Source organism: Pseudomonas sp. Pse79 (assembly GCF_024519615.1).
Taxonomy (GTDB): domain Bacteria; phylum Pseudomonadota; class Gammaproteobacteria; order Pseudomonadales; family Pseudomonadaceae; genus Aquipseudomonas; species Aquipseudomonas veronii.
This window is the reverse complement of record NZ_JALJRR010000035.1, coordinates 1-44,743: the sequence shown is the minus strand read 5'-3', so window position 1 is coordinate 44,743 and position 44,743 is coordinate 1. Positions and strand designations below refer to the sequence as shown.

The window sequence follows — 44,743 nt, the reverse complement described above, 5'->3', positions numbered from 1 at the left end:
GGAAAAGCCCCAAAGTAACCAAAGGGCTCTTGCCCCACCACTCGGCACCTCGCTTGGGCTCGGTGTGCCCGAACGCAGGCTTGCGTGGTTTAAGATCAAAAGCGGCTCGCTTCGCATCGTGTTTACGCGGGGGGGCGGTGTTTTTTCATGGTCTGGATTTGTGCCACAACCCCACTGCAATCAATGCAGTGCCCAGACGGGTGCAGTCGGATTTGACTGAGAATTCCTGGGCACTCACCGCTTCAAAATGTGGGAGGGGGCTTGCCCCCGATAGCGGTGGTTCAGTTACAGATGAATTGACTGACACACCGCTATCGGGGGCAAGCCCCCTCCCACATTTACAGTGCGCGGCGGCCCGCCGTAAGGGCGGAACCATAAGCCGCCGTTACCGCAGCAACGGATATGTACTCAATCCAAAAGGGTCAACCCCATGAGCCTGCTGCCCTACGCCTGGGCCAAATCCCAACGCATCCTCCTGCGTCCCGGCGAGGCCGGCCTGCTGCTGACGGTCTGCCCGTCGACCCCCGGCTGGTCGATCAGCGAAGTGCAACGTCAGTTCGGCCAGAGCCGCCTTGAACAGGTGCGCGATGATGAACTCGACGGCCTGCTCGCCAGCGCCTATGCCGACACCGGCAGCGCCGCTGCGGTAGTCGGTGCCGCCGAAAACGAAGTCGACCTCGACCGCCTGATGCAGGACATGCCCGAGATCACCGACCTGCTCGACACCCAGGACGGCGCGCCGGTGATCCGCATGATCAACGCCTTGCTGACCCAGGCCGCCCGCGATGAGGCCAGTGACATCCATATCGAACCCTACGAAACCCACTCGGTGGTGCGCTACCGCGTCGACGGCACCCTGCGCGACGTGGTCTCGCCGCGCAAGGCGCTGCATGGCGCGCTGGTGTCGCGGATCAAGATCATGGCCCAGCTCGACATTGCCGAAAAACGCCTGCCCCAGGACGGCCGCATCGCCCTGCGCGTGGCCGGGCGGCCGATTGATATCCGCGTGTCGACAGTGCCCACCGGGCATGGCGAGCGCGTAGTCATGCGCTTGCTGGACAAGCAGGCCGGGCGCCTGCAACTGGAGACCCTGGGCATGGAGCCGCAACTGCTGGCCCGCCTCGACACGCTGATCCGCCAGCCCCACGGCATCGTGTTGGTCACCGGGCCCACCGGCAGCGGCAAGACCACCAGCCTCTACGCCGCGTTGGCGCGGCTGGATGCGAGCACCAGCAATATCCTCACCGTCGAAGACCCGGTGGAGTATGACCTGCCGGGCATCAGCCAGATCCAGGTCAACGCCAAGATCGACATGACCTTCGGCCTGGCTTTGCGTGCGATCCTGCGCCAGGACCCGGACATCATCATGATCGGCGAAATCCGCGACCTGGAGACCGCCCAGATCGCCGTGCAAGCCTCGCTCACCGGCCACCTGGTGCTCGCCACCCTGCACACCAACGACGCGGTGTCGGCGGTCAACCGCCTGATCGATATGGGCGTCGAACCGTTCCTGCTGGCGTCTTCACTGTTGGGCGTGTTGGCCCAGCGCCTGGTGCGGCGCCTGTGCCCGCACTGCAAGCAGGCAGACCCGGCCGTGCCGGGCACCTGGCGCCCGGTGGGCTGCGCGCAGTGCAACCAGATCGGCTACAGCGGGCGTACCGGCATTCATGAATTGTTCTGCGTCGACGACGAGGTGCGCAGCCTGATCCACCAGGGCGCCGGCGAGCAGGAGCTGCGTCTGGCGGCACGCCGCGCCGGCATGTTCAGCATGCGTGAAGACGGCGAGCGCTGGGTGCGCAGCGGCACCACCGCGGCCGAAGAAATCCTGCGCGTAACACGGGACGCCTGATGAATCGCTATCGCTATGAAGCCGCCGACGCCAGCGGCAAGGTCGAGGCCGGGCACCTGGAGGCGGACAGCCAGAGCGCGGCGTTTGCCGCGTTGCGCAGCCGTGGCCTGACCGCGCTTCTGGTGCAGGTCGAAGGCGGTCAACAGGCCGCGGGCGGCAGCAGCCTGTTCAGCGCCAAGCTGTCGGACAACGACCTGGCCTGGGCCACGCGGCAACTGGCGAGCCTGCTCGGCGCCAGCCTGCCGTTGGAAGCGGCGCTGAGCGCGACGGTGGAACAGGCCGAGAAAAAACACATCGCCCAGACCCTGGCCGCCGTGCGCGCCGATGTGCGCGGCGGCATGCGCCTGGCCGATGCCCTGGCGGCACGGCCACGGGACTTTCCGTCGATCTACCGTGCGCTGATCGCGGCGGGGGAGGAGTCCGGCGACCTGGCCCAGGTGATGGAGCGCCTGGCCGACTACATCGAGGAGCGCAACAACCTGCGCGGCAAGATCCTCACCGCATTCATCTACCCCGGCGTGGTGGGGTTGGTGTCCATCGGCATCGTGATTTTCCTGCTCAGCTACGTGGTGCCCCAGGTGGTCAGCGCGTTCTCCCAGGCGCGCCAGGACCTGCCGGGGCTGACCCTGGCGATGCTCAACGCCAGCGACTTTATCCGCGCCTGGGGGTGGCTGTGTTTTGCCGGGATCGTCGGCAGCTTCTGGGGCTGGCGCCTGTACCTGCGCGACCCGGTGGCGCGCTTGAACTGGCACAGCCGCGTGCTGCGCTTGCCGCTGATAGGGCGCTTTGTGCTGGGCCTGAACACCGCGCGATTTGCCTCGACCCTGGCGATCCTCGGCGGTGCTGGCGTGCCGCTGTTGCGCGCCCTCGAAGCCGCGCGCCAGACCCTGTCCAACGAGCGCCTGAGCCAGTGCGTCAACGACGCCACCGCCAAAGTGCGCGAGGGCGTCAACCTCGCTCCGGCGCTGGCGGTGGAGAAGGTGTTCCCACCGGTGCTGATCCACCTGATCGCCAGCGGCGAAAAAACCGGCTCACTGCCGCCCATGCTCGAACGCGCGGCGCAGACCCTGTCGCGGGACATCGAACGCCGTGCCATGGGCATGACCGCGTTGCTCGAGCCATTGATGATCGTGGTGATGGGCGCGGTGGTGCTGGTGATCGTGATGGCGGTGCTGTTGCCGATCATCGAGATCAACCAACTGGTGACCTGAATGTGGGAGGGGGCTTGCCCCCGATTGCGATGGGTCAGTCTATGCATCTTTGGCTGACACTCCCTCATCGGGGGCAAGCCCCCTCCCACATTGGACCCTACCTGTTCAGTTGATTTTGGGGTGGGCCGATACCGCCAGCCCGCAACCTCGGGTTCATCGTTTCGTCACAGCCAAGCTCCTCGCCGCAGCCTACGCCGCCTTGACGAAACCCCCACTGAAACCGCGCTGTCACCTGCCTCCAAACCGCTCAAAACCATGACCAAAACACCCGAGAATCTTTTTAAAAATCAAGCTCTTCCTCCCGAGGTTTTTTCCCATTGCTGTCATCGGAAACTGCGAAATTCTCTAGCCATGGCCTCACCCCCAGCCACCCCCGAGACACGGCTTGGGACCGGAGCCATGGCGTCATGCAAGAGCCATCTACCCCAAACGTACAAACACGACGAAAGGAGATTCTTCATGTTTAAGCGCAACGTTCTCGCGGTATCCATGACCCTCGCTGCACTGTGCTCGGCACAGGCTGCAATGGCTGACATCAACGGCGGTGGTGCAACCCTGCCTCAGCAGCTGTACCAGACTCCGGGCGTGCTGACTGCCGGTTTCGCCCAATACATTGGCGTGGGCAGCGGTAATGGCAAGGCAGCCTTCCTGACCAACGACTACACCAAGTTCGTGGCCGGTGTGAGCAACAAGAACGTGCACTGGGCCGGTAGCGATTCCAAGCTGAGCGCGACTGAACTGTCGACCTACGCCACTAACAAACAACCGACCTGGGGCAAATTGATCCAGGTGCCATCGGTGGCTACTTCGGTTGCCATTCCGTTCAACAAGGCCGGCACCGCTGCCGTTAACCTGAGCGTTAACCAACTGTGCGGCGTGTTCTCCGGTCGACTGACCAACTGGAACCAGATCACCGGTTCCGGCCGCACGGGTGCGATCAAAGTCGTTTACCGCAGTGAATCCAGCGGTACCACTGAACTCTTCACCCGCTTCCTGAACGCAAAGTGCAGCGAAGCCAAAGCGTTCGCCATCACCACCACCTTCTCGTCGAGCTACGGCAACGTGGCCAATAGCGTACCGGCCGGTGCCGTTGCCGCGGCCGGTAGCCAAGGCGTGATGACTGCGCTGAACGCTACGGACGGTGGTATCACCTACATGAGCCCGGACTACGCCGCGACTACTTTGGCCGGTCTGGATGACGCCACCAAAGTCGCCAAGGTTGCTGGTGTTTCGCCTGCGCCTGCCAACGTGTCGGCCGCTATCGGTCAGATCCCTGCGCCAACCGAAGCCCGCGCCGATGGCTCGTTCATCGATGCCACCAACCAGGACAACTGGGTGCCGGTATTTGCGGGCACCGCAAGCGGTTCAGCCACCTTCGCTTACCCAACGACCGGCTACCCGATCCTGGGCTTCACCAACCTGATCTTCAGCCAGTGCTACGCCAACGCAACCCAGACCACCCAAGTGCAGGACTTCTTCCTGCGCCACTACGACAGTGCTGATAACAACGACGCCGCCATCAACGACAACCGCTTCGTACCGCTGCCAAGCAACTGGAAACAAGCGATCACCGACACCTTCGCTACCGTTTCCAGCGCTCAAGGCATCGGCAACACCAGCGTCTGCAACGGTATCGGTCGTCCGCTGTAACCCACGCTGTCAACGACCCGCAACACCCGATCAGCAACGGCCTGTGCCGTTGCTGATTTTTTTTGCATTGCGATTTCTTCTGTAGGAGCGAGCTTGCTCGCGAAGGTCGTCAACGATGACGCGGGCTTGCTGAATGCCTGCGGCGTCCTCATGTTTTTCGCGAGCAAGCTCGCTCCTACAGAAACTGCGCGTCGTCCTTATCGGGCTGTTACCAGTCCTTTATGAACTTTGCATGACAGAAGTTCAGTCGCGCCCCTCGCCAACCGCCTAACCCTCATACGTGAGCGCGTCTTGCTCCCTGCGTGATAACAAAGAAGGAAGATCCCCGATGGTCCGCTGCAAATCGCCGGTTAACCTGAAAGCCCAAGAGACGATCCTGCGCCTCAAGCCCCTGGCCCAGGCCATTGCCCTGTTGATGGTGGCGGGCAATGCCCATGCCGCTACGGCGTTCAGTTCCAGTTGGTTTGCCGACAAGGGCGCGACCCAGGCGGCGACGGCGGCGCGGATCAGTGCCGGGCAGGTGCCGGGGATTCCGACGTTGAACCAGCAGGCGCAGGTCAACCAGCGGTTGGCGCGTTCCATCAGCACCTTGAACACCAGCGTCGCGGCGATTGCGGCGCAGCAGGCAGCACAAGCGGCGGGGCGTCAGGCGGCGTTCGGCCAGGTGTCGACGATTCCCGATGGTTTGGGCAAAGGCGGCCTGCAAGTCGACAACAGCCTCACCCAAGGCTGGACCAACGCCAAGGCGCCGACCCAGATCCAGGCAGGCGGCAAGACCACGGTGAGTATCGAGCAGACCGCTGACAAGGCGATCCTCAACTGGGAGACGTTTAACGTCGGACGCAACACCACGGTGGATTTCCAACAGCAATCCAACTGGGCCGTGCTCAACCGCGTCAACGACCCCGATGCGCGGCCCAGCCAGATCCAGGGCCAGATCAACGGCGCCGGCACGGTGATGATCATGAACCGCAACGGTGTGGTCTTCAGCGGCACCAGCCAGGTCAATGTGCGCAACCTGGTGGCAGCAGCGGCGAACATCACCGATGAACAATTCACCCAGCGTGGCCTCTACGTTGATACCACCGGTACGCAACCGACCTTCACCGACGCGGCAGGCAAGGTTGAAGTGCAACGCGGTGCCCTGATCCAGACCCACAACGCCGCCACCTCCACCGATGCCGGCGGCTATGCCTTGCTGCTCGGCACAGAGGTTGAAAACGCCGGCACCATCGTCACCGCCAAGGGCCAGACGACTTTGGCGGCCGGCGACAGTTTCTACATCCGTAAAGGCGTGGGCACAGCGGGCAACGAACGCTCCACCACCCGTGGCAATGAAGTCGCCACAGCCCTCAACGCCGACAGCACTGCGGGCAAGGTCACCAACAGCGGCCTGATCATGGCATCCACCGGCGACATCACCCTGACCGGCCACCAGGTACAGCAAAACGGCGTTGCCCTGACCAGCACCTCGGTCGACACGCGCGGCACCCTCCACTTGCTCAACGCGGCCAGCGACACTACTGGCAGCGTCACGCTGGGCGAGGGCAGCACCAGCGCGATCCTGTTGGACGCCAGCGGCAGCACCGCCCTCAATACCCAGAAAAACAATGGCCTGATCGCCCTCGATGGCAAGCCCGCCAACCTGATCACCGAGCAATTCAACCACTTGAGCGCTGTGGCCGACCGTACCGACCAGTCGCGTATCGAGATCGTCAGCGGCGGCACCGTGGATTTCCAGAAGGGCTCGATCACCCTGGCCACTGGCGGGCAGGTCGCCGTCAGCGCCGCTGGGCGCAGCCTGGTACGCGATGGGGCGATGATCGACGTGTCCGGCGCGGTTGGCGTCAAGGTGTCGATGGAATCCAACAACATCAAGATCAACGTGCAGGGCAATGAGCAGCGCGATGCGCCGGTCAACCGCGATGGCGGCAAGCTGATCAACAACGATGTGTGGGTCGACTTGCGCGAGCTGGTGTTCGTGCCTGCAGGCACCAACGGCTATGCCACGGATCGCTGGTACACCGCCGGCGGCTTGTTGGAGGTCGGCGGTTACCTCGGCACTCAAGGTCACTCGGTAGGCGAGTGGATGGCTCAGGGCGGGACCGTGACCTTTACCGGCAAGGATGTGGTGACGCAGAAGGGCGCACAGATCAACCTGTCGGGCGGTACCGTGGACGTGCAGGACGGTTATATCCAGCAGACCTGGCTCAAGGGCCCGGATGGGCGCTTGTATGAGCTGTCTAACGCGCCGGGCGACATCCTCTATTCCGGGTTCTACAAAGGTTATGAAGACACCAGCAAGCGTTGGGGCCAGACCGATTACTACTACAACCCGATGATCGCCAAGCAGCGCCGTTACGAGAGCGGTTACACCGTGGGCCGCGATGCCGGCAAGCTGGTGGTCGGTACCACCAGCGCGGTGCTGGAAGGCCAACTGATCAGCGATGTGTTCCAGGGCGATCGCCAGACCCAGGCGCCAAACATCAACCTTGACGGTTACCAGCAGTCGCAGAAGGCCATGGCCCAGCGCGCGCAGTTGATCATTGGCGGCTACACGCCGGTCTATAACAAGACCACCGGCACCCTGCGCTATGCCCTGACCGGCAATGCCGACCAGGTGCTGATCGACAGCAACACCCAGAAAATCGCCGACGGCCTGGACCTCACGACTGTGCTGCCGACGGATCGCCAAGGCCAGATCGTGCTCGACAGCGACTCGCTGAACGGTTTCCAGTTGGGCGCAATCAAGGTCGCCGCCAACCAGCAGGTCAGCGTCAACGGTGCGCTCAATGTGACCGACGGCGGCAACATCACCCTGTTCGGGCCCGGCGTGGAGGTCAACGCCAACCTTACGGCCCACGGCGGCAGTATTCATGCAGGCAACATCCTCAGCCAGGTCGATCCGCTGAAAGATGGCGCGGTGGAGGATACGTACCTGCCGGGCGGCGGCAGTGTGACGGTCGCCGCCGGGGTCAAGCTGGATGCCAGCGGGCGCTGGAATAACCTGCTGCTGGACGCGGCCAACAACACAGGCGTGGCCTATGTGAACGGTGGCAATGTGTCGCTGCGCAGCACGGTCAATGTGAACCTGATGGCTGGCAGCGTGGTGGACGCCTCTTCCGGCGGCACCCTCGGCGTGGATGGCCGGCTCACAGGCGGCAAGGGCGGCAACGTGACCCTGGGCGCGCTCCGCGCCCTGGGGCTGGACGGCGAGGTGCGCGGCTATGGCGTCACCGGCGGCGGCACCCTGGCGTTGCAGGCACGCAAGGTGCAGATCGGCGACAGCCCCGTCGTGGCGGATGACGACACCCTGAAACTGGCCGGCGGCTTCTTCAATAAAGGCTTTTCGGCCTACGACATCACCGGCAACGAGGGGTTGATCGTTACCGACGGTACGCAAGTCGATGTCACGGTCCCGGTGTATCGGTTTGGTGCGCAGGCGTCGTCGATCGCCACCGGCAGCGACCCGGCCAGTGCGCTGGAACGCTGGACGCCCATGCTCTATCAGGAAGATCCGACCAAGAGCCTGCTGACCCAGCGCCGTGGCGCCGGCTTGAGCCTGAACGCCGGCGACGTCAATGCCACCGCCGAACAGTTGGCAACCACCGCCCTGACCGTGGGCCGAGGCGCGGTGATCAACGTCGACCCAGGCCAGGCCATCAACCTGCGCAGCGTCGGCCAACTGAACATGGACGGCACGCTGAACGCCTGGGGTGGCAGCGTCGCCCTGGGTGGGGTGACGGCGGGTTCTTCAAAAGACGTGAATCCCATCGGGCATGGTCGCTCGATCTGGGTCGGCGAACATGCGCTGATCGATGTCGCGGCGCGGGCTGCCACGGCGGTTGACGTCCTTGGCCGCACTTATGGCCTGGTACGCGATGGCGGCAGCATCAATATCGGCGGCACGCTCGATCTGCAGACCGGGGTTGCTACGGCCAGTGATTTGTTTGTGGTGGTGCGTGAAGGGGCGCGGCTGGACGCCTCCGGCACCCAGGCCCTGCTGAATATTCCGGGGCAGGGCATGGTACGCCAGGCCAGCAATGGCGGCAGTATCAGCCTGGCGTCCAATAACGGCCTGTACCTGGACGGTAGCTTTGTGGCCCGGGCAGGGGGCGCAGGGGCTGCGGGCGGTAGTCTGGCTGTCGCGTTGGAGAGCCCCGACTATGACCGCTTTATCGCCGTTGATCGGGTGCTCAAGGGCCGTGAATTGCTGATCAGCCAGGTCCATCAGCGCCACGACTTGGCGGCGACTGCGCAAGAGGCTGCTGACAGCTTGGAATACGGCCACGGGCGGTTGGGTGTGGATCAAGTCAGCGCGGGTGGTTTTGACAACCTGGCGCTGATGAGCAACGGGGTCATGAGTTTTGACGGTGACGTCTCACTGAATATGGGCCAAAGCCTGCGGTTGTTCGGTACGGCCTTCGGCCTCAGTGAAAATGCCGCTGACAACTCCCGGGTCAACCTGGCTGCACCGTATCTATTGCTGGCTGGCGTCAACACGTCAGGCCGGGACGGATATGTGCGTCCGGTGATCGTGCTGCCTGTCCCGTCCCAGCGTGAAACCGCCGCTCAGTTCAACGCCCGCGCTAACCTGATCGATGTGCGCGACAGTGTGTTGTTTGGCGTCAAGGGTAGCCTGAGGCAGGCGGATGGCAGCCTGCTGGATGTCGAACGGCGTGGGTTTGACCAGGTCAACCTGACCAGCGATGGCGACCTGCGGTTTCTGGCCGGGGCCAATGAGAACGGAGTCGCCACGGGTATCAGCACCCAATTGCTGACCCAGGGCGACATGACCTTGCGCGCGGCGCAGTTGTACCCCGGCACACAGGTCGGCGCGCGGGTGATCGCGGGTTACCTGGGCGGGGGGGAAATTAACAACGATATCCTGTTCGACCCATTGCGTACGCTGACCATTGGCCGTACCGGCGCTGCCGACGCCGCCATTCCCTATTCGGCGTTCGGCCGCCTGCAACTGGGCGCAGCCACGGTTCGCCAGGGCGGTGTGGTGCGGGCGCCGCTGGGGCTGATCGATATCGGCAGCATGGGCAGCAACCTGGTGCAACTGTTGCCGGGCAGTATCACCTCGGTCAGTGGCAAGGGGCTGGTGCTGCCCTATGGCGGCACGCTGGATGGCCAGGAGTACCGCTACAACGGTCAAAAGGTGACGTTTATCGGCCAGGGCGGGGTGGTCAGCGTGAACAGAGACTTGAGCGTCGGCGTCATTCTGGGCGGTACGACCGTCGCTGTGCAACCGGATGCGACGCTTGACCTCTCCGGCGGTGGCGAACTGCTGGGCGCCGGCTTCATTTCCGGGCGCGGCGGTTCCACCGATGCGCGCTACAACCCGCTGGTGCAGTTCGGCGCCAACGGCGGGTTTGTCCTGCCGGGCCTGTCCACTAACCCGATCTATGCAATTGTGCCCGGGGTACAGCCAGGTGCGGCGCCAGTGGCGGCGGAGGGCGGTGCCGTGGCGCCATTGATCGGCCAGCAGATCACCATCGGCGCTGGTGTGCCGGGGTTGCCGGCGGGCACCTACACCCTGATGCCGTCGACCTACGCCCTGATGCCGGGGGCCTTTCGCGTCGAGATCAATGGGCTGGCCGGGCTTGGCGGCGATGGTGCGACCACGCTGATGCGCAATGGCTCGTGGGCCACCTCCGGGCAGCTGTCGATTGCCCACACGGGGATCAGCAACAGTGTCGCCAGCCAATTGATCCTGACCTCGGCCGATACCCTGCGCCGTTATTCCCAATACAACGAAACCAGCTACGCCCAGTTCGCCAGGGCCGATGCGGCCCGGATCGGCGTGCCACGGCCAATGCTGGAAGCCGATGCCAAAACCTTGAAACTGTGGCTGCGCCCCGGTGCGGGTGCGGATGCCTTCTCGTTCGAGGGCATCGGCCGTTTCGATGCCGCGCCAGGCGGCTACGGCGGTACGGTGGCAGTGCTGAACCCAACCCGGCAGGGTATCGAAGTGGTCGGCGCGGGCAAGTCCGCCACTGCGGACTTCGCCGGCATCACTCTCAAGGCCGACACCCTCAATGCCTTGGGCGCATCGCGGCTGGTGGTGGGCGGCATGACGGTGGTGGAGTACGGCCAGTCCGGTAACTTTATCAACCTGGCATCCGGTTTGAATGGTGCCAACAGCACGGTGACGTTGCGCGAAGGGGCAACACTGGCGGCCCCTGAAGTATTTCTGGTGAGCGACACCGGCGCGATCGTGGTGGAGCAGGGCGCCTCGATCAACACCCTGGGACGCGGCAAGGCCAGTTACGACGCACGTGACGGGTTTATCTATCAGGTTGCCAACATGCTGGCGGTGTCCAACGGGCTGCTCAATGTGGTCAGCGCGCGTGTATTGGGCGGAACGTTGAGTCAGGGGATTAACATCGGCGCCTGCGACGGCGGCACGTGCAGCGGCCAGACCGGCCTGTACTCCGATGGCAGCATCGTGGCGCTGACCAACAGTACCTTCCAACTGGGCGACCAGGTGCGCTATGGCACGCGTCACCTCAACCTGGGTGTCAGCACCATCAACCTGGGCAGCGCCGAAGCCCTCGCCGCTGCCGGAAACCGCGTGCCGGCCGGCCTGACCCTGACCCAAACGCTGCTCGACCGCCTGCTGCGCGGTGACACGCAATTCGGCGCGCCGGCCCTGGAAACCCTGCAACTGTCGGCCCGTGACAGTTTCAATTTCTACGGCACCACGTCCCTGGACACCTATGACCCCGTCACCGGCAAATCGCTGCTGAACAACCTGATGCTGTCCACCCCGGCGATGTATGGCGCCGGGGCGGCCAACGATGTGGCGACGATCCATACCGCCAACCTGATCTGGCTGGGCGCCACGAACACCCCTGGCGCGGTGGTGATGGGCGGGGCTGGCACCGGCAGCGGACGCCTGGACATCAACGCCGAGCGTATCGAATTCGGCTATGGCGAGTTCAGCCAGCCGAGCAATGTGAAAAGTTTCGACCGCCTGGCCTTGGGGTTCGCCAACGTCAACCTCAACGCCAGCGAACGCATCACCGCCAACCACAAGGGCAGCCTGTCGGTCTACCAGCGCCAGGGCGCGTATGACCCGGTCAACGGCTTCCAGTACAGCGGCGGCAACCTGACGATCCGTACACCGCTGATGACCGGTGAGGCCGGCTCGGTGAACACGATCAAAGCCGGCGGTGCGATTGATATCGGCGCGTCGGCAGGCCCCCGTGGCACGGCCAACGGCCAGGGGGCCGAGCTGTCCCTGCAAGGCGACAGCATTCGCGTGGCCGCTGCGGTGGTGTTGCCCAGTGGCAAGGTCAGCCTCAGCGCCCGGGGCGATGTGGTCTTGACCGATGACGCCTTGATCGACGTGGCCGGCCGCGCCATTGCCTTCAACGATGTGACCCAATACGGCTGGGGCGGCGACGTGTTGCTGGACAGCCGCAGCGGCAATATCCGCCAGGCGGCGGGCTCGACCATCGACCTGTCGGCCCAGCACAACCAGGCCGGTAAATTGCGTGCGGTGGCCACGGATGCGGCGGCCGGGACTGTCGACCTGCAAGGCAAGATCCTTGGCAGCAGCAGCGGTTATTACGCGGCTGGCGGCACCTCGATGCCCTACCAGGCCGCCACCATGGAACTCCAGGCCCAGCACCTGGGTGGCAGCGGTTCCCTTGACCAGCAGTTCGCCGACCTTAACCAGCGCCTCAACCAGGGTGCGGTCTTCGGTGCCCGCAGCTTCCAGCTCAAGCAGGGCGACTTGACCATTGGCAACGGGCTCAAGGCCAGCACCATCAGCGTGTCCATGGATAACGGCAGTCTGCGCGTGAACGGCCTGGTGGACGCCAGCGGTGAGCGGGTGGGCAGCATCAACCTGGCCGGCAAGCACGGCTTGACCCTCGACGGCACGGCGGTACTCGACGCCCATGGCAGCAAACTGCGGGTGGACAGCTACGGCAAGATCATCGACTCGCCCAACCGCGCCATGGTGGTGCTGGGCTCCGGCGACGGCCAACTGACCCTCGCCGATGGCGTGCGCATCGACCTGCGCCACGGCACCGATGGCGCTGCCGGTAACGACGGGCGCAATCGCGGCACCCTGGAGCTGAATGCGCCGCGCCTGTTCAATCCCGACGGCAGCAGCAATGACATTGCCATCGACGCCAGTGGGCGCTTGAGCATCCAGGGCGCGCGCTCGATCACCCTCAACGGCATGGCCACCTACGACGATGCCCCGGAAAAAACCGACCCTACCGCCAGTGGCAAGCCGTATCAGGAAATCACCCAGGATTACCTGAAGAAAAAGGACGAGCTCAGCGTCAAGTTCATCGACGCGGCACGGCTTAACACCAACCTGCTGCAAAACAAGCTCGCCGGTCTGAACAACGCGACCTACGCTGATGCTTTTCACCTGCGGCCTGGCGTGGAAATCATCAGCAAGGCCCCCGACGGCGACCTGGTCGTGCAGGGCGACCTGGACCTGTCCGGTTTCCGCTACGCCAGTCTCAACCCCCACAGCCGCAAGGACGACAACGTTAAGGGTTCCGGCGAATCCGGCAGCCTGACCCTGCGCGCCGGCGGTGACTTGAATATCTACGGCAGCATCAACGACGGCTTCGAAGCGCCGCCGCCGTCTGCCGATGACAAGGGCTGGGTGCTGCTGCCGGGTATCGACTACCGTGGCGGCACGGTGGTGGTGCCTGGCAACGGCGTGACCCTGGCCGATGGCACTGCCTTCCCGGCCGGCGCGACCCTTAACTATGACGTGCCGATCAAGGGCCTGACTGTCGCCGCCAATACGCGTTTGCCTGTGGCCGCGACGTTGGGCCAGGACCTGGTATTGCCTGCGGGCAGCGTCGTCGCGGCCGATGTGCGCGATGCCGGCGGCACTCTGTTGTTGGCCGCTGGCACCTTGCTCAGCGAGGCGCAGACCTTGGTGGCGGGTACGCAACTGGGCGCCGGTACGCTGTTGACCGAGGGTACCCTGCTGCAAGGCATGACCTGGCCAAAGGGCGTACCGCTGCCAACCGTGGACCAGGCAAGCTTGACCACTAACATTGTGCTGCTCGATGGCCTCAAGGACTTGCCCAAAGGTGCGTTGATCCCTGCCGGCACGGATGTCAAGTTGCCTGCTGGGGTCAAGTCGGTCGCGTTGCGCGCCGGTGCGGCCGGGCAGCTTTGGGCGATCTCGCCGATGCTCGCCGAAGGCACCCAGTCGTGGTCGCTGCGCCTGGTCGCGGGCGCCGATACCGAGGCTGCCGACAGTCGCATCCTGCAGGCCCACCCGCGCAGCGGCGACCTGCATCTGGCGGACACTCACTACGGCATGTTCGCCAAGGCATTACCGCCCCGTGGCGTGGAAACCTGGACGGCTGCTGGGGTCACGTACCTGGCGGGCGTCGGGGTGACCGTCAAGGCCGGTGATCCGATTGATCAGCATGTGCTCGACGGTCTGAATAAGGGCTCAATCGATGATTTCTGCGGTGCATCCCCGCAATTCTGCAAGACCACGGGTGCTTATATATTCACTCCGGCGGCAGTCGCTCGATTCGCGAGGAAGGGCATCATCGTAAAGGCGGGGGACGAGGTCACCGAGGCGCTTGCGTTCAGTTTCAATCAAATTACCGTGGCGCAACTGTGCGCCGGCCCCACGTATTGCCAGATGAAAAACCCTCAGGAATACGCGGCTGCGCCGGCAAGCACGCGCTTCAGCGTGATCCGCACCGGTACCGGCGATCTGGAGTTGCTGAGCGCGGGCAACCTGAGCATGGACTCGTTGTATGGGGTGTACACCGCCGGTACGTCGTCTACCGCTACTTTTGAAGGCGATCCCTACAACCAGCCCAAGGCGAAGCAGGGAGCCGCGACCCAGTTGGTTAAAACCGTACTGGGCGATACTGGCAGCCTGTTCGAAAAATTCGTCAACGGCTCGTCCACCAGCCTCTACCGAGCCTGGTATCCAGAGGCCGGGGGCAATCTGACCATTAATGCCGGGGGTGACCTGACCGGTGATATCACCAGTTTCGCCCAGAGCAACATCGGGCGACCCAACCCCAAGGATAACGGGGTCGACTCGGCGAGCGTCGGCAACTGGCTATGGCGCCAGGGTAGCGGCGATGTGGCGACGGGTGGGCAGGCTCAACCGACCGCCTGGTGGATCAATTTCGGCAGTTACACCGCAACCACAGGTGCAGACAAAATGCTGGGTTTCACCGGCTTCGGCACCTTGGGCGGGGGCGATCTGGATGTCAATGTCGGTGGCGACGCAGGCGTCTTGAACACGCTGGGTTATGGCTTCAGCAACGGTGCCGTAAACCCCCATAGCCAAGGCCTGGTCCTGGCAGTGGGCAGCACGGGCAGGGTCGCCAGCGATGGCAGCCTGCAGTTGACCGGCGGAGGCGATTTGCGGGTACGCATCGGTGGCAGCATGAACCCTGCCAGTGTTGTCGTTGCTAATGCGGACCATCGTGACGGCATGCTGGTCAATCTTCGCGGTGACGTGCAGTTGCGCAGTGCCAGCGTGGGCAACGTCGATTTGCTGTACGGGGCAACGTCTTTCGAACAGAGCCCGGGCGAGGCCCGTGCCTTCGACCCGCTGGTGTCGACCCGTGGCGTGGCGCGCGGTGGGCTGACCCTGGTGCCGGGGGATGCCACGTTCAACGTGCAGACCCTGGGCGATCAGGTGGTGAACAATGTTGAAGACCCGGGCCGGGTGCCGGTTAGCCATTCTTCGCCTTTTGCACAAGGCACCACCCTCGGCACCGGCACCAGCTGGTTTACGCTGTGGACCAAGGACACGGCCATTGATCTGTTTTCCTTGGGCGGTAACCTGACCCCCGTCAGCCTACCCGGCATGCCGGGTGACCTGGCCGTGGCTTACCCGTCAATCGTCAGGGCAACGGCGGCTGGCGGCAATCTGTATTACGGAGCGGCCGCGCAGGACAGTGGCTCTGATGGGAATTACACATATCCCTTGATGTTGGCTCCCGGGCCGGCCGGCCAGTTGCAGTTCCTCGCCCAGGGCTCGATCTACGCCGGTGGCATGGCCGTGAGCCAGTCCGGGGCGGCAATGAGTGCGATGGCAACCCCCTGGAACCCTGCGTACCAGGCCCGTATTGGCAATGCTGTGGTGGTCAGCAACCTGTCGCCCAGTGGTAGCCTGGTCAGCCAGTCGCTGTTGGCGTTCGGTTCCGGAACGGCAGCCGCGTCATCCGCTGGCAGTGCTGGGCCGGCGCGTTTTTATGCGATAGATGGGGACCTGGTCGGGGTGAGCAGTGGCCGGATAATCACGTTCAGCAGTACCCCTGGATGGTTGCATGAAGGTGAGACCTGGTATGAAGGGAATGGCGCGGTCCGGATGATGGCCGGGCGGGATATCGTCAGCAGTGGGCGTAGTTTTGGTGTGGGCAGGACTGACGCGCCTTCGAGCAATAATCTGTTCCTTCACAAAAACGCCAACGACATTTCCATCGTGTCGGCCGGTCGCGACATCCTCTACAGCAACTTCGAGGTGGCCGGGCCTGGCCTGCTGGACGTGTCGGCGGGCCGCAATATCCTGATGACGGGACCTGCGGGCGAGTACAGCGTGACCAGCCTCGGCGGGGTATTGCCGGGTGACAACCGCTCTGGGGCGAGCATCGTGATGCAGGCCGGTGTCGGCGCCAACGGGCCGGATTACCAGCGGTTTGTCGAGCGCTACCTGAACCCTGTCAACCAGGCACAAGCGGGCGAGTCGTTGCAGGGGGCCAAGGTCGCCAAGACTTACGAAAACGAACTGGTCACCTGGCTCGCCGAGCGCTTCGGTTTTGTCGGCGACACCGACCAGGCGCGTGCTTACTACGTGGCACTGCCCGCCGAGCAGCGACGGATCTTTGCTCGTGACGTGTACTTCGCCGAACTCAAGGCTGCCGGCCGCGAGTACAACCAGGACGGCGGCGTGCGCCAGGGCAGTTACTTGCGTGGTCGCGCGGCGATTGCGGCGCTGTTCCCGGACAAGGACGTGGCCGGTAACTCGATCACCTACCAAGGTGACATCACGTTGTTCAACGGCTCGGGTGTACACACCAATGCCGGTGGCTCGATCCAGATGCTCACCCCAGGCGGCAGCCAGACCTTCGGCATCGAAGGCGCGGCGCCGCCGTCGACAGCGGGTCTGATCACCCAGGGCTCGGGGGATATCCAGCTGTATTCCCTGGGCAGCATCCTACTTGGCCAGAGCCGCATCATGACTACCTTCGGCGGTTCGATCATGGGCTGGACCGCCCAGGGCGATATCAACGCCGGTCGCGGTTCCAAGACCACCGTGGTGTACACGCCGCCCAAGCGCGTCTATGACAACTGGGGCAACGTGAGCCTGTCGCCGGCGGTGCCGAGTACCGGCGCGGGGATCGCCACGCTGAACCCGATCCCGGAAGTGCCGGCGGGGGACATCGACCTGATCGCGCCACTGGGCACCATCGACGCGGGCGAGGCGGGCATTCGGGTCTCGGGCAACGTCAACATCGCCGCCTTGCATGTGGTCAACGCGGCGAACATCCAGACCCAGGGCAAGTCGTCCGGGGTGCCGGTGACGGCCACCGTCAACACCGGCGCCATGACCTCGGCCAGCGCCGCGGGGGCGGCGGCGTCCCAGGCGGCGGAAGACGCGGCGCGCAGCCAGCAGGCGGCGGCCAAGCAGGGCAGGGCGTCGATCGTGACGGTGGAGGTGTTGAGCTTTGGCTCCGAGCCGGTGCAGCGCGAACCGCAGGAACAGCCGAAGACCTCGGGGTACAACCCCAACAGCCCGGTGCAGGTACTGGGCGCCGGGCCGCTGAGCGAACAGGCGCGTGCGCGGTTGACGGATGAGGAGCGCAAGCAGATCACGTTGTAGGTGGAAGGACCTCTCGATGTACGTTTGGGGCAATCAGTGATTGCCCCGTTTTTTTTGCTGTTGGCGCGGCGGCCTAATAGCCGGCTGGTGTTTCATGGCTAACTCGGCTGGAAGGGTGGGAGGGGGCTTGCCCCCGATGGCAGTGTGTCAGTCACTACATGCATGACTGATCCACTGCCATCGGGGGCAAGCCCCCTCCCACATTTTGATCTCCATAGATCAGATATCTCCATGGATCAGAACCCAAAGAACCGGACATGTAGCCGATCACCCCCTCCCCAAAAAATGCCCCCCACTCAATCCCAAATGAAGCTTTCGTGACAAAAGTTCGGTAGTGCCCGGCCACGCCCGTCTTGCCTATGTAACGCGCTGGAGGCGGCCACAAGTCGTCTCCCCAGCCGTCAGCAGGACGCCAGGAGTGGGGCACATGGGAACTATGGAACGTTACTCGAAAGTCGGCATGCAGGAGCTCGATCAGCGCCTGTCGAAGATCGTCGAAGCCGCGCGCAAGAAGCCGGTTTCGGTGTACCGCTACGGCGCGCCCTGGGTGTGGATCGTTTCGCAGGACGATTGGCAGGGCGCTTTGAAGGAAGTCTCCAGCTACATCCCCGCCGGCCATTCGCTGGTGTTGTTGCGCCCGCAGATCGATGCGGTGTTCGACCGGCACCACGACCTGCTGCAGCCCGCACCCGGGATGCAGATCGCGCCGCGCACCGTGTTGCAGATCCTGCTGCTGCAATTGCTGTACTCCGTGCCCAGCGAACAGCAATTGCACGAACAGCTCAATTACAACCTGCTGTTCCGCTGGTTCGTCGGCCTCGACCTGCACCAGAAGGTGTGGGGCATCCAGGTGCTGCAGCGCGATATCGCCACCCTGTTGAGCAACCCGCGGGCGGTGCAATTGATCCAGACCGTCATCGGTGAAGTGTTTTGTGGCGCCTTGCTGCACATGCCGGAGTTCTCGTTGAACTTCGCCTTGTTGCACACCTGGCTGGCACGGCACAGCCAACTTTCGACAACCCGCAATTGAGCAGGCCAAACGCCGTGCAATCGGCGAGGGCGCAACATTTTAGATATTTAGGGGGCTGTGTGGAGCATCTGTTCAAGTCAACGCTGGCGCTGTGTTGCCTGGCGCTGGGCACCTTGGTGCAGCCGGCGCTGGCCGAAGAGGGCGATGCCCCGGCGCGCCGGGTGGACGTCAACGAGTACTTCGTGCGCGGCAATACCGTGCTCGATGCGGCAACGATCGAAGAGGCGGTGTACCCGTTTCTCGGCCCGCAAAAGACCCTGAACGATATCGAAGGCGCCCGCGACGCGCTGCAGAAGATCTACCAGGCGCGTGGCTACCAGTCGGTGTTTGTGGAGCTGCCGGAGCAGAAGGTCGATGACGGCATCGTCTACCTGCAAGTCAGCGAAACCAAGGTCGGCCGCGTGCGGGTGGTGGGGGCCAAGCATTACTCGCCGGTGGAAATCCGCGAGGAAGTGCCGGCGCTCAAGGAAGGCGCCGTGCCGGATTTCGCCAGCGTGCAAACCCAGCTGGCCGGGCTCAACCGCAGTGCCGGGCGCCAGGTCACGCCGCTGGTCCGCGAGGGGCAGCGCCCCGGCACGATGGACGTCGACTTGCAGGTGGAGGACCAGAACCCATGGCACGCCAGTATCGGCCTGAACAACGACTACAGCGCCGACACCGAGAAGCTGCGCTCGGTCGCGACCCTGGGCTACGACAACCTCTGGCAACTGGGCCACAGCATCTCGCTGACGTATTTCACCGCGCCCCAGGACAGCTCGAATGCCAAGGTCTGGTCGGGTTCCTACAGCGCGCCGTTGGATGAGCGCTGGACCTTGCAGTTTTCCGGTTATCAGTCCGACAGCAACATCGCCACTATCGGCGGCAGCAACGTGTTGGGCAAGGGCCATTCCTACGGGGTGTCGGCGATCTACAACCTGCCGCTGAACGGGAACTGGGCCAACTCGTTTTCCTTCGGCATCGACTTCAAGGACTTCGACGAACAACTGAAATTCGGCGCCAGCAGCGACCAGGTGCCGCTCAAGTATGCCCCGTTCACCTTTGGCTACAACGGCTACCGCTACAGCGAAAAATCCCAGCTGGGCCTGGGCTTGAACCTGGTCGTCGGCACCCGCGCATTCTTTGGCTATGGCAGCGACGCCAAAGAATTCGACTACAAACGCTACAAGGCCAGCGCCAGTTTTGCGGTGCTCAAGGGCGACCTGAATTACACCTACACCTTAGCCAACGACTGGCAGTCGGCGTCCAAGGCCGGCTTCCAACTGGCCTCGGGACCGCTGGTGTCCAACGAGCAGTATTCCGCTGGCGGCGCCACCTCGGTGCGCGGTTACCTGGCGGCGGAGCGCACCGGGGATGAGGGGTTGCTGCTCTCCCAGGAGCTGCGCACACCGTCTTTGGCCAAGTTCCTCGGCAGTTATGTGCAGGAGTGGCGCTTCTACGCGTTCGCCGAAGGCGCGCGCATGCGTCTGCACGACCCGCTGCCCGAGCAGGAAGACGAATACAGCCTGGCCAGTGTCGGCCTTGGCACCCGCGCCAGTTTGAGCAAATGGTTGTCCGGCAGCCTGGATTGGGGCTACCCGCTGCTCGACGGACCAAACACCCAGAAACAGGACTCGCGACTGCACTTCAGTGTGCAGGCGACCTTCTGACCTTTTTCCCCGGAGATTCTTCCCATGCAACGCCTATTCCTGAGCCTGTTGATCTGCCTGGGCTTCGCGCTCCCGGCCACCGCCCATGCCTGGTGGCAGGACGATTGGCATTACCGCAAACAGATCAGCGTGGACACCACCGCCCAAGGCGCCGCGATCAACCAGGCCCTGGGCCGCACCGCGCTGCTGGTGCGCCTGCACACCGGCAACTTCACCTTTGACGGGGTCAAGGACGACGGCAGCGACCTGCGCTTTGTCGGTGCCGATGACAAGACCGTGTTCAACCACCAGATCGAAAGCTTCGACCCGCTGATGGGCATGGCGCTGATCTGGGTCGATGTGCCCAAGGTCGAAGGCGCTCAGCGCCAGGACCTGTGGATGTACTACGGCAACCAGAAGGCCCCGGCCACCGCCAACGGCCAGCTGACCTTCGACCCGAATTACACTGCGCTGTATCACTTTGACGGGGCCAGCGGCACACCGCCACGGGACACCACGGCCTACGCCAACACCGCGCTGAATGCCACCGGCAGCAGCATCGACGGCGTGGTCGGGCGGGCCTTGCAGTTCAGTGGCCAGCCCTTGCTGTTGCCGGCCAGCCCGTCGCTGCAACATGCCGCCGCTGGTGCCTTCACGTTCAGCGCCTGGCTGCGCCTGGACCAGGCCAGCGGCGAACAGATCGTCCTCGCCCGGCGTGAGGCTCCGCATAGCCTGTTGCTCGGGTTGAACCAAGGCATGCCGTTCGTGGAAATCGACGGCCAGCGCGCCGTCTCGACCCAGCCGCTGAACCCCGGCCAATGGCAGCACCTGGCGTTCACTGCCGAGGGTGAAAAAGTCACGCTGTATGTCAACGGCCGCGAAACCGCGAGCCTGGCGGTGGCGATGCCGGCGTTCAATACACAACTGGCGATCGGCGCCGATCTGCCGGAAGCAGCCGGCCCGCACTTGCCGTTTGCCGGGGCGATGGATGAGCTGCGCCTGTCCAAGGTGGCCCGCCCGGCGACCGTGTTGCTGGCCGATGCGAGTGCCCAGGGTGCCGAGTCGAAACTGGTCGCTTACGGCGTGGATGAAGAACAGTCGGGCTACGGTTTCGGCAGCCTGGGCTTTCTGCTCAACGCGGTGCCGATGGATGCCTGGGTGATCATCCTGGTGCTGGTGGCGATGATGTTCCAGTCGTGGGTCATCATGATTCGCAAGAACCGCATGGTCAGCCGTGTGAGCAGTGCCAACGAGGCGTTTCGCGAGCAATTCGCGCAGATCGGCACCCGCCTGGAAATGTTCTACGACGACAGCGTACTCGCCGAACGCCTGACCCACTCTTCGCTGTGGCGCCTGTACTGCGTGGCGGTCAAGGAGATCCGCACCCGCCGCGCCCAGGGCGCCGACACCTCGTCGGTGTCGGCGGCCACCATCGAAGCCATCCGTTGCTCCATGGACGGCGTGCGTACCCGCGAAAACCAGGCGCTCAGTTCCAAACTGTCGACGCTGTCCAACGCCATCGCCGGCGGCCCCTACATCGGCCTGCTGGGTACGGTGCTGGGCATCATGGTGGTGTTCCTCGGCACGGCCATGGCCGGCGACGTGAACATCAATGCGATCGCCCCGGGCATGGCGGCGGCCTTGCTGGCCACGGCCATGGGCCTGTTCGTCGCGATCCCCGCGCTGTTCGGCTACAACCGCCTGATCACGCGCAACAAGGAAGTCAGCGCCGACATGCGCGTGTTCGTCGACGAGTTCATCACACGCCTGGCGGAGATGCACGGCGAGAGCCAGTTCAGTGAAACGGCGCACCGCGTGCCGCACCACGCGCCGGTTTCGGCCTGAGGAGAATCGCCATGGCTTCCGTAAATGCCTCCCACGACGATGACGACGATGCCGCCGTCGACAGCATCAACATCACGCCCCTGGTGGACGTGCTGATGGTGGTGCTGGTGATGTTCATCCTCACCGCCACCGCCCAGGTCTCGGGCATCCAGATTCATCTGCCCAAGGCCAGCGCCTCGGTGTCGCTGTCGGAGGCCAAGACCAAGGCCATCTCCGTCAACGACGGCGGCCAGGTGTTCCTCGATGCCTACCCGGTCACCCTCGGCGAGCTGGAGGAGCGCCTGCGCATCGAGAAAGCGCTGAACCCGGATTTCCCGGTGATCGTGCGCGGCGACGCCACGGTGCAGTACCAGAAGGTGATCGAGGTGCTCGACCTGCTGCGGCGGTTGGAGCTGTCCCAGGTCGGGCTGGTCACCGGCAAACCGAGCCAGGGCTGAGTCATGACCGCACAGATCCCGATGCCGCCGTTGCCCGTGAAAAACAAGCCGCCGCTGCGCCCGCTGAAGTGGGGCGCCGGCCTGCTGCTGGGTGCCGTGGCCGCCTGGTTTCTCTGGCAATGGGCCAATGACATGAGTGGGGTACGCCGCGAAGCACCCAAGGTGCCGACCATTATCCCGTTGCCGCCACCACCGCCACCGCCGCCGGAAAAACCCAAGGAACCCGAGCCCCAGGTGGAAGAAAAAGTACCCGAACCGGTGCCCACGCCGGAGCCCGAAGAGGTGAAACCGGCGGAAGAAGCGCCGCCTTCGCCGGCCGACGACTTGGCCAACCCGATGCAGATCGATGGCGATGCGCAGTCCGGTAACGACGGCTTCAACATCGGCGCGGGCAAGGGCGGCGGCATGGCCGGTTCCGGCGGCGGTGGCCTGGGTGCCGGCACGTACAAGCAATACCTGGCGGGGGTGTTTCAACGCCTGCTGAGGGAAGACCCGGAGTTACGCAAAAAGGCCTACGCGGTACAGGCGGATGTGTGGTTGAGCGCCGAGGGCCAGGTCACGCGTGTGGAGCTGGCCCAGTCCAGCGGCGACCGCGAGACCGATGCCCAGGTGCTGGCGGCGTTGCGTGTACCGCATGCCGCGCAACGCGTTCCAGCCTCGGTGAGCATGCCGGTGCGCCTGTCCCTCAAGGGTCGGCGTCCGGATTGATCGAACCCATTTTTTGCAGTTTTTTACAGGAGTTGCTTACGAATGATTTCCCCCGTGAATCGCCTGACCCTGGCGGTCGGCATGGTCATCGCGACCCTGGTCGGCCAGGCGACGGCCGCCCCGGTCGCCCCTTCGGAAAACGTCACGATCAACCTGATCCGCCTGCTGGTACAGCAAGGCGTGCTCACCCAGGACACCGCCAATGGGTTGATCGCCCAGGCAGAAAAAGAAGCCCAACAGGCACGCCAGGCCAATGCCGCGCCGGTGGTCGCCAGCGGCCCGACGGCGGCGCCTGGTGATGTGCGCGTGCAGTATGTGCCGCAAGCGGTGCGCGACCAGATCCGCGATCAGGTCAAGGCCGAAGTCATGGCCACCGCCAAGCAGGAAAACTGGGCCCAGCCCAATACCTTCCCGGATTGGGTCTCGCGCATCAGCTTTGATGGCGATATCCGCCTGCGTGACGAGTCGCGCTATTTCTCGGGTAACAACAGCAATGAGTTCACCGATTTCGCCAAGCTCAATGATACTGGCCCTTATGACGTCAACAAAAACTCGAACACCAAGTTCCCGCCGTTGATCAACACCACCCAGGACCGCGAAAACCTGTTCCGTCTGCGCGCACGCCTGGGCATGAAAGCGGTGATCTCGCCGGAATGGACCGCTGGCATTCGCCTGGGCACCGGTTCTGACAATAACCCGGTGTCCACTACCCAGACCCTGGGCGGTGGTTTCGGCAAGAAGGACATCTGGCTCGACCAGGGTTACCTGAGGTGGAAAACCACCGACTACATGACCTTGACCGGCGGGCGAATCGCCAATCCGTTCTACGCCACCGACATGTTGTATTCCAACGAGCTCAATTTCGACGGCGTGGCCGCGATCTTCAACCATAAGCTCAGCAGCGAGTGGGGCCTGTTCGGCACCCTCGGCGCATTCCCGGTCGAATACACCTCGGATGCCGCCAGCAGCAACGGCATCGACAAGGAAGACAGTGAGACCAAGTGGCTGTTCGGCGGGCAGATCGGTGCGGATTGGAAGATCAACCGCAGCAACCGCCTCAAGCTTGCCGCTGCCTACTATCAGTTTCAGGATATCGAGGGCGAGCGCTCCAGCCCTTGCTCCCCGTGGAAGGGCGCACCCGGTTGCGACACCGACGGCACACGTGTGGCCTTTATGCAAAAAGGCAACAGCGTGTTCAATCTGCGCAACAACACCACCAACCCGACGGATCCTGCCAAAACCCCGGACCCACAATACGTAGGCCTGGCGTCCAAGTTCAATGTGCTGGACCTCAACCTGGTGTGGGACAGCGAACTGCCGAGCGACTTCAAGCTGCGCACCCAAGCCAACTACATCCGCAACCTGGCCTACGACAAGAGCGAGATGCTCAAGCGCAGCGAAGGCGAGATCGTCAACAACATCAATTCCAACGGCCAGTTTGAAAGTGGCGGCAATGCCATGATGGTCTCGTTCACCCTCGGTAGCGCGCTGGAGATGCACAAGCGCGGCGACTGGAATGTGTTGGCCGGCTACAAGTACATCCAGCCTGATGCGTTGCCCGATGGTTTCAACGACTCCTCGTTTCACCTGGGCGGCACCAACGCCAAGGGCTACTTCATTGGCGGCAACTACGGCATCGACAAGAACATCTACGCCAGTGCGCGTTGGTTGAGCGCGTCGGAAGTGTATGGCGCGCCGTTCGAAGTCGATGTGATGCAACTGGAACTCAACACGCGCTTCTGATGCGCAGGGAGATGCCCCATGAACACGCGAATATGCGCGCTGCTGTTGCTGCTGGTTACCACCGGTGCTTCGGCCGAAGGCATGGAGGAGCGCCTGCGCACGCAACTGCGCAGCACCACCCAGCAGTTGCAGGCGCTGCAAAGCGAGCAGGCCCAGGCCAGTGCTGCGCGCCTGGCGGCGGAAAACCAGGCCAAGCAGGCCCAGGCGCAAATCAAGCAATTGACCGCCGAGCTGGAAAAGGCCCGTGGCGTGGCCGAGCAACTCGCCGGCCAGCAACAGAACCTGCACAGCCAGGCGCAAGCCCAGGCGGCGGCGAGCAACGAGCAGATCGGCAAGTTCAAGAAGGCTTATGACGAACTGCTGGTGTTGGCCAAGGGCAAAGAAACCGAGCGCGCACGCCTGCAGGCGCAACTGAGCGAACGTGACACACAAGTGCAGCAATGTTCAGCCAAGAATCAGCAGATGTACGGCGTGGCTCAGCAGTTGCTTGCGGCCTACGAAAAAATCGACGTGGCCGAGGTGATGAGTATTCGCCAACCCTTCGCCAGCGGTGCGCGGGTCAAGTTCGAGGAACTGGCCCAGGGTTTTGGTGACGATCTGTACAAGACCCGCTTCGATACGCCCCAGGCGGGCGTCAATCATTGATCCACAAGGAAGAGCAGACCATGAACGAATTGATCATCAGCGTCACCGCCCAGAGCCTCACCGAGTTGCTGCAAGAGGCCGGCTACCGGGTCAACCAGAGCGAGCAGAACGGCATCGTGCAACTGCTCAGCGCCAGCCAGGGCATCGGCTTTGCCGTGCGTTTCGGCAACCCGGCGACGGAGCCGGGCAGCTACGTGGATTTCACCTACAGCTGCGCGCTGCGCGTGCAGGGCGACCTGCCCGAAGGCCTGGCCCAGGTGTGGAACGCCTCGCGCCGTTTTGCGCGGCTGTCGGTGCAGGGTGAATTTCTGCTGATGGAAATGGACGTGGTGGTGGCCGGTGTCGGCGCCACGCACCTGCGCAGCCAGTTGGAACTGTGGGACCGCCTGCTGCAGGAATTTATCGTCTACCTGCGTGAGTACAGCCAGCACGCCGCGCAGTTGCAGGCCCAGGCGGCGGCTGAACCTGTGGCTGAAGAGGTACCGGTGCTGTGAAGAAGCGAACCGTGGTTGTCGGCGCGGGGGCGCTGACGTTGCTGGTGGTGGCGGTGGGGTTGAGCCTGCGACCGGGCAGTGACCCGGTCGCCGCTCAGCAACCGGCGCCTGTCGTCACGTCCTCACCCAATGAGCGTGGCGCGCCGGCGGTGGCACGCCTGGGCAACCAGCAGATCGACGTGCCTGAACTGAAAAGCGTGCTGGCGAGCCTGCCGGCCGAATCCCGTGAGCAACTGCGCGGCAACCGTGGCGCCCTGGAGAGCTGGCTGCGTTCGCGCCTGGCGCAAAAGGCCGTGCTCGAACAGGCCGACGCCCAGGGCTGGCGCCAACGCCCGGAGGTGGAGCAACAGACCCGCGCCGCCACCGAACAGATCGTGTTTCGCGACTACATGCTCTCGGTCAGCCAGGTGCCGACCGACTACCCCAGCGCCGCTGAATTGCAGCAGGCCTACGACGCTGGCAAAGCACAATGGATAACGCCGCCGATGTACCGGGTCAGCCAGATCTTCCTGGCGCTGAATGACCCGCAAAGTGTCGACGCGGTACGTCGCCAGGCCCAGGAACTGAGCCGCAAGGCCCAGGCCGCGCCGGGGGATTTTGCCGCCCTGGCCACGCAATACTCGCAAGACCCGGACACCGCCCAGCGCGGTGGCGACTCGGGCTTGCAGCCGTTGCAGCAACTGGTGCCGGCGGTGCGCGAAGCGGTGTCGCGGCTCAAGGTCGGCGCGGTCTCGGAGGTGGTACAAAGCCCGGCGGGGTTCCATGTGCTCAAACTCACCGCCCAGCAACCGGCGCGCACCGCCACCCTCGACGAACTGCGCGAGCGCCTGACCCAGGCCCTGCGCGCGCAACGCCAGGAACAGATCGCCAAGGCGTACCTGGAAGGCATGCTCAATACCGCGACCTTTAGCATCGACGGCGCGCAGTTGAACCAGGTGCTGGAGTAACCCGCGTCAACCGCATTGGATGCACAAGACCTACAAGACAGGGAGTCTCCCATGGCATTTCTAGAACCGTCTGGCCCCCAGGGGCCTGCACCCTATCGCGAGCCGAGTCAGTCCCGTAGCGCCTGGTTGGCCCTGGCCAACGACATCGAGCCGGAGGTCGCGCGCTACTTTCTGGTGAGTGCGCGCTGCGGCTGTTTCATGCAGGCGGCGCGCAGCCTGAATATCAAGGCGACGCTGCTGCGCAAACGCCTGGCGCAACTGGAGGAACAGTTGCGCCATGTGTTGTTCAGTTTTCAGGGCAACGGCCTGGTACTCAGCCGCGATGGTCAACTGCTGCAGGCGCAATTGATTGCCCTGGCCCATGCGCGGCGCCTGCCGGTGGTGGAGCAGCCGCTGATTCGCCTGGCCGTGGCCGAGCCGATCCTGCACGACATCCTCGGGCGCGACCTGATCGCCTTGCTGCGCCGCAACGCCAGCGTGCGCCTGGAAATCATCTCCATCGACAGCCAATTGTCCCTGCAAACGGTGGACGTTGACGTGGTGCTGTGGCTCTCCGACGCCGATGGCCCCACGCCCGGCCCGAGTTTCCCCACTGCGCCGCCTCAAGTGCTGGCGCGCTTGGAGTACCTGCCGCACATCGCCAAGCGTTACTCGCGGCTGACAACCCGCCCCGACAGTGTCGAAGACCTGGATGACTACATGCTGGTGCAGTGGCAGCCGGATGGGCAGGTGAACGCCTTGCAGCCATGGAACACGGTGGTGGCACAGCGCCTGGCCGCGGTCGTGCAGGTGCATGCCTATTCGTTGATGCTCGAGATGATCCGCTGCGGCGCCTGCATCGGTTTGCTGCCGCGCTACATGGGCAGCTTCGACCGTGGCCTGGTGGCCTTGCCGGGATTGCTCGCCGAGCCCATGCAGCGCCAGGTGTGGCTGGCGGTGAAAGCGCAGGTGCAGCATGCCGAGGCGGTGCAGATGATCGTCGAGTTGATCACCAGTACGTTCGAGGGGCGGCGGGAGTGGTTTGATTAGTGCAGGATCCGGCCCCGGACGTTGCGTGATCGCCCCAACTGCGCCAGTCTTGGCGGCCTCATCCTTCCTGTAGCTGCGATCCGCGATGCAAGCCACCCGTTTGACTCTGATCTGCCATGCCGTCACGCCGTTGCAAAAGCGCGGCTGCTTTGCCGATGACGAATCGTTGGTGATGGATTGGCAAAACGCGGCGTTATCCCTGGCCGGTCGCTTCAAGAAAAACGTGCGGCTGCGCTGTGGGCCCGAGGCGCGAACCCGTCAGACGGCGAGCTTGTTCGGCGATCAGGCGCAGATCGAAGAGGCCTTGCGCGATGGCGATGTCGGGCACTGGAAAGGCCAGGACATCGCCGCGCTCGACAGCGCCGACCTGACGACCTGGCTCACCGACAGCGCGAGCGCACCCCACGGTGGCGAGTCGGTGGATCGGCTCTGCGCGCGCGTCGCGCAGTGGATGCAGTCGCTGCAGACCGAATCCGGCCATGTCGTGGCCATCACCCATCCGTTTGTCATCCGCGCCGCGTTGCTCTACGTCATGCAGTTTCCCGTCGCGATGTTTTATCGCATCGATGTGGAGCCGCTGTCTTGCACGGAGCTGCGTTTCAACGGCGTCTGGCGCCTGCGCCTGGAAACTCACGCCTGAGTACGTGAACATGGCAAAATCCACGCCCCGCAATGAGAGCAACCCATGAAACGCATCCTGATCATCGGCATTGGCGCCGGCAACCCTGACTACATCACGATGCAGGCCGTGAAGGCGCTGAACCGCACCGACGTGTTTTTCCTGATGGACAAGGGCCAGAGCAAAGACAAGCTGATCGACCTGCGCCGTGAGATCTGCGCGACCTACATCACCGAGCCCGGCTACCGCTTCGTCGAGGCCGATTGCCCCGAGCGGGTGCGCGGGGACATCGACTACACCCGCGCCGTGCAGGACCTCAACCGCGATAAGCAGCAGACCTTCGAGCGCATGATCAATGAAGAAATGGCCGACGGCGAAGTGGGGGCTTTTCTGGCTTGGGGCGATCCGGCGTTGTACGACAGCACCATCCGCATTCTGCAGGCGATCCTGGCCAGTGGCCGCTGCGTCTTTGAATTCGAAGTGATCCCCGGCATCACCAGCGTGCAGGCCCTGGCGGCCCAGCACAAAGTGCCGCTGAACCGCATCGGCCGCTCCATCGAGATCACCACCGGGCGCCGCTTGGCGGCGGGGCAGGCGAGCGATGCCGACACCCTGGTGGTGATGCTCGACGCCGAAGATTCCTACCGCACCGTGGTCGATCAGGATCTGGACATTTATTGGGGGGCCTACCTCGGCACGCCGGATGAAATCCTCATCAGCGGCAAGGTGAGTGAAGTCGCTGAAGACATCCAACGGGTGCGCAAGGCTGCGCGTCTGGCCAACGGCTGGATCATGGACACTTATTTGCTGCGCAAACCCTGAGGTCGATCTCCATGTTCAAACTGTTCGCGCTGGTGCTGACCCTGGTGGCCGGTGCCGCCCACGCCGATTCCGACCTGCACACCGACTTGCCGTTGTTGTACCTGGAACAGACCCAGGGCGATGCGCGCAACCAGCCGCTGGTGATTTTCCTGCACGGTTTTGGCAGCAACGAGGAAGACCTGTTCGGCATCAAGGATGCGCTGCCGTCCACCTGGACCTACCTGTCGGCGCGCGCGCCGATGCCGGTGGACGCCCAAGGGTTCCGCTGGTTCACCAAGACGCCGGGTGACGGCGATTACGATGGGATGACCGACGACCTGCAGAGCAGCGCCACGCTGATCAAGGCGTTTGTCGCCAAGGCTACCGTCAAATACCACACCCAGCCTGACCGGGTGTTCCTGGTGGGGTTCAGCCAGGGCGCGATCATGTCTTACGAGGTGGCGTTACGTGACCCTGAGTTGGTGCGCGGGATTGCGGCGCTCAGTGGCAGCGTGTTGCCGGTGCTCAAGGCGCAGCTCAAGCCGGATGAGCGATTGGGCCAGCTGGCGATTTTCATCGGCCACGGCACGTTGGACCAAGCGCTGCCGTATGCCTCGGCGACGCGGGCGAACGAGGTGTTGTCGGGGTTGGGGCTCAAGCCGCAGTTTCATACTTATCCGGGCATGAACCACACCATCAGCGCAGCGGAAGTGCAGGACTTGAAGGCCTGGCTGGAAACCAATGTGAAGTGAACACCGCTAAAAATGTAGGAGGGAGCTTGCTCCCGATAGCAGTGTGTCAGCCAACACATGCATGACTGATGCACCGCCATCGGGAGCAAGCCCCCTCCCACAGTTGATCGGTGTGGTTCTAACGGTCGGTTTACTTGCCGCCGGTAATCAGTTTCACCAACTGCGCATGCCCCTTCACATCATCCGCCCGCGAAATCGCCTGGATCACCAGTAAATGATTGCCGGAACCGCCGAGGAAGGTGGAGTTCAAGGTTTTGCCGCCGCCTTGGGTGGCCGTGCTGTCCACCTGGCGCAGGCCGAGGCCCTTGAAGGTCAGTTTCTTTTCGTTCTGTTTCTTGAAGTCGGGCAGGGCGGCGCTCTGGTCCTTGACGAAGCCGGCGACTGCGCCGTCGAGAAACTGCGGGTCATTATCTTTAATGGTCACCCCGTCGTTGCGCACGGTTTCGGCGACGATGACCACACTTTTCGTGGTTTGGTTCGCGTACATCGTACCTTGGGTATCCCCGGTGCCGTCTGCTGCCTTGCCGGCTGGCAGGGTGTCGGCGACATAGGCCTTGGGCAGGTCGAAGCTGAACTTGCCGCCCAAGGTGGAGATGGTCTGATCCGCCGGCTTGGCCGCGGCGAATACGCTGCCGGCGCTAAGCGCCAGGGCCAGCAGGACGGCGGTCTTGGTGAAAGTGGCCATGAAGAAACGCTCCGGTAGATGAACGAAATTGCGCCGTATTCTGTCAGAAAATTCGCAAGATCGTTCATCCGCACCCTCACACCTTGTCGGACTCTTCCTCAAGACGGTCCATTTCAAACAACCGCGCCAGTTCCGCACGGGCTTCCTGGGCGGTCTGCATGACCTTGGCCGCGTCGTCGTACACCGCGTGCTGGGCGGCGAGGACCTGCAGGTCGTGGTTCTTGAACCGGGTGATGCGCGCGTCGGCCTGGGCTTGGCTCAGGCCGAGGCCCACCAGGGTGCGGCGGCTCATTTCCAGGCTGGAATAGAAGGTTTCGCGCACCGGTGACGCGTCGAGGTCCACCAAACGGTGGACGTGCTGGCGGTTACGGGCGCGGGCGATGATCTTCATGTGCGGATAGAGGCTGCGCACCAGTTCGGCGGTTTTGATGTTGATCTCCGGGTCATCCATCGCGATGACGAAGAACTCCGCCCGGTCGACCTTGGCCGCGTGCAGGATCTCCGGACGTTGCGGGTCGCCGTAGAACACCGGCATGCCGCCGAAACTGCGGGTCAGCTCGATGGTTTCGACCGAGGTGTCCAGGGCGATAAACGAAATGTTCTGCGCGCGCAGGATTCGCGCGACGATCTGCCCCATGCGGCCCATGCCGGCGATGACCACGCGCGGCGCATCGCTTTCGATGGTGCGGTATTCCTCGGGGACTTCCACGGGTTTGACCTTGGGCTTGAACAGCTTCGGGCAGACCAGCAACAGCAGCGGCGTCACGGCCATCGACAGGGTGATGGTCAGCACCAGGATGTCGTACAGGTGCGGTTCGAACAGGCCCTGATCGCGGCCGATCTTGAACACCACGAAGGCGAATTCACCGCCTGCCGCCAGCACCACGCCCAGGCGCAAGGCGCTCTCGCGGTTGAGATCGCCCACCAGCCGGCCGACGGCATACAGCAGCGGCAGTTTCAAACCGATCAACAGCAGGGTCAGGCCGATCACCACCAGCGGCGAGCTGAGCAGCAGGCTGAGGTTGGCGCCCATGCCCACGCTGATGAAAAACAGGCCGAGCAGCAGGCCCTTGAACGGTTCGATCTGGGATTCCAGTTCGTGGCGGTATTCCGAGTCCGCCAGCAGCAGGCCGGCCAGGAACGCGCCCAGGGCCATGGACACGCCGACCAACTCCATCAGCCAGGCGGTGCCGATCACTACCAGCAACGCGGTGGCCGTGGACACTTCGCGCAGGCCGGTCTTGGCGACGACGCGAAACACCGGGCGCAACAGATAGCGCCCGCCGATGATCACCACGGCGATGCTGCCGAGGATCTGCAACACGTGCTGCACGCCCTGGGCCTGGGTGCTTGGGTGATCGCCCCCGGCCAGCAACGGCACCATGGCAATCAGCGGGATCGCCGCAATGTCCTGGAACAGCAGAATCGCAAAAGCCAGGCGCCCGTGGGGCTGGTTCAGCTCCTTGCGCTCGGCGAGGCTTTGCAGGCCAAAGGCGGTGGACGACAGCGCCAGGCCCAGGCCCAGCACGATTGCGCTGTTCCACGACTGGCCAAACAGCCACAGCGCGACCCCGCCCATCACCAGGCCGGTGAGCAGCACCTGGGCCAGGCCGACACCGAATACCGCCTTGCGCATCACCCATAAACGTTTCGGCGACAGCTCCAGGCCGATGATGAACAGCAGCAGCACCACGCCCAACTCCGAGAACTGCGCGACGCTTTGCGGGTTGCCGATCAGGCCCAGTACCGACGGGCCGATGATCACACCGGCGAACAGATAGCCCAGCACCGCGCCCAACTGCAGGCGCTTGGCCAGGGGCACGGTCAGCACGGCGGCGAGCAGGAACACCACGGCTGCTTGTAACAGGTTGCCTTCATGGGGCATTGCGAACTCCAAAATCTTTAAAGCCAATCAACAGGCGGCTATTAGAGCGCTTTTTACATGTCGATAATTGTGTTTTTGCAGTGTGGGATCGTGCTGGGCGCGGTTTTTTTTGCTGGGCGACTGCGTTCTCGCGGGCGTGTCTTTCACTGGCTGAGTGTTTTTCCAGGCGCACTGGCGGGCGCGCGGTACAACCCCACGGCCAGCCCGGTGATGATGAGTGCGATCGAGAGCAGGTTGGGCGTGGATATGCGCTCGCCGATGATCAGCATCGAACTGGTCATGCCGAACACCGGAATCAGCAGGGACAGCGGCGCTACGGTGGATACCGGGTATGCCTTGAGCAGTGAGTTCCAGCCCCAGTAGGCAAAGTGCGTGGCCAGGTAGACCTGGAACAGGATGGAACCCGCCGCCGTCAGGTCGAGGTTGGCGCCCACGTTGGCGAACGCTGCGCTGCCGTGCAGCCACCAGGCCATGAGCCACAGCGGAATTGGTGGGAACAGACTGGCCCACACCATGAACGAGAAGATCTCTTTCACGCCCGATTGCTTGATGATCACGTTGCCGACACTCCAGGCCAGCGCGCTGAAGACGATCAACAGAATACCCAGCAGCGCGTGGTCGCCGTGTTGCGTCGCGATAATCCCCGCCAAGCCGGTCACCGCGAGCACGGCGCCGAGCACTTGGGCCCTGCGGATTTTTTCCTGGAACAGCACATAGCCCCAACCCATGCTGAAAAACACGCTGAGTTGGATGATCAGCGAGGCGATTCCCGGGCTGACACCGACCTGAATGCCATAGTTGATCACGCCCCACATCCCCAGCCCGAAGATAAGCCCATAAGCCGCTACATAGTGGAAGCCCACGGCGGGGCGCTTGATGAAAAACACCAGCGGCAGGGCGGCGAGGGCAAAGCGTATGCCGGTAAGGACAAAGGGGTCGATTGCACGCAGGCCCAATTTTGTCAGGGGGAAGTTCACCCCCCAGACCAACGTAACCAGCACAGCAAGCACCAGGTGTTTTTTCTGCATGGGGTTTCCTTTTAGGCAGAGTGCAGCTTCAAAGGCGTCGATGTTAGGCGGCAGGGCAATGGCCCGCTTGCTATGTCAGGTCAACTTTTGACAGAATCGGGCCATGATGCCGACTTTTGATTCCGACAGCCCCGACGCGCTGGTGACGCTGCGCGAATACCCCTCTGGCACCGTGTTTGCGCGGCACACGCACCCGCGAGGTCAGTTCGCCTACGCTTCCACCGGCGCGCTGAAAATGTTTACCGACCTGGGCAACTGGGTGGTGCCGCCGCAGCGGGCGATCTGGGTGCCCGGCGGCGTGCCCCATGAAATGCAGATGCGCGGCGATGTGGTGATGCTCAATACCTACCTGGACGCCGGTGCCGCCGCACGGGCGGGGTTGCAGGCACGCTGCCAGGTGTTTGAAGTGTCGCCCCTGCTCAGGCATCTGTTGCAGGCGGCGCTGGCCATCGAGCCTTCGACCTTACCCAATGCCAGGCAGGCCTGCGTGCTGACGCTGCTGATCGATGAGATCGGAGCGATGCCCGAGTTGCCCCTCAGCGCGCCGTTGCCCCGCGAGCCACGGCTGGCGAGCGCCTGCCAGCGTTTTCTGGAGGCCCCTACGCAACACACTTCGATTGACGAAATGGCCGCGTGGTCGAGCATGAGCCGGCGCACCTTTACCCGCCATTTCCTTGAGAGCACGGGCATGACGTTCGTCGCCTGGCGCCAGCAAGTCTGCCTGCTGGAAGCCACTGCCCGGCTCAGCCACGGCGTGTCCATCACCGAGGTGGCGCTTGAGTTGGGCTTCAGCAGTGCCAGCGCCTTCACTGCGTTGTTCCGGCGCAACCTGGGCGATACCCCGGCGCGTTATCTGACTAAATCAAAGGCCGCGTCGTTGTTCTGAGGGGGTTGCGGCGTCCGCGCCCGTCAGGATTCACCTTCCTGCGGCCCGCCCTTTGTTACTATCGGCGTCCTTCGTCACCAGGAGTCACCGGCCCATGCAGCACCAGTGGGATGAAATGCACCGTACCCGCAAGCCCACGTTCGTACTGTGCGGCGAGCCTCAGGGGGACGTGCTCAATCTCTATGTTCACGGTTACTCGGCGTTCTTCAACCGGCAGCAACTGGGCAACTTCACGGCGCAACTGGCAAGTATCGAAGGTTCGACCAACCTGATGCTGTTCTGGCCGGCCGGGCATTTTCTGGAAAACCTGTTCGCACCGTTCAAGGACGTGATCACCGCGATGCTCGGCGGCGGCGGCCTGGGAGCGGCGACGGTAGGGGTGGGCAAGGCGATCGGGTATTTTCTCGACCATTACAAAAGTGTCGAGGCGCGGGTGGATGAAGTGGCCCGCAGCCTGTTGCCGGAATTGGCCGAATTCCTCCACGGCGAGTCGCTGCAGGTGCGGCGCATCAACCTGATCGGGCATTCCCTCGGCGCGCGCATCCTGGTCAAGAGCGTGTTGGCCAACCCCGACACTGCGCGCGAACTGCCGTTGAACCATTTGCTGTTGATGGGCGGGGCGATCTGTACGTCGAGCCCTTGGGATGAAGTGTGCGCAGCGCTTTCGGGGCGGGTGATCAATTGTCACTCCAGTAAGGATTGGGCCCTGGCGATGAAACCGGATACCGAGCGTTGCATCGGTCGCTACGCCATCCCGATCACGCCCGCGCTCAAGGCCAAGGTGACCAACGTTCACCTGGCCAGCTTCGATCACGCGGCCTATTGGCCGCAGTTGCAGACGGTGGTGCAGTACACCGACCTGCTGCAGGAGCGACGCGGCATGATCCGCGCCGACCAGCGCAGTAGCGAGGTGCGCTTTGCCGAAGAAGATGACGAACTGTTCCCGGTGCTGGTGCGGGCGCGCCCGGACGAGCTGAAGTTCCTCGCCGAATTGATCGCGCAAAAGCGCAGTGCCTCGATTGATGCCACGGTGCGCGAGCCGCTGAAGTTGGCCATCGAGTTGCAGCGCATGGGCGGCGACAGCTTCATGAACCTCGCCCGGGGGCACGGCGTGGGGTATCGCCAGATCGCCGAGGATGTGGCGCAGCGGCTGGGGATCAAGTTCGATGAACCGATGGAGACCGTCGTGCTGGCGGACATCGAAGCGCAGGTCGCGGAAAAACTCATCGAACAATACAAGGACAAACTCAGCCACGCCGACCGACAGGCGTTCGACGCCGAGCTTCAGGCGGCGGCGCAAAAGGAGCAGGGCCTGTTCCATCGCATCGATGTCGGCCGTTCGGCCGCCACGGCGTTGAGCGGTACGGCGTTGGCGGGGCTGACCGGGTTCATCCTGCGGCGCGGCGCAGCCACGGCGATTCCGCTGGTGGGCCAGGCACTGGCGGCGGCGATGTTGCTGGTGAGCGGGGTGCGTGCGTTTTCCGGCCCGGCGTATTCGATCACGACCTTGGCGGTACTGGTGATCGGGGTGATCCGCCAGCGCATGGAGCGCGAAGCGTTGAACCAGGAAATGGACCTGGTGGTGCAAGTGGTCGAAGCGTTTGACCTGCCGCGGGACACGGTGATGCGAACGGTTGCATCCGACTGATAAGCTACGGGCTTGTCTAGAGTGTTTGCCTGGGATACTGCGTGAAATTCAGCCTGCCGAAAATCGCTACCGCTCCGTTTTGCCCGCCGGAAGTGGCTGGCTCTGTCATCGTCGACCCCAAGGCGTCGTTTTTCAAACGAATGCTGATGTTTGCCGGCCCCGGCTTGCTGATTTCCATCGGCTACATGGACCCGGGCAACTGGGCCACGGCGATCGAGGCCGGCTCGCGCTACGGCTACAACCTGCTGTTTGTGGTGCTGCTGGCCAGCCTGGCGGGCATGGTGGTGCAGTGCCTGTGCTCGCGCCTGGGCATCGCCACCGGCAAGGACCTGGCGCAACTGTGCCGCGAACGCTACAGCCAACGCTCGGCCCGCACCCAGTGGGTGCTGGCGGAAATTTCCATCATCGCCACCGACCTCGCCGAAGTGCTCGGCTGCGCCCTGGCGTTTCACCTGCTGCTCGGTGTTTCGTTGACCACCGGCATTGTCATCACCGCGTTTGACACGCTCTTGGTGCTGGCCCTGCAAAACCGTGGTTTCCGTCGCCTGGAAGCGATCATGCTGGCGCTGGTTGCCACCATCGGCGTGTGTTTCTTCATCGAGCTGGTGCTGATCAAGCCCTATTGGCCGGACGTGTTCAGCGGCTTTGCGCCGTCGTTGTCGGCCATCAGCGATGCCGCGCCGTTGTACCTGGCGATTGGTATCCTCGGTGCCACCGTGATGCCGCATAACCTCTATCTGCACAGCTCGATCGTGCAAACCCGGCTGATCGGCAAAGACCTCGCCAGCAAGCAGGACGCGGTCAAGCTGGCGCGTATCGACACCATTGGCTCCCTGGCCCTGGCCTTGCTGGTCAACGCCGCGATCCTGGTGCTTGCCGCCGCTGCGTTCCATAAAACCGGGCATACGGATGTGGTCGAGATCCAGGACGCCTACCATTTGCTCGATCCTCTGGTCGGCGGCGCCTTCGCCAGCATCCTGTTCGGCATCGCCTTGCTGGCCTCCGGGCAGAGTTCCACGTTCACCGGCACCATCGCCGGGCAAGTGATCATGGAGGGCTACCTCGACCTGCGCATTCCTTGCTGGCAGCGACGCCTGATCACCCGTGGGCTGGCGCTGATCCCGGCGTTCGTGGGCGTGTGGCTGATGGGCGACGCGGCCATTGGCAAATTGCTGATTCTCAGCCAGGTGGTGCTCAGCCTGCAGTTGCCGTTTGCGTTGTATCCGCTGATCCGCATGACCGGCGACGCGCGACTGATGGGCCCGTTCGTCAATCGCCTGCCGACGCGCTTGCTCGCGTGGTTTCTGTTTGCGCTGATCAGTGGCGCGAATGCGTGGTTGATCGGGCAGTGGTTGTTTTGATCCAAGGCCCGCGGTGCTGGGGCGATCTACACCAGGACCGCCAGCGATGTGTATTGGGCAACCTGCGGATCGGCCGTCAATAGCTTCATCGGTTCGCTCAGGGCGGTTGCAGCGATGAGCCGATCGAAAGGGTCTTTGTGATGAGGCTTGAGATCCTTGACCGCAATGGCGTGTTCTGACGTGATGGGGAGTTCGACGAAACCGCTTTGCAGGCAGCACTCACGGACTTCATCCAGATCGACAGTGAGTTTCCCCAGGCCGACCTTGATCGCCAGTTCCCAGAATGTGGCGGCACTGACATAGATCTCTGCGGCATGTTCAATCAGCTTTCGGGCTTTGCTGGAGAGCTTGGGGTCATCGTTCAACGTCCACAATAGGATGTGGGTATCCAGCAGCACTCTCATGAATGAGTGCCCTGGAACGCCGCGATGAGGTCGTCGGACAAAGGCGCGTCGAAGTCATCCGGAATCACCAGCTTGCCTTGCATTGCGCCAATTCGCCGGCCTTTGGATTTTCCAACAGGGACAAGCTGCGCCATCGCTCGCCCATGCTTGGCGATGGTGATGATTTTGCCGGCAGCTGCCTCATCAACCAGTTTTGACAGCGTGTTTTTGGCTTCGCCCAACGGCACTGTAATCATGGGGCTCTCCGCATATTTTGGCCAAATATAGCCAGAACTGCTGGCGCTATCAAAGACAGCCTGACCGCTGGTTGACGCCAACCGTTTTGAGCGCGACGGGTTGCGGTATATGACATCCATGGCATTGCTCCAAACAAGGGTTTCGCCGAAGTCTGTCGCAGCGTGCCGGGCTTAGGAATAGTGGCCCGAAAAATCGGAATGGACCTACTTTAACCGCGAGGTGTTTTCCCCATGAGCGTGCTGATCGACCATTTCGGCTGGCTGGGCCACCCGGCCACCCGGCCATCGAGCTGTCGGGCAGCCGGATCGTGGCAATGGCCTGCCTGGCGCTAGCGCTGGTGTTCATGTACCGCAGCAACACCCGCACCGACTGACTGATGGGAGGAACCATCCGCGCCGGCCCGCAGTCACTGCTAAAGGTGTCGGCGCCCGCCGCACCGGGACGACCATGACGAAGGAGTCTGACCATGCCAGATACAACCTGTGTCTGCCCACACTGCAAATGTGTGCTGGGAGTGGAGGCGGTGATGAAAGACGGTAAGGGCTATTGCTGCCAGGGCTGTGCCGAACACCATGCCCATGGTGAGCCATGTGTGGCGCCGACGGGCTGCGAATGCGCCAAGTCGGCTAAAGGCTGAGCGCGGTAAAAATTCGCTCGGCTTGTCGGGCGCTGGTCATTACCATGGCCGCTCACCCTTGCCGGATGTGTTCCCCATGGCCCTGGCCACGCCCCCCGACCTCAGTGATCACGCCGTGCCCGTGCAACCGCTGGCGCGGACCTACCCGCGTGGTTGGTATGTAGAGCCCCATCGGCATGACTGGGGCCAGTTGCTCTATGCCATGAGCGGGGTGATGTGGGTCGAGACGCCACGCGAAGCGCTGGTGGTGCCGCCCCAACGCGCCGTCTGGCTGCCGCCGGGCGTGGAACACGGGATACGCGTGGTTTCGGATTTGCAGATGCGCAATATCTACCTGCGCCCGGCGTTGGCCGCGACGCTGGACAGCCAGGTGCAGGTGATTGAAGTCGGCGGGCTGCTGCGCGAGTTGATCGTCACCCTGGTGGAGCAGGGCGACAGTGGCGATGCCGGCTATTACGACGCGGTGGTCGGCCTGGCCCTGCTGGAGCTGCAGCGCGCACGCCGCGCGTCAATCCGCATCGCCATGCCGCTGGAGGCCGACCGCCGCCTGGTCAATGCCTGCCAGGCGGTGATGGCGGCGCCATCCCTGGCGATTCCCTTCGAGCATCACGCCGAGGCCGCCGGTGCCAGTGTGCGGACCTTGGCGCGGCTGTTCCAGAACCACCTTGGCATGGGCTTCGCCGAATGGCGCCGCCAGGTGCAACTGGCCACGGCGGTGGCCGAGTTGATCCAAGGCCAGTCAGTCAGCGCGATCGCGCGGTCCCTGGGTTACTCACCCAGCAGTTTCAGCGACATGTTCCGTCGTGAACTCGGCGTGGCACCGTCGCAGTACTGCGGTTGAAGGTTTGGCCGAAATCCTGAAGCACTTGGCCGATGAGGTGGGCGGCGGCTTCCTACACTAAGCGCCGTCCAACCACCAGGCGCTGCCCCCATGAGTTACTTGATCTCCCTTGCCATTGGCCTCTTCGTCGGCGTGATCTACGGTGCGCTGGATTTCCGCTCGCCCGCGCCGCCGGCCATCGCGCTGGTAGGCCTGATGGGCATGTTGCTCGGCGAAAAACTGTGGCCGATGGGGCGTCAGTTGGTCAGTGGTTGGTTGTCCTGAATGTCCTTTCCCCTTTGATGGATGCCGCTCATGAAAGCGCTGCAATTTTCCGCCACCGGCGACCTCTCCACCCTGCGTTTCGTCGACGTCGCCACCCCGGTGCCCGCCGCTGGGGACGTGCTGGTACAGATCAAGGCCGCCGGTCTCAACCCCAGCGACGTGAAGAATGTGCTCGGTCGCTTTCCCTACACCACGCTGCCGCGCATTCCCGGTCGCGACTTCGCCGGCGTGGTGGTCGAAGGCCCGCAGGAATGGGTCGGGCAGGCGGTCTGGGGCACCGGGCGTGACCTCGGTTTCTTCGCCGACGGTTCCCACGCCCAGTACCTCACTGTGTCGGCCAAGGGCGTGGCGCACAAACCCAGCCACCTGAGTTTTGCCCAGGCCGCCAGCCTCGGTGTGCCGTACACCACCGCATGGGACGCCCTGCAGCGCAGCGCGGTCGGCGAGGGCACGCGGGTGCTGGTCATCGGTGCGAACGGGGCCGTCGGCAGTGCGGCGTTGGCCTTGGCGAAAATCCTTGGGGCGCAGGTACTGGCGGCGGTGCGACGCCCTGAGCAGGCCGAAGTGTTGCAGGCGCAAGGTATCGCCGCGATTACCCTGGGCCAGCCGGAGGATTTGGGCGCGCAGGTCAATGCCGTGTTCAAGGGCGGCGCCGATGTGATCTTCGAAACCACGGGGTTCTGGTTGCCCGCCGCCGTGGCGGGGCTGGCGCCGTTCGGACGCATCGCGATCATCGCCGCGCCGGTCGACGGTCATGTGCAACTGCCGGCCCTGGCCCTGTATCGCAAGGGCGGTTCGGTGGTGGGGATCAATTCGTTGCTCTACAACTGCGAGCAATGTGCAGTGATGCTGGAGCAGTTCGGGCACTTCTTTGACGAAGGGTTGCTGCCGCTGCCGAGCGGCCTGCGCGAAGTGGCGTTGGCCGAGGGCGTGAAATGCTTCGAGGAGGTGAATGTGGGCAGTGCCGATAAGATCGTCCTGCTGCCCTGACGCGCTTGAACAGGTGGGAGCAAACCCGCTCCCACCGGTGGTTTTTGACTAGGCGTCGGGCACGCCTTTTTCCCACGCCGACCAGTGCTTCAGGATCGCCTGGACCAATGGGTTGCCCGTGCGGTACAGGTTTTCCAGCGCCGGCACGAAGCCGCCCTGGTCCGCATATTTGAGCAGGTTATCCACCTCGCTGTAGCCCGGATAAGGTCGGTCGAAATCCGACCCGGCGCGCACCACCGCCAGGCGCTGGATATCCACCAGCCCTTCGCGACTGGCGCGCAGCAGGGCTTCATAGGTGGAGTTGTCTTCCTGCTGGGTGGTGCAGTATTCGCCTTGGTTGTCGGTGAGCAACCGCGTCCAGACTTCGGCGCGCTCGCTCAGGCGCGTGCCGGAGAACCAGGTGTTGCCCGCCAGGGTGTCGCAGCGGGTGACTTGCGGCGGTTGGTTGGCCGGTGCCGCAGGGTAGTGTTTGCGCCAGGCGCTGGATTCCTGGCTTTCCGTCAGCTCAACCTTCTGCGACAGGGCAAACGCCTTGGCCTGCAGTTTCGGGTTCAGCTCGAACACTTCGGTCTTGTAGTCCAGCGGCGGGTTTTTGTTCGGGCCCTTGGTGTTGATACCGATGTAGCCGGTCGGCCAGTCTTTGGGCGCGTCCCGCGAATCGATTTCCCACTGGGTGCCGAACTCCACCAGGTAATGCGCCCAGGCGGTGGTGCCGAGGGTGCCGTGTTTGGGGCTGATGCCGGCAATCCCGGCGATCAGAAAGTAGCTCTGGCGCAGGTCGAACTTGGGTGACAGCGCCAACGCCAGGGTGGAGGCGGCGGCGTTGGTCTGGCCCATGCCGGTCACCAGCAGGCAGACGTCTTCGGTATTGCAACGAATCACCGGGTATTCGGCGGACAAGCCCGGCACGCGGACTTCCTGCTTGAGCGCCAGGCGATCGATCCAGGTTTGCGCCTCGGGGGCGAACATGGTGATCAGCATCACCTTGGGCTTGATCGGCGCAGGCGCCTGCGCCAGTACCAGGTGGGGCAGCAGCGCCAGGCCGACGGCCAGCGAGACACGGGTAAACAGACTCATCTAAAACTCCTTGATCAGAATTGGTAGCCTACGCCGGCGTAGTAACCCCAGCATGTTAGCGGTGTGCGCCGGGTTTTCCTTGCGCAGGTCCTTGCCGAAATCGCAGTTGGTGAAGCCGATATAGGTCAGTGAGGCGCCGTCGTTCAACTGCCGGATGGGCGCGAAGTATTTCAGCTGCGCACGGTGGCCGTCCCATGCGTATTCATTGCTGGCGCCATTGTGCTGCTGTGGTCGTAGATCCAGTCAAAGGCCGCGTACCATTCCTTGACCGCGCCGATGGCCAGGCTGCGCGCCGCCGGATCGTCGATGGAGGTCCGTGGTTCGTGCTCGATGAACAGCGGCGAGCCATGATCCCATGCGCCTTTGTCATTACGGTTACCGATGCCGAGAATCTTCGACACGTCGATATAACCCTATCGTTCGAAACAATCCTTGCGACCGAAGACTGATGTCCTGGCTGCCGATCAATGTCGGGTTCTTGGGGTCAATATTGACGCAGTGTCATTTTTTCGCTGCGCTGGAACAGGTGCATGACCGTTTCGCGCCGATATTCACTGGGAGTCTGATGCATCTCGATACGAAAGTGCCGGTTGAAATTGGACAGGTTGGCGTAGCCCACTTCAAAGCAGATCGCCGCCACGGACAGCTCGCTTTGCAGCAACAGCCGGCACGCCCGCTGTATGCGGAACTTGCGCATCAGGTCGATAAAACCGTGACCGGTGTTGCGCTTGAAGAAGCGTGAGAAGCCCGCTTCGCTCATCTCCAGTTGCCGGGCGATTACCGGCAGGCGCACATCGCCGGTCAATTCGCGCATCAGGTAGTCGAACGCCTTGTTGATGCGCTCGGCGCTGCGCGCGTCCAGGGTCGGCGCATAGCACGGGCTGGCCAGGGCCTGCACCTGCGGCGGCGGGGCGTTCTTGAGGGTGTCGAGCAGTTGCAGGAACAGGATCAGGCGTTGCAGGCCGTGGGCGCTGCCGATGTCTTCCAGCAGGCGGGCCGCTTGCACGGCGGTTTCGCCGCTGAATGCCAGGCCGCGCCGGGCCTGTTCGAACAACGGCTGCACGTCGCCGAGTTCCGGCAGGGTCTTGCGCAGGGCGAGGAGGGCGCTGCCGTCGAATTGCAGCACCACATCGCGGCCGTTCAGGTGTTCGCCGGGGGCCAGGTCGCCGATCCAGTCGTGGGGCAGATCCGGGCCGATCAGCGCAACATGCCCGGCACCGAATGCGCCGATGTAATCGCCCGCCACCAACTTGCCGCTGCCTTGGCGGATCAGGTGGATCTCGAATTCCGGGTGGTGATTCCAGCGCGCCAGTTCGTAGGGGTAGTCATGTTCGAACCAGCGAAAACAGTGTTCCGGCTCGGGCAGGATCACTTCGAGTTCGGCGGGGCGGTGTTCGAACCACTCGGCGCGGCTGATGGGCATGGTGATGCCTCTTGTACTTGGGGAATTGCGCCAAAATACGCGTGTTGGCGACAGCCGCGCTACCGAAGCTTTCGCCCGATACTGATACTTTTTTGATCCCGGCCTGCGGTTAAAAAAGTATCGGTCGGGCATTCGCCACGGGTTTGTGAGGGCCCGGCCAAGCTGCTGTAATCGGCCCTCGACCATAAAAACAAGCGGTGGACACCGCCGAGCACGAGATCAACCGCGCCGGTTATCCCCCATCAATGCCCGAGGGACACGCACCCCATGAAACGACTGGAAGGTAAGAGCGCGCTGATCACCGGATCGGCGCGAGGCATCGGTCGCGCCTTTGCCCAGGCCTATATCCATGAAGGCGCCACGGTTGCCATCGCCGATATCGACCTGCAGCGGGCCCAGGCCACAGCAGCCGAACTGGGCCCGCAGGCTTACGCGGTGGCAATGGACGTCACCGACCAGGCGTCGATCGACGCCGCGATTGCCGCCGTGGTGGCCCATGCCGGCCAGCTGGATATTCTGATCAACAACGCGGCGCTGTTCGATCTGGCGCCGATTGTCGACATCACCCGCGAGAGTGTCGAGCGGCTGTTCTCGATCAACGTCGCCGGCACCCTGTTCACCCTGCAGGCCGCGGCTCGGCAGATGATCCGCCAGGGCCACGGCGGCAAGATCATCAACATGGCCAGCCAGGCCGGACGGCGCGGCGAGCCGCTGGTCGCGGTGTACTGCGCGAGCAAGGCGGCGGTGATCAGCCTCACCCAATCGGCGGGGCTGAACCTGATCAAGCAGGGCATCAACGTCAACGCCATCGCCCCGGGCGTGGTCGACGGCGAGCATTGGGACGGGGTGGACGCACTGTTCGCCAAGCACGAAGGCCTGGCGCCGGGCGAGAAGAAGCAGCGAGTAGGCGACGAGGTGCCGTTCGGACGCATGGGCACCGCTGAAGACCTCACCGGTATGGCGATCTTCCTCGCGTCGAAGGACGCCGACTATGTCGTCGCCCAGACCTACAACGTCGATGGCGGGAACTGGATGAGTTAGGCCATACACCGATCAACATGTGGGAACGAGCATGAGGCTACGATAGCGGACGGTCAGGCAGCAAAAAAGTCAGCAGTACCGGCCCCGTCGCAGCC

At 63.5% G+C, this 44,743-nt stretch carries 32 protein-coding genes and 2 pseudogenes; 26 read left to right on the top strand and 8 right to left on the bottom strand.

Going from position 1 to position 44,743, the window contains the following annotated elements; genetic code table 11:
* Positions 1–430 precede the first annotated feature (430 nt).
* From gspE to NR164_RS27980, 17 genes are all read left to right on the top strand, one after another.
* Positions 431–1,849, top strand: coding sequence for a type II secretion system ATPase GspE (gene gspE / locus NR164_RS28060; protein ID WP_057004372.1), 1,419 nt, complete (start codon positions 431–433; stop codon positions 1,847–1,849).
* Positions 1,849–3,060 (top strand): type II secretion system inner membrane protein GspF, encoded by a 1,212-nt coding sequence (gspF, locus tag NR164_RS28055; RefSeq protein WP_256823541.1) that lies wholly within the window; start codon positions 1,849–1,851, stop codon positions 3,058–3,060. Before gspE ends, gspF begins: the two co-directional genes overlap by 1 nt.
* A gap of 459 nt (positions 3,061–3,519) precedes the next feature.
* Entirely contained in the window at positions 3,520–4,710 is a 1,191-nt protein-coding gene (locus NR164_RS28050; RefSeq protein WP_256823540.1) for a substrate-binding domain-containing protein, read from the top strand.
* Positions 4,711–5,038: 328 nt separating this feature from the next.
* Positions 5,039–17,566 (top strand): filamentous haemagglutinin family protein, encoded by a 12,528-nt coding sequence (locus tag NR164_RS28045; protein WP_256823539.1) that lies wholly within the window; start codon positions 5,039–5,041, stop codon positions 17,564–17,566.
* Positions 17,567–18,002: 436 nt separating this feature from the next.
* Positions 18,003–18,596, top strand: coding sequence for a transposase (locus tag NR164_RS28040; protein ID WP_017849144.1), 594 nt, complete (start codon positions 18,003–18,005; stop codon positions 18,594–18,596).
* Positions 18,597–18,655: 59 nt separating this feature from the next.
* On the top strand, positions 18,656–20,242 hold the full coding sequence (locus tag NR164_RS28035) for a ShlB/FhaC/HecB family hemolysin secretion/activation protein (RefSeq protein WP_256823538.1): 1,587 nt from the start codon (positions 18,656–18,658) through the stop codon (positions 20,240–20,242).
* A gap of 24 nt (positions 20,243–20,266) precedes the next feature.
* Entirely contained in the window at positions 20,267–22,066 is a 1,800-nt protein-coding gene (locus NR164_RS28030; protein ID WP_177031740.1) for a DUF2341 domain-containing protein, read from the top strand.
* Between the two features lie 11 nt (positions 22,067–22,077).
* Complete coding sequence (locus NR164_RS28025; RefSeq protein WP_017849147.1) at positions 22,078–22,503, top strand: biopolymer transporter ExbD; 426 nt, start codon at positions 22,078–22,080, stop codon at positions 22,501–22,503.
* 3 nt (positions 22,504–22,506) lie between these two features.
* The gene (locus NR164_RS28020; protein ID WP_256823537.1) at positions 22,507–23,211 is read left to right on the top strand and encodes an energy transducer TonB; all 705 of its coding nucleotides are present in this window, start codon (positions 22,507–22,509) and stop codon (positions 23,209–23,211) included.
* A 42-nt stretch (positions 23,212–23,253) separates the two neighbouring features.
* Positions 23,254–24,954 carry a putative porin gene (locus tag NR164_RS28015; protein WP_079444140.1) on the top strand — a complete coding sequence of 567 codons (1,701 nt, stop codon included), beginning with the start codon at positions 23,254–23,256 and terminating at the stop codon, positions 24,952–24,954.
* Positions 24,955–24,972: 18 nt separating this feature from the next.
* The gene (locus NR164_RS28010) at positions 24,973–25,599 is read left to right on the top strand and encodes a DNA repair protein (RefSeq protein WP_256823536.1); all 627 of its coding nucleotides are present in this window, start codon (positions 24,973–24,975) and stop codon (positions 25,597–25,599) included.
* A gap of 20 nt (positions 25,600–25,619) precedes the next feature.
* Positions 25,620–26,093, top strand: a complete 474-nt coding sequence (locus tag NR164_RS28005; RefSeq protein WP_079444139.1) for a YbjN domain-containing protein — start codon at positions 25,620–25,622, stop codon at positions 26,091–26,093.
* Complete coding sequence (locus tag NR164_RS28000; protein WP_256823535.1) at positions 26,090–27,040, top strand: peptidylprolyl isomerase; 951 nt, start codon at positions 26,090–26,092, stop codon at positions 27,038–27,040. Before NR164_RS28005 ends, NR164_RS28000 begins: the two co-directional genes overlap by 4 nt.
* Before the next feature lie 51 nt (positions 27,041–27,091).
* Positions 27,092–28,069, top strand: coding sequence for a LysR family transcriptional regulator (locus NR164_RS27995; RefSeq protein ID WP_256823534.1), 978 nt, complete (start codon positions 27,092–27,094; stop codon positions 28,067–28,069).
* 85 nt (positions 28,070–28,154) lie between these two features.
* Positions 28,155–28,709, top strand: coding sequence for a histidine phosphatase family protein (locus tag NR164_RS27990; RefSeq protein WP_177031742.1), 555 nt, complete (start codon positions 28,155–28,157; stop codon positions 28,707–28,709).
* A 45-nt stretch (positions 28,710–28,754) separates the two neighbouring features.
* A complete protein-coding gene (gene cobF / locus NR164_RS27985) occupies positions 28,755–29,510 on the top strand; it encodes a precorrin-6A synthase (deacetylating) (protein ID WP_079444136.1) in 756 nt (251 codons plus the stop codon).
* An 11-nt stretch (positions 29,511–29,521) separates the two neighbouring features.
* Positions 29,522–30,241, top strand: coding sequence for an alpha/beta hydrolase (locus tag NR164_RS27980; protein ID WP_057004365.1), 720 nt, complete (start codon positions 29,522–29,524; stop codon positions 30,239–30,241).
* A gap of 130 nt (positions 30,242–30,371) precedes the next feature.
* On the opposite strand, the gene NR164_RS27975 is transcribed toward NR164_RS27980, so the two are convergent.
* From NR164_RS27975 to NR164_RS27965, 3 genes are all read right to left on the bottom strand, one after another.
* Positions 30,372–30,926: a hypothetical protein gene (locus NR164_RS27975; RefSeq protein WP_017849157.1), complete on the bottom strand. Its 555-nt coding sequence runs from the start codon at positions 30,924–30,926 to the stop codon at positions 30,372–30,374.
* A gap of 76 nt (positions 30,927–31,002) precedes the next feature.
* Entirely contained in the window at positions 31,003–32,811 is a 1,809-nt protein-coding gene (locus tag NR164_RS27970; protein ID WP_046383058.1) for a monovalent cation:proton antiporter-2 (CPA2) family protein, read from the bottom strand.
* Between the two features lie 143 nt (positions 32,812–32,954).
* Positions 32,955–33,839 (bottom strand): EamA family transporter, encoded by an 885-nt coding sequence (locus NR164_RS27965; RefSeq protein WP_079444135.1) that lies wholly within the window; start codon positions 33,837–33,839, stop codon positions 32,955–32,957.
* A gap of 103 nt (positions 33,840–33,942) precedes the next feature.
* On the opposite strand from NR164_RS27965, the gene NR164_RS27960 reads away from it, so the two are divergent.
* The 3 genes from NR164_RS27960 to NR164_RS27950 all read left to right on the top strand — a co-directional run bounded on the left by NR164_RS27960 (position 33,943) and on the right by NR164_RS27950 (position 37,734).
* Positions 33,943–34,725 carry a helix-turn-helix domain-containing protein gene (locus NR164_RS27960; protein ID WP_256823533.1) on the top strand — a complete coding sequence of 261 codons (783 nt, stop codon included), beginning with the start codon at positions 33,943–33,945 and terminating at the stop codon, positions 34,723–34,725.
* Between the two features lie 94 nt (positions 34,726–34,819).
* Positions 34,820–36,373: a DUF726 domain-containing protein gene (locus NR164_RS27955; protein ID WP_017849161.1), complete on the top strand. Its 1,554-nt coding sequence runs from the start codon at positions 34,820–34,822 to the stop codon at positions 36,371–36,373.
* Positions 36,374–36,414: 41 nt separating this feature from the next.
* Positions 36,415–37,734 carry an Nramp family divalent metal transporter gene (locus NR164_RS27950; RefSeq protein ID WP_046383062.1) on the top strand — a complete coding sequence of 440 codons (1,320 nt, stop codon included), beginning with the start codon at positions 36,415–36,417 and terminating at the stop codon, positions 37,732–37,734.
* 26 nt (positions 37,735–37,760) lie between these two features.
* On the opposite strand, the gene NR164_RS27945 is transcribed toward NR164_RS27950, so the two are convergent.
* On the bottom strand, positions 37,761–38,138 hold the full coding sequence (locus tag NR164_RS27945; protein WP_026140307.1) for a type II toxin-antitoxin system VapC family toxin: 378 nt from the start codon (positions 38,136–38,138) through the stop codon (positions 37,761–37,763).
* Positions 38,135–38,494 (bottom strand): type II toxin-antitoxin system Phd/YefM family antitoxin, encoded by a 360-nt coding sequence (locus tag NR164_RS27940; RefSeq protein ID WP_227778671.1) that lies wholly within the window; start codon positions 38,492–38,494, stop codon positions 38,135–38,137. Before NR164_RS27940 ends, NR164_RS27945 begins: the two co-directional genes overlap by 4 nt.
* Positions 38,495–38,605: 111 nt before the next feature.
* Between NR164_RS27940 and NR164_RS27935 the strand changes: the two are divergent.
* The 5 genes and pseudogenes from NR164_RS27935 to NR164_RS27915 all read left to right on the top strand — a co-directional run.
* Positions 38,606–38,748, top strand: a pseudogene (locus NR164_RS27935) (EamA-like transporter family protein); the annotation flags it as partial.
* A 93-nt stretch (positions 38,749–38,841) separates the two neighbouring features.
* On the top strand, positions 38,842–39,012 hold the full coding sequence (locus tag NR164_RS27930) for a metallothionein (protein ID WP_256823532.1): 171 nt from the start codon (positions 38,842–38,844) through the stop codon (positions 39,010–39,012).
* Between the two features lie 76 nt (positions 39,013–39,088).
* Positions 39,089–39,853, top strand: a complete 765-nt coding sequence (locus NR164_RS27925) for a helix-turn-helix transcriptional regulator (protein ID WP_128191880.1) — start codon at positions 39,089–39,091, stop codon at positions 39,851–39,853.
* A 90-nt stretch (positions 39,854–39,943) separates the two neighbouring features.
* Positions 39,944–40,117, top strand: a complete 174-nt coding sequence (locus NR164_RS27920; RefSeq protein WP_017849167.1) for a DUF1427 family protein — start codon at positions 39,944–39,946, stop codon at positions 40,115–40,117.
* Positions 40,118–40,147: 30 nt separating this feature from the next.
* Positions 40,148–41,107, top strand: a complete 960-nt coding sequence (locus NR164_RS27915) for a zinc-binding alcohol dehydrogenase family protein (protein ID WP_256823531.1) — start codon at positions 40,148–40,150, stop codon at positions 41,105–41,107.
* Between the two features lie 48 nt (positions 41,108–41,155).
* Here NR164_RS27915 and NR164_RS27910 read toward each other — a convergent pair whose 3' ends face one another.
* From NR164_RS27910 to NR164_RS27900, 3 genes and pseudogenes are all read right to left on the bottom strand, one after another.
* Entirely contained in the window at positions 41,156–42,184 is a 1,029-nt protein-coding gene (locus NR164_RS27910) for a purine nucleoside permease (RefSeq protein WP_256823530.1), read from the bottom strand.
* Positions 42,185–42,238: 54 nt separating this feature from the next.
* Positions 42,239–42,627 (bottom strand): annotated as a pseudogene (locus tag NR164_RS27905) (outer membrane protein OmpK); the annotation flags it as partial.
* 41 nt (positions 42,628–42,668) lie between these two features.
* Positions 42,669–43,607: an AraC family transcriptional regulator gene (locus NR164_RS27900; RefSeq protein ID WP_256823529.1), complete on the bottom strand. Its 939-nt coding sequence runs from the start codon at positions 43,605–43,607 to the stop codon at positions 42,669–42,671.
* 267 nt (positions 43,608–43,874) lie between these two features.
* On the opposite strand from NR164_RS27900, the gene NR164_RS27895 reads away from it, so the two are divergent.
* Positions 43,875–44,648: an L-iditol 2-dehydrogenase gene (locus tag NR164_RS27895; protein ID WP_017849171.1), complete on the top strand. Its 774-nt coding sequence runs from the start codon at positions 43,875–43,877 to the stop codon at positions 44,646–44,648.
* Positions 44,649–44,743 lie beyond the last annotated feature (95 nt).

Bases quoted from the DNA above. Each gene is read 5' to 3' on its own strand.
- gspE (WP_057004372.1), top strand. From the start codon at position 431: ATGAGCCTGCTGCCCTACGCCTGGGCCAAATCCCAACGCATCCTCCTG.
- gspF (WP_256823541.1), top strand. From the start codon at position 1,849: ATGAATCGCTATCGCTATGAAGCCGCCGACGCCAGCGGCAAGGTCGAG.
- NR164_RS28050 (WP_256823540.1), top strand. From the start codon at position 3,520: ATGTTTAAGCGCAACGTTCTCGCGGTATCCATGACCCTCGCTGCACTG.
- NR164_RS28045 (WP_256823539.1), top strand. From the start codon at position 5,039: ATGGTCCGCTGCAAATCGCCGGTTAACCTGAAAGCCCAAGAGACGATC.
- NR164_RS28040 (WP_017849144.1), top strand. From the start codon at position 18,003: ATGGAACGTTACTCGAAAGTCGGCATGCAGGAGCTCGATCAGCGCCTG.
- NR164_RS28030 (WP_177031740.1), top strand. From the start codon at position 20,267: ATGCAACGCCTATTCCTGAGCCTGTTGATCTGCCTGGGCTTCGCGCTC.
- NR164_RS28025 (WP_017849147.1), top strand. From the start codon at position 22,078: ATGGCTTCCGTAAATGCCTCCCACGACGATGACGACGATGCCGCCGTC.
- NR164_RS28020 (WP_256823537.1), top strand. From the start codon at position 22,507: ATGACCGCACAGATCCCGATGCCGCCGTTGCCCGTGAAAAACAAGCCG.
- NR164_RS28015 (WP_079444140.1), top strand. From the start codon at position 23,254: ATGATTTCCCCCGTGAATCGCCTGACCCTGGCGGTCGGCATGGTCATC.
- NR164_RS28010 (WP_256823536.1), top strand. From the start codon at position 24,973: ATGAACACGCGAATATGCGCGCTGCTGTTGCTGCTGGTTACCACCGGT.
- NR164_RS28005 (WP_079444139.1), top strand. From the start codon at position 25,620: ATGAACGAATTGATCATCAGCGTCACCGCCCAGAGCCTCACCGAGTTG.
- NR164_RS27995 (WP_256823534.1), top strand. From the start codon at position 27,092: ATGGCATTTCTAGAACCGTCTGGCCCCCAGGGGCCTGCACCCTATCGC.
- NR164_RS27990 (WP_177031742.1), top strand. From the start codon at position 28,155: ATGCAAGCCACCCGTTTGACTCTGATCTGCCATGCCGTCACGCCGTTG.
- cobF (WP_079444136.1), top strand. From the start codon at position 28,755: ATGAAACGCATCCTGATCATCGGCATTGGCGCCGGCAACCCTGACTAC.
- NR164_RS27980 (WP_057004365.1), top strand. From the start codon at position 29,522: ATGTTCAAACTGTTCGCGCTGGTGCTGACCCTGGTGGCCGGTGCCGCC.
- NR164_RS27975 (WP_017849157.1), bottom strand. From the start codon at position 30,926: ATGGCCACTTTCACCAAGACCGCCGTCCTGCTGGCCCTGGCGCTTAGC.
- NR164_RS27970 (WP_046383058.1), bottom strand. From the start codon at position 32,811: ATGCCCCATGAAGGCAACCTGTTACAAGCAGCCGTGGTGTTCCTGCTC.
- NR164_RS27965 (WP_079444135.1), bottom strand. From the start codon at position 33,839: ATGCAGAAAAAACACCTGGTGCTTGCTGTGCTGGTTACGTTGGTCTGG.
- NR164_RS27960 (WP_256823533.1), top strand. From the start codon at position 33,943: ATGATGCCGACTTTTGATTCCGACAGCCCCGACGCGCTGGTGACGCTG.
- NR164_RS27955 (WP_017849161.1), top strand. From the start codon at position 34,820: ATGCAGCACCAGTGGGATGAAATGCACCGTACCCGCAAGCCCACGTTC.
- NR164_RS27945 (WP_026140307.1), bottom strand. From the start codon at position 38,138: ATGAGAGTGCTGCTGGATACCCACATCCTATTGTGGACGTTGAACGAT.
- NR164_RS27940 (WP_227778671.1), bottom strand. From the start codon at position 38,494: ATGGATGTCATATACCGCAACCCGTCGCGCTCAAAACGGTTGGCGTCA.
- NR164_RS27930 (WP_256823532.1), top strand. From the start codon at position 38,842: ATGCCAGATACAACCTGTGTCTGCCCACACTGCAAATGTGTGCTGGGA.
- NR164_RS27925 (WP_128191880.1), top strand. From the start codon at position 39,089: ATGGCCCTGGCCACGCCCCCCGACCTCAGTGATCACGCCGTGCCCGTG.
- NR164_RS27920 (WP_017849167.1), top strand. From the start codon at position 39,944: ATGAGTTACTTGATCTCCCTTGCCATTGGCCTCTTCGTCGGCGTGATC.
- NR164_RS27915 (WP_256823531.1), top strand. From the start codon at position 40,148: ATGAAAGCGCTGCAATTTTCCGCCACCGGCGACCTCTCCACCCTGCGT.
- NR164_RS27910 (WP_256823530.1), bottom strand. From the start codon at position 42,184: ATGAGTCTGTTTACCCGTGTCTCGCTGGCCGTCGGCCTGGCGCTGCTG.
- NR164_RS27900 (WP_256823529.1), bottom strand. From the start codon at position 43,607: ATGCCCATCAGCCGCGCCGAGTGGTTCGAACACCGCCCCGCCGAACTC.
- NR164_RS27895 (WP_017849171.1), top strand. From the start codon at position 43,875: ATGAAACGACTGGAAGGTAAGAGCGCGCTGATCACCGGATCGGCGCGA.